The organism is Pseudarthrobacter sp. NamE2 (assembly GCF_005796205.1).
GTDB lineage: Bacteria > Actinomycetota > Actinomycetes > Actinomycetales > Micrococcaceae > Arthrobacter.
On sequence record NZ_VAHN01000011.1, the window covers coordinates 108,972 to 157,334 of the forward strand.

Consider the following 48,363-nt stretch of genomic DNA (forward strand, 5'->3'; position numbering starts at 1 on the left):
CTGGCGCGCGCTCCGGACCCCTGCCCGGCGCTTGGCCCGCGGCACCCGGCATCGTGTAGGCCGGTGGCGGGGTCCGGTGCCATGCCTGGACAGGGTGGCCGGGCTGGACCAGCATGGAGGCAGTAGTACCACCAGGGCCGGTCTGACCGGCCATCACCGGGGCTGGGGCTGTCCACGGAAAGGCGGGGCTGCGCATGGCCCACGAACGGGATGCCGCTCTTGACCCGGTTACTGAGCACTACTTTGAGCCGATTGGTCCCCGGCAGGGCGGACGGGTCCAGTCCGAGGGTGACGACGGCGCCTCCCGGCGCGTCGGCTCCGGGTTTCGGGCCGAAGTGCTGACGGCCGCGGCCGATTGGGCGGTGACCCTGCGGACCCTGCGCTTCTGGGCAGCAGCCGTGGGAGCCGTCTGCACCACATGGATGGTGGCGGCCGGCCTTGTGCTCCTGCCGGGAACAGCCGACGGATCAGCGGAGTGGCTGCCTGTTCCGGAGCTCATGTACCTGCTGGTGGGGTTTTTGTTTCCTGCCACAGCCGCGATGGCGGCGGTTCAGTGGGGCATAACTTCATACGCCCGGGTGGCAAGCAGGATTCCCGGCGCCCGCATGTTTCCTGCCGTGCTCACCACCGCTCTGCAGGGTCTGGTGCTCGCGGTGCTTATTCTCCTGACCCTGCTGGTCCAGGCCTTCGCCGCGGGCCTGCCGGCAACGGTGGCGGCAGTGTCAGCCGGCATAGCGGCGGCGGAGGGTGTCCTGTTCGGAAGCATGGGGGCAGGGGTAGCGGCGCTTGGGCGGGGAGCTGTGCGCCGGCGCATCTTCGGCTGGCTGCTGGCGTTGTTCCTGATTCTTGGTACCGTGGTTGCCGGGTCCCTCCTGGTCCCTGCCGTGCGGTCGGAAGAACCGGTCAGCGTTGCCCTGAATGTGCAACGGTCAGAGGACGGAACGCCCACCGCCTACGAATGCTCGGGAATACCGGCAGGGACAATGGAGGTATACCGCACAGAGCGGATTATGTGGCTGCCTGCCGTAAGCCCCGGCGTGGTGTTCGTGATGCTGGCCGGGCAGCCCGGAACAGGTCCTGAGCTGCTGGGGTGGCTCTCGTCGGCCTTCCAGGAAGCGGCAGACGGGACGCAGGTCCCCTGCGTGAACGGGGAACCGCGCAGCCCGGATGCGGTGCGGATGCCCGTGGCCGCGGTGGGGCTCCTGCTGCAGGCAGTCCTGGCAGGCGCGCTCCTGGCCGGTGCGCACGCTGCCGCCGCCCGGCGTCGTGATCGGTCAGGGACCTAGCCACCCGGCCGGGACGGATGCGGCGTATCAGGTGAGGGCATTGCGCCGGCCCTCGAAGGCGCGGCCAAGCGTGACCTCATCGGCGTATTCAAGGTCGCCGCCGACGGGCAGGCCGGATGCAAGCCTGGTGACGGTTATGCCTATCGTCTTGAGCATGCGCGCAAGGTAGGTCGCCGTCGCTTCGCCTTCCAGGTTGGGATCGGTGGCAATGATGACTTCCTGGATGGCGCCGTCATTGAGCCGGGTCAGGAGTTCGCGGATCCGCAGCTGCTCGGGCCCGATGCCTGCGATGGGATTAATGGCACCGCCCAGCACGTGGTAACGCCCCCGGAAAGATCGTGTCCGCTCCACGGCCAGGACATCCTTGGACTCCTCGACGACGCAGATGACCGCGGTATCCCGTCGGGGGTCGCGGCAGATGTTGCAGAGCTCCTGCTCGGTGACATTCCCGCAGACAGTGCAGAACTTGACGCGGTCCTTGACGGTGGTGATGGCTTCCACCAGCCGCTTCATGTCCTCCGGGTCCGCCTCGAGAATGTGGAACGCCAGCCGCTGGGCGGACTTCGGCCCGACGCCCGGAAGGCGTCCGAGCTCGTCGATCAGCTCCTGGACAGCACCTTCGTACACAGTTCCCTCTTTAGCTTGGTTTGGATAGCGGGTTAGGCGCCAGGTCCCGGAGTGGCCGGACCGGTACCCCGTGGGGCAGGCCGGTCAGTACCGCGGCGGCAGGGGGCTGCCGTCGGCGGCGCGCTCCTCGATCAGCTTTCCGCCCAGAATACGCTCCACTGCCGCGCGCCCGAACACACCTGACTCCTCAATGGTTTCGTCGTCCGCACTCGGGATGTCCTGCACGTAGCTGTCGGCGGCCGTTGCTGTCCGCGCGGGCGCCTTGGCGCGTCCGGCCTCGGCTTCCGGACTGTTGGTCAGCCTCTGGTAGAGGCTCTGCCGGGCGCTGTTGCTTGCCGCTACAGGGGCGGCGGCCGGTGCGGATGCACCTGCCATGGACGGTGCTGGCGCCGGAGGAACGGGAGGAGCAGGCCGTGTGGGCGGGGCCGCGGCCGGACCGGCCACAGGGGCAGCGGAGGCCATGGCGTATTCGGGTGCCCGGACCTGGGCAGGCTCCGGTTGCGGCGCACATGCCGGACCGGGTCCAGGCGACGCGGCCCCGTTCGGGGCCGGCCCCCAATCCGGTTCGATTGCAGCTCCCAGCGATGTAACCGGAATCGATGGTGGTACCTGGGCGGTGGCCGGCTCGTAATGCGCCGTGGTGGAGGGCCCGGCGGCCTCCCCGGCGATGGCGGCGACAGTGGCGTGCCGGCCGACATTGCTTTCAGTGCCCACCAGCCATACGCCGGGTGACTGTTCCACCGCACGGGACCAGGGATCGTGCACCGTTTCATTCGCGCCCGCCCGCCCGGGTGCTGCCGGTGCCGGCGGTGCAGGCTCAGGCGCTGCAACTTCCTGCATGCGGCCGCCCTGCTGGCTCCGCCCACCCAAGGCGTCAGTATTCCGGCCCGCCGCCGGGAGCCGGGTCCCACTTTCCGCGGAAGAAGGCTCCCAGTCCGCAGGGGGTTCCTCATCGAGCGGGGGAGCGTCCTCATCACGCGGCGGACCCCAGTCGTCATCCGAGTAGGAGTAGTCACCGCCCGGATCCGGATAGGAGTTCGAGCTTTGCATGCGGACCGGGGAAGGGGGAACTGCCCCGGAACGCGCCTGCGGTGCGGCAGCTTCTTCGCGGGCTGCCGGAGCCGGAGCCGCCTGTACCCTGGCCGCCGACTGCACCGGTGCCTTCACCTGAACGGAGGCCGGAGCCTGCGCCGGTGCGTTGGTGGCGGCCGGCGCAGGCGCAGGGGCAAGGCCCCACGCGACGTCAGCTGAAGTGGCCGCCGCCGCTGGCGGGCTGGCCGGTGCTTTTGGGTTTGGTTCAGAGCTCGACTGGCTGGCGCCACCGGCAACTGCGTTGATCTGGCAGTCGATGCCCACAGTCTTATGGACGGCCTGCCGGAGGTTTTCTGAATGGTCGGCCCTGCCGAAGGCGCCGGCGAGCCCCGGCGTTGTGAATGACAGGGTGAGGACGGTTCCGTCGAAAGATGCCACCTGGGCGTTGGGTTCCACCAGCGCCCACGTGCTGCGCTTGATCCTGGCAAGCGTCTGCAGGACGTCCGGCCAGGCACGCCGCAGGACCTCGACGTCGCCCATGCCCGGGGGCGCAGCCGCGGGCTGTTCGGGGGCAGCCGCAATCTGTCCACCGGCTGCAGTACCCGCCTGGTGGGCAGGGCCGGACGCCTCAGCTCCGGAAACAGCGTGCGGTTCGAGACGTGCGGAAGCTTGCTGGGCGGCAGATGCAGGGGCCGTGCGTTCGCGGGCAGCGGGTTCCCGGGCATTGCCTGCGCTGCCGGCACCAGGGCCAGCGGGTGCCGGCCGTTCTGCAGGTGGCCGCGCGGGGGAGGAGTCTTCCACCGGCCAGTCGCTGGTGCTGACGCGGGGAGGAGTGATGGAAGCCCTGCCGGGGCCACCCGAAGCTGTGCCCGCGGCAGCAGCCGGCGCCTCCCGGCGCGGTGCATCGGTTGCCGGCCCGTTCTCTGCTGGCTGGGCTGGTTCCGCCGACGGAGCGTGCGGCTGTGGGGGGCCGGAGGTACCTGCAGCCTTCCCGGCAGCCGGTGCCTCGGCCGTCTGGGCAGCGGGAGCACCGACGTCGTTCCCTGCGTAGTTGAAGCGCCGTTCCACACGGTCGATCCGGGCGGCAAGGCCGCGCTCATTCTGCTCGGAACTAGGCAGGAGGATGCGGGCGCAGAGCAGTTCAAGGTGCAGCCGCGGGGAGGTGGCGCCGGTCATCTCGGTGAGTGCTGTGTTTGTGACATCTGCCGCCCGCGACAGTTCCGCCGACCCCAGGTTGTGCGCCTGGGCCTGCAACCGGGCGATCTGGTCCGCAGGCATGCCGCGCAGGATGGCCTGTGCACTTTCCGGCATGGCCTTGACAATGATCAGATCGCGGAACCGTTCCAGGAGGTCCTCCACGAAGCGGCGGGGATCGTGGCCGGTTTGGATGACCCGGTCAACGGCGCGGAAGACCGTGGCCGCGTCAGAGGCGGCCAGCGCATCAACAACGTCATCCAGGAGGGATGCATGGGTGTAACCGAGCAGGGCTACCGCGAGCTCGTAGTCAAGACCGTTGGGGCCGGCGCCGGCCATGAGCTGGTCCAGGACGGAGAGGGAGTCCCGGACAGATCCGCCGCCGGCGCGGATGACGAGTGACAGGACACCGGGGGCTACCGGTACGTTTTCCTGCTGGCACAGGAGCTCAAGGTAGGCCATAAGGGGTTCTGGCGGGACGAGCCGGAACGGATAGTGGTGCGTGCGGGAGCGGATGGTGCCGATGACCTTGTCTGGCTCCGTGGTGGCAAAAATGAACTTGATGTGTTCCGGCGGCTCTTCGACAATCTTCAGCAGGGCGTTGAATCCTGCCGAGGTGACCATATGGGCCTCGTCGATGATGAAAATTTTGTAGCGGTCGCGGACTGGGGCGAAGGTGGCCCGTTCCCGCAGATCCCGGGCGTCGTCCACCCCGCCGTGGCTGGCGGCATCAATTTCGATCACATCCAGTGACCCTGACCCTCCCCGGGCCAGCTCGATGCAGCTGGGGCACCGGCCGCAGGGGATATCCGTTGGGCCCTCGGCGCAGTTGAGGCAACGGGCGAGAATGCGGGCGGAGGTGGTTTTACCACAACCTCTGGGGCCGGAGAACAGGTAGGCGTGATTGACCCGGTTTTTCCGCAAAGCCGTCATGAGCGGCTCGGTGACATGCTCCTGACCGATGACGTCGGCGAACGAGTCGGGACGGTATCTGCGGTAGAGGGCGGTGGTAACTGTCACGGAGAAAACCCTACCAATCCGGGCCGACATCCTGCCGCCCTGTGGGGGAATAGTAAAGACCCCCCATGCACCCGCCAGAGCCCGTCTACCCTTGCTACCTTCCGGTCCTGGGGGAGTTCAACAGGATGACGCCACATGAGGGGCCGTCAGATACTTTACCCGATCATCAGGCGCGACTCGAATCGGCTTGTTGCCGCCAGCCCTGCACCGGCCAGCTCATGAAGGCAGGCTCCTCATACGGGTGGGCTGCGCGCAAAGCGGCAATCACTGCCGGCAGGAGATGCTCCTCCACGACACATTCGATCCGGTCTTCGGCCACCTCTTCCGCGCGGCCGGGCTCTCCCGCAAATGGATCAGCTCCCTCCCCGGGGATGAAGCATCCGGTGCCCGGCGTGACAAAGGAGCAGTGGGAGTAGTTTCCGATCCTGCCTGCTCCGGCGTCACCGATAGCAGCCAGAACGTCCGCAGTGTGGCTTGTGGGGGAATAGACAACCAGGGCATGCAGCACTGTCATGGATTCAACTGTGCCGCAAGCTTCCGACTATTCGGCGGATTTCCATTGCTTATCCCCGCACCACCGATGATCATGGGTATGTACACCGATTGGGGCAATCTCCAGATTGTGAGCTGCGTGGCCTGGCTGAACGGGGCCGGACCCGGCAGCTCAACGGGTACCAAGGGAATGGGCGCGTTGGGGGCGTCCATTTCTCGTTAAGCCCGAAAATCCGCCGCGCAGGGCTGGAACCGAGGCCGTCTGGGACGGCTTGCGCAGCCCAATTGGGCGATGCGCAAAACATCAGGTAGTCTAGTACCTGCTTTTGATTCAGAAGCAGATGGAGAATTCGCCTAGCGGCCTATGGCGCACGCCTGGAACGCGTGTTGGGTTAACGCCCTCGGGGGTTCAAATCCCCCATTCTCCGCCGGTCGAGAACCCGGTCCCGCCTTGGCGGGGCCGGGTTCTTGCGTTTCCGGCCGCGGTGCCGGTGCAACGTCGGCCTCCAGAGCGGGAGCGGCTATTCCAGGTCCGCCCCGGGCAGGCCGAGCCGCCGCAGCCGTGACCTTGCTGCCAGCTCGCTGGGTCCCTTGGGTCCCAAAGCCAGGCGGACGACGCCGAGAACGGCTGTGGTGGCGAACCTCACGGGTAGGGGAAACGGGCCCAGCCGCGGGACCTTGAGCCCCAGCATCTCCCGGAACCTTGGCTCCAGGCTGTACACGGCCCCGGCGAAAAGAACCCGATAGCCGGGGCGCAGCAGGGGATGCAGCGGTGCGTCGCGGATGAACGCGACGGTCTCGGCCACGCGCTCGTCAACACGCAGCTCGCCGCTGGCGTACCAGGCGTCCAGTTGGTGCCGCATCTCCGACTCGGTCAGCGGCGGGCCGGCCACGCCCATCAGCCTGCCAGCCTGTGCCCACTCCCGCACATAGGCGTCAGGTCCGCCGGGGATGGCATGGCCCCAGATCTTATGAGCCGCCAAAAAGGAATCCGTGAAAGTGAGGTGGACCCAGCTGGCCAGTTCCGGATCATTCGCGCTGTAGCTGCGAACCGCACCGCGCCCGTCGCTGTAGTCACCCTGCACCGCTTCGTGGAGCCGGCGCACCCTGCGCGAGGCTTCGTCCGCGGCATCCCTGGAACCGTAGGTCACCGTGAAGATCCAGCGGATGGTGTGGGCCAGGCGGCCGAGAGGATCATCGCGGAAATTTGAATGCTCGTGGACTCCGGCAAGGGCGCCCGGGTGCAGGGACTGCATCAGCAGGGTCCGGATCCCGGCAACGATGGGGGACATGGAACCATGCACCGCCCAGACTGCCGACCCCGGGAGGTGGTATCCGGGGTCATCGCCTTCCGCCAGCTGGAGTGCCCAGTCGGGCGGCGCGTCTGATTTACCCGTGAAGGTCTTTTTGAGCTCGTCCTGCCATGTCCGGAGGAAACTGTCCATATCCCATTGTCGCCCTGCCAATGGGCGGAGTCCCCTTAGGGAGACCAGAGAAGGGCTAGGTATTAGGAAGTGGACTCCCATAAAAACCCGCAATTTGCACTGCGGACCTTCACATGCGTCGAAGCCGTGTGGTCACATGGGAGGAACCGTCTAGAAATGGTGCGGGTAGACGCCTGTTGGAGTCATTCTGTTGGACATGCATCGGGGCCGGGATCTGGGCAAAAACTCCCGGAGGAGTCCCCTTCCGGCCACGCGCCTTCTTGCCGCCACCGGTGCTTTGGCCGTGTCGTTTTCCGTCGCCAACCTGCCCGGAACCCTTGAGCCGCGGCAGGTGTCGTCTGCTACCGGGCCGACGGCGGGAAGCTCTCCTGCCTCCGGGAACGGGCACACCGCTCCACAACCCCCGCGTCCGGCAACCGAAGCCGCCGGCGTGGTACTTCGCGCACCGGACGGATTCAACCTCGGGTCCGAGCCGCACGGGGTGCCCAGCGAGCCGCACGCAGTGCTGCAGTTCCCGCGTCCAATGGTCACTGGTTCCGCCCCGGACACGCCGGCACTGCCGGCTGTTGGGCTGTCCGGAATTGTCAGGCCTGCCGCCGGGTTCCTGATGGCGCCTCTTCAATTGCTTATTCCCAGCTCACCGTTCGGGTTCCGGATCAGCCCGTTGACCGGTACGGCCGGCGACTTCCATTTAGGGCAGGATTACGCGGCCCCCTGCGGTACAAGTGTCTACGCCGCCGATTCAGGGGTTGTGCGGGCCGCAGGATGGCATCCATGGGGCGGCGGAAACCGCGTCGAAATTGATCACGGCAACGGACTGGTAACCACCTATAACCACCTCGAATCCGTGGCCGTGCGCAGGGGCGACGACGTCCAGGTGGGCCAGATCGTCGGACGTGTGGGCAGCACGGGCTGGTCAACAGGCTGCCATCTGCACTTTGAAACCATCCTGAACGGCGCGCATGTAAGTCCACTCAAGTGGAGACTGGTTGGTCTCAAAGCCCTCGCCGGTGGTGGAACCCCTGATTTGTACTCCTACACCCCCGGCTCCGGCAGTCCAGGGGATGAATGGCTAAATTGGACACCGCCCGGAATCAAGAGCACCGCACCTTTGCTGCCCGAAGCGGAAGCAGAGACGACGACGGCGCGTTCGTCGGCAGAGTCGGGAACGGCATCAACGCCGTCCCCTCCATCACCGGCAGGCTCATCGACACCCTTCCCCCAGGCTTCCGAATCGCCAGGCGCGCCATCACCTTCGCTGACCGACACAACGCCGTCGCCTTCGCCCTCACCAACTGGCACGACGCCGTCGCCGTCACCAACTGGCACGACGCCGTCGCCGTCACCAACTGACACGACGCCGTCGCCTTCGCCGACTCCGGATGAGCCAGGCCCGTCACCAACCGACCCCGCCGCAACCCCCACGGAGCCAGCGCCCCCGCCAACGGAAGCCACGCCCACTCCGACTGACTCCACGCCGCCACCGACGGAAACGACACCCCCGGCAACGGAACCAGTGCCGCCTTCAACTGACCCGGCACCAGCCCCCGTAGAGCCGGCGCCTTCTCCGGTCGAACCTGCCCCGTCCCCGGTTGAGCCCGCGCCCTCGCCGGTCAAACCTGCACCGTCCCCGGTTGAGTCCGCGCCCTCGCCGGTCGAACCTGCACCGTCCCCGGTTGAGTCCGCGCCCTCGCCGGTTGAGCCAGCACCTTCTCCCGTAAAGCCGACGCCCTCCCCGGTTGCCCCGGCACCATCAATCACCCCGACAACCGACCCGCTTCCGGCGGAGCCGACGTCAGAGCCAAGCTTTTAGGGTCCCTGGAGCAGTACAGGACGAATACTGCCGGAACCTGCAGGTTTCCGGCTGCTGGAACTTTGCCTCGCCGCTCAAGCGCGGACAGTCGCCGAACGGGGCGACGGTGTCCCTGCTTGACAGCGCCCTTTGCCGAACGTAGTCAGCACAAGCGCAGTTCTTTTATCTTTTTCCACATTGGTTACGGCGATTTGCCCAAAGTTTGCCAAATGTCTGATTGGATAAATATTACTGAAGGGTACAAGGGAAGCGCCGTTTCCCACCGACCACAGAGGTAGCAATGGAGCACATCGAGGCCGAGCACCCCCGGCCACGCCACTTCCTACTACACATCAGCGACACCCACTTGGTGGGCGGCCCGGATCCCCTGTACGGGGCTGTTGACAGCGAGGCCCGCCTTGCCCAGCTCTTCGAGGAAGTCAGGGCGTCCGGGGCCAGGCCGGAGGCTGTCATCTTCACCGGTGACCTCGCGGACAAGGGCGATCCCAAAGCCTACGTAAAACTCCGGGCCATCGTGGGCCCGGCCTGCGAGGAGCTGGGCGCGCAGATCATTTGGGCCATGGGCAACCACGACAACCGTGCGCACTTTCGCGAGGGCCTTCTGGATGAGGCCGGCAGCGACGCCCCTGTTGACAACAGCTATTTCATCAACGGCCTCCGTGTCATCACCCTGGACACGTCCGTACCAGGATTCCACCACGGCGAGCTGAGCGGCCCGCAGCTGGAGTGGCTGGCCCGCGAGCTGGAGACCCCGGCGCCGGACGGTACCATTTTGGCCCTGCACCATCCGCCGGTCCCGTCCGTCCTGGACCTGTCCGTGCTGGTGGAGCTGCGCGATCAGGCCTCGTTGGCGGCAGTGGTGCGGAACTCGGACGTCCGGACCATCCTTGCCGGCCACCTGCACTACTCCACCAACGCCATGTTTGCCGGCATTCCCGTGTCAGTGGCCTCGGCGAGCTGCTACACCCAGGACCTGAACGTTCCGGTCGGCGGCACCCGCGGACAGGACAGCGGCCAGGCCTTCAACCTGGTCCACGTCTACGAACACACCATTGTCCACTCCGTTGTCCCGCTGGGAAGTTCGACGACGGTTGGCGAGTACGTGACCGCGGAAGAAACCGCACGGCGGCTGGAAGCAGCAGGCATCCGGATCCCCGAGACCAGGGAGCGCAGCAACGCCAGGGTGGGCGTTTCCACAGGACGCTAGGAAGCAACTATGGCTGGGGCCGGTTCCATGCGGAACCGGCCCCCAGCCACGTCAGTGGTACCCGCTGCCGGTTACTTCTCCCACGGCGCCTTGACGGGAAAGTACTTCTCCAGAAAGTCGGTGACCGCCTCTGCCCGTTCGTCCGCCGGCACTTCGGGGAAGCTTCCGTCGTTCAGGCAGAAGAAGTCCATGTTCCGCTTGGACAACAGTTTGGGGAGGTAGTTGAGCCCTGTCCGCATGGTGGTATCCACGTAGCGGACCTTGGCAGCGGTCTGGGTGACCGCGCGGCCGGTCAGCAGCGCGTAGTAGTGGTAAAACGAGTTGGTGACGGAGATGTTATCTGCCGCACGGAACCGGCTGGCTGCCGTCTTGCGGAATTCGTCGGGGAACTCCTGTTCCATTTTGGAGACGAGGCTGCGGCGCAGAGGGGCGGCACAGTGCTCCAGGTGGCGGGTGGTGATCCGGCCGAACCGGTCCCACAGCAACTTGCGGTTCACCCGGGCCGCGTTTTCGAACCCGCTCCGTTCCGCCGCGTTCTCACCCAGGCCGATGCGGGTCTCCGCCTCGATGAATTTGGTGATCCCGCCGGGCGTGAAGAACACATCCGGGCTGACCGGGCGGCCAAAGAACATATCATCGTTGGAATAGAGGAAGTGCTCCGAGAGCCCCTCAATGTGGTGCAGCTGGCATTCGACGGCCTGCGAGTTGTGGGTGGGCAGCACTGAGGGATCGGCGAAGAACTCCTCACTGCGCACAATCGTCACGGAGGGATGGTCTGCCAGCCAGGCGGGGGCGGGGGAGTCTGTGGCGATGAAGATCCGGCGGATCCACGGTGCAAACATGTAGACGGACCGGAGGGCGTACTTGAGTTCGTTGATCTGCCGGAAGCGCGCTTCGTGGTCGTCGCCTTCGCCCAGTACGTGGCCCTTCTGCTGGGCGCGCCGGGCGGCGATGTACTCGGGGGAGCTTCCGTCCACCCAGGAGAAAACAATATCAATGTCGAAGCTGATATCGCTGGCGTGGTCCGCGAACATGTTTTCGATGGTGGGCCAGGTGTGCCCGTAGCGTTCCACAGTGCCGCGGACAGCGTCCTGGCGGAGCAGGGTCCTGCGGGTCAGCGAGTTTTCGATCGGCAGGATGATTTCCTCGCCTTCGAAGGACCAGAGCTCAAGTTGGACGCCGGCAGAGGCGCCGAATTCGAAGCCGCCCCCGGGCTCCACCCGCGGCCGGTACAAGCGGAAGATGCGCGTCTGCTTGCTGGTGGAGAGCTCCCCGTCGGCCACCAGGACAGCGCTCTTCTTCTTGGCGTCCACCGTCATGGAATAAAACGGTTCATTCCGGCAAGCCGCCACCAGGGCTGCCCGGAGCTTCTTTCGGTCTTTCCAGTCCAGGGCGATGACGGGCCGGTCGTTGTTGCCACGGACCAGCAGGTACGCCAGCCCGGCGTCCGCAAGGACGGTGCGCAGGAACAGCAGGTCCTCCACCATGGCCTGGTAGTGGGTCCTGTTGTAATTGATCAGCGCGTAACGTCCCCGGTGCCGGATGACGTCAGGCCGGTGCTTAAGGCGCCGCTCCGCAGCCGCGGACGTGGCCTCCTCGTGAAATTGTTCCTCTACGGACGCCTGGCCACCGAAGTAGACCTCGTCCTGTACCGGTGCTTCTGTAATGGTTTTCTCCGTGCTGCTGGAAGTAGGCATGTCTACCTGCATGATATCCGCGCGGAGGAAACAGGACGTTGCCGCGGACTCCCTGACCGGGACTTAAGCGCCCAGCGCCTCCCGCCAGCTGCGCAGGAAGGCGCCGCCGGCGTCGTCATGGATCACTGTGGCCTCAAGACCAAGGTCAGCGGCGGTGAGGACGTCGTACGGCTTGGGCGGGACGCCGTCCGCGGGGCGCACGTCCACGTGCTTCACTGCATGGTCGTTGTGGTGCAGCCAGTCCGCCATCGCGTAGTCCGTGCGGGAATCACCCACGGTCCGCCACGCTGCCGGGGTGATGCCCTGCGCGGCCAGCAGTTCAACAGCCCGGCTGGCGCCCAGGTCCTTCCCCAGCCGAACGGACTCGATGTCCGTGGAAATGATGGTGGGGTCCACGCGGTAGTCCACCTCGTCATCGGAATTAGGTGCATGGTGGTCCAGCCGGACCACGCCCAGTCCGTGCCGGGCCATCAGGTCCATGGCGTCGGCGTCGAAGAGCTTCTGCTCGGCGAGGTAATCGGCGCTTGGGACACCGATGTGCTGCTCCACGGACACCATGGCACGTTTGGTCTCATCAAAGAACATATGTGCGGCATAGTCCTCCGCCACCATGCGCCGGACGTCATCACCGTAGGCCGCCGGCACGGCCAGTTCCCGGTCCACGTGGATGGGGCCCGGTCCGGCCGAGGTGAAGCTGAACCACACCGCACCCTTCTCGCAGACAGCATGGATGATGGTGCCGGACGGCATCCCCGCGGCAATCATGGGTTCCATGACCTGTTCCCGGATGAACGCGTCGGAGCGGCCGGTGTTGAAAACAACCGGAATGCCGGCGGCAGCCAGGGCCACCAGGTCGCCGATGATCTCCGGTTTGACGTCGCGGGTCAGCGGGCTTGCCACCGGCCCGTCCACGTCCAGCAGCAGCGCCAGGGGCGGCGTGGAGGGCAGGCGGACACCTGGTGCGGACACGGCAAAGTACTGGGAGGCTGTCATGCGCCCATTCTGTCAGCAGCAACTGAAGGTTCCTGAACCGGTAACAGAAAATCAACGCCTGTGACATGGTCACCGTTTGGCTACAACCTCGCGGCGGCGCGGCAGGGTACTTTCGCTCCCCTTGGCAGGATGCCTAGGGTGGCAGGGTGATATTCAAAGCTGTGGGCGAGGGCCGCCCTTACCCCGACCATGGTTACACCACACCCAAGGAGTGGGCGTCGCTGCCGCCGCGGCCGGTCCGGCTCGATGAACTGGTGACCACCAAACGGACGCTGGACCTGGAAGCGTTGCTGGCCGAGGACTCGACGTTCTTCGGTGACCTGTTCCCGCATGTGGTGCAGTACCAGGGAACCCTGTACCTGGAAGACGGCCTGCACCGCGCCGTGCGGACGGCCCTGCATCAGCGCACCGCGATCCACGCCCGGGTCCTGGTGCTCGATGGCTAGGAAAAAGAAGGTGCAGGACGCCAGTGTCCTGCACGGCCACCACGTGGTGAGCGGGCCGGAGCTGCGCGCCACGTTCGATACAGCAGCCAAGGAAACCGACGATACCGCCCGGGTGCGGCGCCGCGTCCTGCACGGGATCGTGCTGGTCCTCCTCATCGGACTGATCGCGGCAGGCATCATCACCGCGCTGGCGATCATCAACGGCCGGTTCACCATCCCTGCTGCGGAACCGGCCGAGGAAACCGTGACCGCCTGCCCCGCCGGCACCTTCGACTACATGCCGCACGAGCAGGTCAACCTCAATGTCTACAACTCGACCAGCCGGGCGGGCCTTGCACGCTCCGTGGCGGACGAGTTCCTTGCCCGCAAGTTTGCGGTTGCAGCGGTGTCCAACGTCGAGTCCGGCTACCGGGGTGTGGCAGCGGTGATCTCCGGCCCTGCGGGGCAGTCCGCCGCGTTCACCGTCCAGCGCAACCTGCCCGGGTCCGACTACTTCCAGGACGGCCGGACGGACGGCAGCGTGGACGTGATCCTTTCCAGGGACTACAGCGCCCTCCAGCCGCCGGACCTCGTGGACCAGACTCCCGGCGCACTCGCCTGCCCCCGGGAAAACCGGCGGGAGGCGGACGCGGAGCCGCGGCCGGTTATGCCTACGGCCGTGCCCACCCGCTGACTCAGCTGGCGGCGGGAAGCGGGACAAGCCGGACCGGGCGGCCGGCGTCGTCGAACCGTGCCCCGGCGCCCAGCTGGATGAACCGCACCGTCCTGGCAACGCGCGCCTCAAGCTCCTCGGGCTCGTCGCTGCCCCGTGCCGCGCTGGAGGAAAGAGTGCCCAGGATCAGCTGCGCCTGCTGGCCCACGTCCGCCACCGGAAGATAGCCCTGCTCCATGCCGTTACGCAGGATGCCCTCCAGGAGGACGCTGAGCTCACCCACGTGGTCCGCCAGTTTGGCAAAGGACGACGGCGACAGGACGGCGCCCATGGCAGGTCCCGGCGGGAGGTGGCGGCGGCTGAGGTCCACCACCTGGGCGCGCACGTACAGGGCCAGCCGCTCCACCGGGTTGTCGAGCTGCTCGAGGGATTCGCGCAGCTCAGCGAGGAACTTTTCAGTCTCCTCCAGGGCGTAGGAGATGAGCAGCTCTTCGATGTCCGCGAAGTAGTTGTAGACGGCGGTGCGGCCTACGCCGGCGTGCCGTGCCACGTCGGTCATGGTAAGGCCGGGCAGGCCGTGGGAAAACAGGAGTTCGCCGAAGGCCGTCAGGATGCGGCGCTGCGTTTCGGCGCGCTGTTCGGCGTTGCTGGCCGCTGAAATCCTTGGCATGCAGACACTTTACCGCTATGTGTCAGTAAACCGCCTGCTTAACGTGCGGCGGAATCAGATTGCGCAGCCGTCAGGGCCGCAGGCGCCCCCGTCGGCAGAGTCCACCAGCACCAGCGGGTTGGCGTCCTGCCAGGCCTGGTGCAAAGCCGCGGTGAACGTTGCTGCGGGCTGGGCGCCGGAGAGGCCGAACTTGCGGTCGATGACGAAGAACGGGACACCGCTGATGCCCAGCGACCGGCCCTCCTCGAAGTCGAAGCGGACGCGGTCCGCGTACTTGTCCGTGGTAAACAGTTCTTCCAACTCGGCCGCATCAATGCCCAGGCCGGCGCCAAGGGACTCCAGGTATTCGCGGCTGCCAATGTCCTTGCCATGCTCGAAGTGGCCGCTGAGCAGCCGTTCCTTGGCCGTATCCTGCTTCCCGTGCACTTTTGCCAGGTGGAGCAGGCGGTGCGCGGTGAAGCTGTTCGCCACCACCACCTTGTCGAAGTGGTAATCCAGGCCCTCGTCCCTGGCCTGCTGGGCAACGTGGCCGAACATCTGCTCCACCTGTTGCGGGGCCAGGCCCTTGCGGGTGCTGAGGTATTCGAGCTCCGTGCCGTCATAGTGCTCCGGCAGGGAAGGGTCCAGCTGGTAGCTCCGCCATGTGACCTCAACTGAATTGCGGTGGGGGAAGGCGGCCAGGGCTGCTTCGAAGCGTCGTTTGCCGATGTAACACCACGGGCACGCGACATCGGACCAGATCTCAATCTTCATGTGGTCGATAACTTTGTGGTTCCGGGAGCCATTCCGGCGGCCGCTGTTAGAAACCTCACATGCAAGTCTTGTGGGCGGGCCGATACTGGGTAATAGTCGGATTTAGGCGAAGCAGACGCCAACGCTTTGAAAACTCCGCGGACCGGCCTGGTCCTGCGGCTGTAATATGCCTGGCCAGCTGGGGAGCCCGGCCTGTCAAAACCTGGAGGCCAGGATGCGGATAGGGCTGGTTGCAGGACCATGGATTCCTGTTCCACCGGTAACGTACGGGGGAACCGAAAGGGTTGTGGACACGCTTGCCCGGGGCTTCGCGGCTGCCGGGCACGAGGTCCTGTTGGCGGCACCGTCGGACAGCGCCTGCCCGGTGCCGAGGGTGCCGGGGATGCGCCCGTCCTCGCCGGGCGCCTTGAACTTCAGTCTCTCGGAACTCAGCCATGTCGCCCGTGCCTATGACGGGCTGCAGCACGTTGACATCATCCATGACCACACGCTCGCCGGGCCGCTGTACCTCCACCGGCCACAGGGGGTCCCCACAGTCACCACCATCCACAACCTCATTGGCGAGGACGCCGTGGATATCTACCGTGCTGTCGGGCGGCAGGAAGCGATTATCGCCATCTCCCGGGACCAGGCCTCGCACGCCCCCGAAGTTCCGGTCACCCGGGTGATCCACCACGGGATGGATATGTCAGCGGTACCCGTGGGATCGGGCCGCGGAGGTTATCTCTGCTTTGTGGGCCGCTCCTGCCCCGACAAAGGCCTGCTGGAAGCGATCACCATCGCCCGCCGGGCCGGCATGCCCTTGAAGATTGCCGTAAAGATGCGCGAGGATGACGAGGTCAGCTACTTTCGTGACGTTATTGAGCCAATGCTTGGTCCCAACGAAGAATTCGTGGGGGAGATCGACAACGCCGCCAAGTACCGGCTGATGGGTGAGGCTGTGGCGTTCCTCAACCCCATCCAGTGGTCCGAGCCTTTTGGCCTGGTCATGATTGAAGCGCTGGCTACGGGCACACCCGTCATTGGCACCCCTATCGGTTCCGCCCCGGAAATCATCGAACCCGGCAGGACCGGTTTCCTGGGTGACACGGTGGAACTGGCGGGCTATGTCGAGGCCGCTGCCGCCCTGGACCGTGCCACCTGCCGGCAGGCGGCTGAGGAACGGTTCGGCGCGGAGCGGATGGTGGATGAGCATTTGCAGTTGTACCGCGACCTGCTGGAAGGGCGGACGTTGGCGGGGCTTCCGGATGCTGTTGCCGTGCACCAGAATCTATAGGGGACAGCGGGCCCGGCAATCGGGTCCGCGAACAGCATTTGCCCCGCTGGGAGGGAACCGAACCCATGACCGCTTGGAATGAAGACACTGAGGCAGCCGCATCAGAATCCGGATCCGTCACGGTGGTGGAGGGTTCGTCGTTCTGCATCTCCTCCGGTACGGGTGACATCACATCCGACGGCGGCACGAACGGCGCCTTCTTCCAGGACACCCGGATCATTTCCCACTGGGTGCTGCGCATCAACGGTTCCCTGAGGGAGCCGTTGGTCGCCCAGCGTCCGCACCCCTTCCAGGCCACTTTCGTTAGCCGGGCCAAGTGGCCTGAGGGAAGGTTCGACAGCCCGCTTGTGGTCCGGCAAGTGCGGCATATTGGTCCTGGGCTGCAGGACGACATCACGCTGGAGAACTATTCGGGCGAGCATGTTGACTGCGACATTGAACTTATCGTTGATGCAGACCAGGCCGATCTCTTCGATGTCAAGGGCGGACGCACCACACGGGGGGTGGAAGCCACCCGCACTGCAGAGGGTGACCAGCTCATCATTGAGACGGTGCGCAACGGCCAGCAGCGCGCTACGGCTGTCCGTGCACGCGGCGCTGTTGCCACTGCGGAGGGACTGCGGTTCACGGCGAGCATCCCTGCCCGCGGCAAATGGACCACCAGCCTGATTGTCGTGCCGCTGGTCAACGGAAAAGCGCCGGATGGAGCTTTTTCGGAGGTCGGAGCGCCACATCACCGGGAGGGCGTGCGCCGACACAGGGCATGGGAAGAGAACGTTCCGCGGATCACCGTGGCGGATGCCAACCTGCAAAACCTCCTGAACCGCAGCCAGAGCGACCTCGGGTCCTTGCGTATCTTCGAGGCGCACCATCCGGAACGCGCCGCCGTCGCTGCCGGCGCTCCATGGTTCATGGCCCTGTTCGGCCGGGACTCGATCCTGGCCTCCTACATGAGCCTGATGGTCGATCCCAACCTTGCCGCCGGTACGCTGCAGACCCTGGCCGGGTTGCAGGGAAAGATTGTTGACCAGGACTCCGAAGAAGAGCCCGGCAGGATCCCGCACGAGGTACGCCTTGGCGTGACTGCCGGCCTGACTTTGGGCGGGACCGCGTACTACGGCACGGCAGACGCCACTCCGCTGTTTGTGGCGTTAATCAGTGAGTTGAGCAGGTGGGGACTGTCCCAAGACATCATCAACTCCCTGCTGCCGCATGCCGACCGGGCACTCGACTGGATTGACAAATACGGCGACCGCGACGGCGACGGGTTCGTGGAGTACCTTCGGCCGAATACCCACGGGCTGATCAACCAGGGCTGGAAGGACTCCTGGGACGGAATCAATTTCGCGGACGGGACCATGGCTGAGGCGCCGATAGCCCTCTGCGAAGTCCAGGCTTACGTCTACGCTGCCTACGTTGGCCGGTCACTGTTGGCACGCTGGAGCGGGGACACCGAACTGGAGAACCACTGGGCGGAACGCGCCGACCAGCTGAAAACTGCCTTCAACGAAAAATTCTGGCTGCCGGAGAAGGGGTACTTCGCGGTTGCGCTGGACAAGGACAAACGCCCGGTGGATGCCTTGACCTCAAATATCGGCCATTGCCTGTGGGTGGGCATTGTGGACGAAGAGAAAGCGGCCTCCGTGGTGGAGCACCTGATGTCGCCGCAGATGTTCACCGGCTGGGGAATCCGGACCCTGGCCTCGGACATGGGCGCGTACAACCCCGTCAGTTACCACAACGGCTCCGTGTGGCCGCATGACACCGCCCTCGTGGCCACCGGCCTGATGCGGTATGGATACGTGGAAGAGGCCCGTCGGGTGGCGGACGGTATCTTCGAAGCGGCCGCGCACTTCGACGGCCGGTTGCCTGAGCTGTTCTGCGGCTTCGACCGCGGGGAGTTTCCGGGTCCCGTTCCCTACCCGACCGCGTGTTCCCCGCAGGCCTGGGCGGCGGCTGCACCGGTGCAGCTGGCACGGATCCTGCTGCGCTTCGATCCCGATTTCACCCGTAAAGTGGTCCATCTCGCCCCGATATTCCCCGGAGACTCGGGAGATTTCCGGGCGGAAAACGTCCTGCTGGACAGCTCCCGCGTCACCATCAGTGCCCTGGGTACCGAAGGCGCCATCGAGGGACTTCCCCCTGGGCTGAAGCTGCTGGCCGAACCGCGCCCGCCCCTGGATCGGCTGCTGCACCACCCGGCGGGCGGCAGTCCAGCCCGGGCTGGGAACTGACCAGCGCCGGTCAGGGAACGGCGCGCTCCAGCACAAAGTCATGCTCCACCGTGCTGCCCAGCTGGAACGTCTTAGTTCCCACCTTGCGGAATCCGGACTTTTCGTAGAACCGGATGGCCCGCGCATTCTGGCTGTTGACGCCCAGCCAGAACCCGGCCCCGCCGGCGGCGGCAGCCGCCTGCAGGCTCGCATGCATCAGCTCGGCGGCCGCGCCCAGGCCGTGGTACTCGGGATGCACATAGCACTTGCTGAGCTCCACCGACGGCAGCAAAGTCAGTACGGCTGCCACGTCCGGGTCCGATGCCTCCCGGTTCACCAGCAGGCTGTACCCGTTAAGCCGGCCGCCGGAGTCCAGCACCAGGATGGTGACGTCCGGATCGGCAAGGTAGCGCTGGAAGTGCCGCTCACTTAGCGTGTTGGCCAGATGGTCCGCGATGTCCTGAGGTGACGACGACGGCGGGCAGGCGAGCGGGAAGGTGACGGCCGCCAGGGCAGCCAGCGCCCCGGCGTCGTCCGCCGTTGCCTTTCGGATGGTGTGGCTCAAGGCGCCGTGCCCCCCTAAAGCTGCCGGTCGGCGTCGTACGACAGGCCGACCTGGCGGCGGATCTCGTCCATGGCAGCCATGATGGCTACGCTCTCGCAGGGCGGCAGGAGGTTGCCCGCCGTGGCCCCCTCGCGGACCAGCCGTTCCAGTTCCGCCGCCTGGTATTGCATGCCCCTGCCTTTGACGGGTCGATCGAACCGCTCCACAACGTTGCCTGAAATGTCGTACCGGGTGAACGGGACGGGGTTGTACCAAACAGAGTCGATCTCTACCCACCCCGCTGTACCGATGATGGCAGCACGGTTGTTTCCGGCCGTGTCCAGTGCACAGTCCACGAGGGCCTGCTGCCCGTCGGCGTACTCGAAGATCGCCGCGGTCTGCCGGTCCACTCCGGTGGCTGCCATGGCGGCAGACGCGAGAATCCGCTGCGGGGCGCCGAAGACGTCGAAGGCGAACGAGATGGGATAGACGCCAAGGTCCAGCAGGGCTCCGCCGCCCAATGCAGGATCGTTCAGCCGGTGTGCCGGGTCCTTGGGCAGGTCCTGGTTGTGGCTGGCCACCACCTTGCGGACGTCGCCCAGCAAGCCGTCCGCCAGGATCTTCCGCAGGTGCGCCATGTGCGGCAGGAACCGGGTCCACATTGCCTCGAGCGCAACGAGCCCCTTCTCCGTGGCAAGGTCCACGATGTCCCGGGCTTCCCGTACGTTGATTGTGAAGGCCTTTTCCACCAGCACGTGCTTGCCGGCGTTCAGGGCCAGGAGCGCGTTGGCGTGGTGGAAGACATGCGGCGTGGCTACGTACACCACGTCAACGTCCGGGTCGGCAACCAGGTCCTCGTAACTGCCGTGGGCGGTGGCGATGCCGTGCCTGCTGGTGAACGCCTTGCTCGTTTCGAGGGACCGCGAACCTGCGGCCTGGACGGTGAATCCGTTGTCGAGGAGATCCTGGACCTGCAGTCCGGCGATGAAGCCGGTGCCGAGGATTCCCCAACGGAGTTGTCCGTCGGAGGTGCCGCTGTTGTGGTTGGGCATGTTAGTCCCTGCTTGCAAAGGCGGCGTCGAAGCTGGTGGTGGAGGCGGGGAAGTCGTACTTCTTCAAAGCCGCGAGGGCTTCGGGGGCGCCGTGGAGGCGGTCCATGCCGGCGTCTTCCCATTCGATGCTGATGGGGCCTTCATAGCCGATGGCGGCCAGTGCGCGGAAGGAGGCTTCCCAGGGGACGTCACCGCGGCCGGCGGAGACGAAGTCCCAGCCGCGGCGGGGGTCGCCCCAGGGCAGGTGGGAGCCGAGGACGGTGTTGCGGCCTGTCTGGCGGACCTTGGTGTCCTTGCAGTCCACGTGGTAGATCCGGTCCTTGAAGTCCCAGATGAAGGAGACGGGGTCGATGCCCTGCCACATCATGTGCGAAGGGTCCCAGTTCAGGCCGAACGCTTCGCGGTAGCCGATCGCGTCGAGGGTGCGGACGGTGGTCCAGTAGTCATAGGCGATTTCGGAGGGGTGGACTTCGTGGGCGAAGCGGACCCCGCATTCGTCGAAGACGTCCAGGATGGGATTCCAGCGGTCGGCGAAATCCTGGTAGCCGGCCTCGATGACTTTTTCCGGGACGGGCGGGAACATGGCGACGTACTGCCAGATGGCGGAACCCGTGAAGCCGACGACGGTGTCCACACCGAGTGCCTTGGCGAGCCTGGCGGTGTTTTTCATTTCCTCGGCGGCGCGGGTCCGGACGCCTTCGGGGTCGCCGTCGCCCCAGACCCTGGACCGGACGATGCCCTGGTGCCGGAAATCGATGGGGTCATCGCACACGGCCTGGCCTGTGAGGTGGTTGGAAATGGCCCAAACCTTGAGGTTGTACTTGTCCAGGATCTCGAGCCTGGAGTCCACGTAGCCGGGCTCGTCCCAGCGCCAGGCATCGAGGTGGTCCCCGGACACTGCGACCTCGAGTCCGTCGTAGCCCCAGCCGGACGCCAGTTTTGCGACTTCCTCGAACGGCAGGTCGGCCCACTGGCCGGTGAACAGGGTGAACGGGCGGGGCATTTCAGGCTCCTTCGGCTGGCAGTTTGATCAGGGTGCTCCGGGCGGCGGCGGATTCCTCGACGGCGTCCAAAATGTATTGGACGTTCAGTCCTTCTTCGAACGACGGCGAGGGCTCGGTTCCGTCCTGGATGGCGGTGAGGAAGTCGCGGATTTGGTGCGTGAAGGTGTGTTCCCATCCGATGATGTGGCCCTGCGGCCACCATGCCTGGAGGTAGGGATGGTCGGGTTCGGTCACGAGGATCCGGCGGTAGCCCTGTTCCCGGGCCGGGGCGGTGGCGTCGAGGAAGCGGAGTTCGTTGAGGTTCTCCAGGTCGAACAGGATGGCGCCCTTGTCGCCGTAGATTTCGATGGTGAGGCTGTTCTTCCGGCCGGTGGCCACCCGGGAGGCCTCGACTGAGGCGATTGCTCCGGAGGCGAGGGACAGGGTGGCCCAGGCGGCGTCGTCGACCGTTACGTCCTCCGGGCCGTCAGGGCCCGGGCGCCGGTCCACGAAGGTCCGCAGCCTGCCGCTGACTTCCGTGACCTGGTCCCCAAGGAGGAACAGGACCTGGTCGACGGCGTGCGAGGCGATGTCGCCCAGGGCGCCGGAACCGGCGGTTTCCTTCCGCAGCCGCCAGGTCATGGGAGCCTGGGGGTCCGTGAGCCAGTCCTGCAGGTAGGCCGCGCGGACGTGCCGGACGGTGCCCACCCGGCCTTCGGCGATCAGTTTCCTCGCGAGGGCGAGGGCGGGGACGCGGCGGTAGTTGAAGCCGACCATCGACTGGATGCCTGCGGCGCGCGCCTTCGCCGCTGCGCCTGCCATCAGTCCGGCCTCGGACAGCGTATTGGCCAGCGGCTTTTCGACCAGGACGTGCTTGCCGGCTTCGAGTGCGGCGACGGCGATTTCGGCATGCATCCAGCCCGGGGCACAGATGTCCACAATGTCGATGTCGTCCCGGCTGATGACCGAACGCCAGTCCGTGGCTGATTCAGCCCAGCCGTACTTCCCTGCAGCTTCAGCCACAGCAGTGGCGTCCCGCCCCACCAGCACTTTCTGCTGGACAGCAGGGACGTCAAAAAAGCCGGCTACGTTCCGCCACGCATTCGAATGCGCCTTGCCCATAAAGGCGTAACCGATCATCGCGACGCCCAGCGGGCCGGTGTTGCCCGTGCGCGGGCTCATGCGTCCGTTCCAAGGGTGAGTGTCTCCGGTGCCCAGTTTTCGGGGAGGGCCGGCGAGGCCGGTGCGTTGCTTGCGACGTCGACGAAGGTGCCCGACTCCATGGACTCGGCGATGGAGACCATGCTGTCCAGGACGTGGTAGGCCAGTTCTCCGGTGGCGCGGTGGGGGACACCGGCGCGGAGGGAGCGGGCCATGTCCAGCACGCCCATGCCGCGGCCGTTCGCCGGTCCGGCGGCCGGGATGGTGGTCCAGTCCTCGTCCCCTGCGCGCCAAAGCCGGATGTCGCCGTCGAACATGTTCGGATCCGGCAGGGAGATGGTGGCCTCGGTGCCGGTGATCTCCACGAAGCCCATCCGGACCCGGGGGGACTCGAAGGAGAAGACGCTGTGCGAGGAGGCGCCGGACTCGAACTGGGCCATCGCCGAGACGTGGGTGGGTACCTCCACCGTGAATTCCTCACCCGCCTTGGGGCCGGAGCCAATCATCCGGATGTCTTTTGCCTTGGATCCGACGGCGGCCACCTTGCGGATGGAGCCGAAGGCCTGGACCAGGGTGGTGAGGTAGTACGGGCCCATGTCGAACAGCGGTCCGGCGCCGTACTGGAAGAGGAACGCGGGGTTGGGGTGCCAGGATTCCGGGCCGGGGGTCTGGAAGGTGGTCATCGCGGTGAGCGGAGTACCGATGTCGCCGTGCTGGATGAGGCGGAGGGCGGTCTGCAGTCCGGCTCCCAGGAAGGTGTCGGGGGCGGTGCCCAGGCGGATGCCGGCGGCGTCAGCGAGTTTGAGCAGGCCCAGGCCGGATTCCCGGTCGAGGCTGAAGGGCTTCTCGGTCCAGACATGCTTGCCGGCGTTCACGGCAGCGGTGGCGACCTCCACGTGTGCGGCGGGGATGGTGAGGTTGACGATGATCTCGACGTCCGGGTGCTGCAGTGCCTTTTCGGGCCCGCCCCACTCGGGGATGCCGTACTCCTTGGCGCGTGCCTCCGCGGCCTCCTGGAAGAGGTCGGTGACGACATGGACCTTAAGGTCCGGGAAGGCGGTGAGGTTGTCCAGGTACTGCTTGCTGATGTTGCCGGCGCCGATGACCCCCACGCCTACCGGACCCTTGCGGGTGGATGGTGCGGGGATACTCATGCCTTGATCCCTTCGCCGGAGGCGGTGAGGAAGGACAGGCTCTCGGTGATGCCCTCGAAGATGTCCCCGGAGTAATCGTCGAATTCCACAACGCCCACCTCGAGTGACGTTGCCGCGGCAATGACCTCTGTTACCGGAAGCCGGCCCTGGCCCGCCGGCTGCTGTGCCTTGGTGTCCGTGGTCAGGGGGCCGTCCTTGATATGGATCAGCTTCACCCGGTCACCCAGCCTGGTGAGGATGTCCACCGGATCCTGGCCGCCCACAGCCACCCAGTACGTGTCCACCTCCAGCACCAGCCCGGGATCCAGCAGGTCCGCGAAGTACTCCAGCGCCGTCCGGCCCTCGATCATCGACTCCAGCTCCCACTGGTGGTTGTGGTACCCCACCCGGATGCCGTACCCGGCACCCTTCCGCGCCGCGGCGTTAAGCTTCTGCGCTGTTGCCCTGATGTCCTCCGCGTTCTGCCACTGCCCGGCCGGGACGTACGGTTCGATGACTGTGGTGATGCCCAGTTCCTTCGCCGCAGCGAAGATTTCGTCCTGGTCCTGGGTGAGCAGGGGCGCGTGGCCGGACGGAGCCGTCAGCCCGTTTTCCTTCAGCGCTGCTCCGAGTTCCCTGGCCATGGCAACAAAGTTGTAGGGCTCCACCTGTCCGAATCCGATATCGGCCACCCTGCGGATGGTTCCGGGCAGGTCCTCGGCGAGGGCATCCCGGAGGGTGTAGAGCTGAAGTGAGTAGGACATATGTCTCCTGGCGTCATTGGCATGCGCCGTCCGGTGCATGTCCATCCTCTGCAAAGGTAGGAGGGCTTTTCCCGGACGGTCAAGCATAAGTCGTGCACGTGGAACTGATAGAGAGCTGATGCTGCTGCCGGACAAGGTTGGCTGACTTACTGCTTACAGAGCGGAGAGCGTGGTCCGGGACTAGATCGTCTTGGTCCATACGCTGTCCGCCTCCGCGCTGCGCTCCACGGCGTGGAGTACCTTCTGCACCTGCAGGCCGTCGGCAAAGGACGGCTCCGGCCGGCGCCGTTCCGCGATGGCTTCCACGAAGTCTTTCGCCTGGTGGGCGAATCCGTGTTCGTAACCCAACGTGTGCCCCGCAGGCCACCAGGCGGACAAATAGGGGTGCGCGGGCTCGGTGACCATGATGTTGGTGAAGCCTTGACGGGTCTCCTGTGCGGTGGCGTCGTAAAAACCGAGTGAGTTCATGTTTTCGAGGTCGAAGGAGACGGCGCCGGTAGAGCCCGCAACCTCGATACGAAGCGCGTTTTTTCGGCCGGTGGACATCCGGGTGGCTTCGAACGAACCCACCGCGCCGCCGTCGAACCGGCCATTGAAGAGCGCGAGGTCGTCCACGGTGACCCGGCCGCGCCCGGCTGAGGCAGTGCCGGCCAGCCCTGAAGCCTGCCCAAGCAGGGGGCGCTCATGGACGAAGGTGTTCAGGAGACCGCTGACGCCGGTGATCTTCTGGCCCGTGATGAATTGTGCGAGATCCACTGCATGCGCGCCGAGGTCCCCGAGCGCTCCGGAACCGGCGTGGTCTTTCTGCAGCCGCCAGGTCAGCGGCGCCTCGGGGTCAACCAGCCAATCCTGCAGGTACGCCGCACGTACCTGGCGGATCTCGCCAATCGCTCCCGACTGCACCAGGTCCCTGGCAAAAGCCGCCGCAGGAACACGGCGGTAGGTAAAGCCCACCATGGCGAAGACGTCTTTCCCGGCCCGGTCGGAGGCGGCAGCCATGGCCTCGGCTTCTTCAAGCGTGTTTGCAAGCGGCTTCTCGCAGAGCACGTGCTTGCCCGCTTCCAAAGCGGCAATGGCGATTTCCGCGTGCGAGCCGCCGGGCGTCACAATGTCGACGACGTCGATGTCGTCACGGGCGATGGCTGCCCGCCAGTCGGTCTCCGACTCCTTCCAACCCCATTTCCTCGCCGAGGCTTCCACACCGCTGGCGTTGCGTCCCACCAGCAGGGTCATCTCCGGCCTCGCCGGCAGGTCATGGAACCGCGGTGCAACCCGCCATCCCTGTGAATGGGCAGCACCCATAAATCCGTTTCCGATCAGGGCAACCCTCAGGGATGGTACGTCGTTCAGCATTGTTTCCTCTTTGTCCGGCGATTGGTGGTGAAGCAGTTGAATGGGTGTGGGGCTCCCTGCCTGCGGCACGGAGCCCCACACCCGGCGGTCCTACGACTCGAAGCCGGTGGGCAGGTACTGCTCAACGTTCTCGCTGGTGACAACCGGAGCGTTGAGGACGATGCGCTTCGGAACTTCCACTTCCACCAAATCGCTCATGGCCTTGCCCTGGACCACCAGGCGTGCCAGGCGGACGCCGTCAGCGGCCTGGGTGGAGGGGTAAATGACGGTTGCGTCCAGGACGCTCTCGTCGGACTGGATCTCGCGCATGGCGTTGGCCGATCCGGCTCCGCCCACCATGAAGAACTCCTTGCGGCCGGCATTGTCGATGGCAGCCAGCACGCCAATGCCCTGATCGTCGTCATGGTTCCAGATGGCGTCGATCTTCGGGGCTGCGGACAGCAGCTGCGAGGTGGCCGCTTCGCCGCCCTGGACGGTGAAATCGGCTGCAACGCGGTTGTCCACGTTCAGGCCGCACGACTCCAGTGCGTCGGCGAAGCCCTTGCTCCGGTCCTGGGTCAGGGGCAGTGAGTCGATGCCGGCGATCTCCGCCACGACTGCGTTCTTGTTGTCTCCGAGCTTTTCGCAGATGTAGGTCCCGGCGCTGACGCCCATTCCGTAGTTGTCGCCCAGGATGGTGGTGCGCGCCGCGAACGGAGTGGAGAACTCGCGGTCAACGTTGATCACGGGGATGCCGGCTTCCATGGCCTGCGTGGCAACCGGCGTCAGCGCGGCGCCGTCGGTGGGCAGCAGCACGATGGCGTCCACCCGGTCGTTGATGAACTGCTCCACCTGGCTGATCTGCAGGTTCGCGTCGTTGGTGCCCTCGGCGACCCGCAGGTCGATGTCCCCGTACTTCTTTGCTTCCGCAATGGCTGCGGAGTTGATGGCTCCGAGCCAGCCGTGGTCAGCGGCCGGTCCCGAGAAGCCGATGACTACGGTGTCACCCTGGGCCTGGTTACCTTCAACCGACGCGTTGGTGGGCTGCGTGTTGGTACCGCTGTCACCTTCCGTGCACCCGGTAACAAGGGCGCCGACAGCAAGAAAGGCAGCGGTGGTGACGAGCATCTTCCGGCCCGTACGAACTGCAAGCATGTGTTTCTCCTCAATGAGTTAGGTGCGTCTTCGCCTGCTGCAGCATGCTCTTTTCATGCCCGCTAGTGTGCGTGACTGCTGTCACAATAACAGAAGATTGGCATAAATCGACGACCTTGTACCGATCGCCGACATAATGTGTTAGGTTCATCGCATGTTCGAAGAAGATCAGCCACGGCCGTTGCTCGAAGTCCGGGGACTCACCAAGGGATTTGCTGGAGTGCAGGCGCTTAAGGGTGTCGATCTGCAGGTGCTTCCTGGAGAAGTCCATTGCGTCATGGGACAGAACGGAGCCGGCAAATCCACCCTCATCAAGACCCTCTCCGGCGTCCACCAGCCCGACAGCGGCGAGATCCGTTGGGAGGGCAAACCGATTACACTTCCCCGCCCCACAGCGGCTCTCGACCTGGGCATCGCCACGATGTACCAGGAGCTCGATGTCGTTGACGGGCTTTCTGTGGCCGAAAACATCTTCCTCGGCCACGAGCGCGCCACCGGCGGTGTCCTCCATGTGAAAAAGGCGAACGCCATTGCCCGGACCCTCCTCAAGCGGCTGGGGCATGGCGGCCTTTCCCCGTCCACGGAAGTAGGCACCCTGTCCGCGGCCAACAAGCAGATCGTGAGCATGGCCCGTGCACTGTCGCGGGATACCAGGCTGATCATCATGGATGAACCGAGCGCCATCCTTGACTCCGGAGAGGTTTCCAACCTGTTCCGCGTGGTCCGTGAACTCACAGCGCAGGGCATCGCCGTCGTCTACATCTCCCACCGGCTCGAGGAAATCCGCCAGATCGGCGACCGCATCTCGGTGATCAAGGATGGGCGCAGCACGGCAAACGGCCTGAATGTCACGGATACACCAAAGTCCGAACTCATCCGCCTGATGACGGGCCGGGACGTTGAGAATGTGTTCCCGGAGAGAAAACCGGTCCCGGTGGACGCCCCGGTAGTGCTCGAAGTGGACAACCTGGAGCTTTTTGGACACTTCGACAAAGTGAGCTTCACTGTGCGGGCCGGTGAAATCCTTGGTTTCGCGGGCCTTGTCGGCTCCAAGCGATCCGAAATCCTCGAGACCATCTACGGTGCGCGCAAGGCTTCCTCCGGCAAGGTTTCCGTACAGGGCAAGGTGCTCCGGCCCGGGTCGGTGACGTCCGCTGTGAACGCCGGGATTGGCCTTTCGCCCGAGGAACGGAAGAGCCAGGGGCTGATCCTGGACGAGCCGATCTTCAAGAACGTGACGCTATCGACTTTCGAGCGGTTCGCACGCGGCGGGTACTTGAATGAGTCTGCTGAGCGTGGGGCAGCACGTGAGCAAATCACCGCGCTGGAGCTGCGCCCGGCTGACCCGGACCGTCCTGCCCGCACGCTTTCCGGCGGGAACCAGCAAAAGATCCTGCTCGCCCGCTGGCTGGTCCACGGCACGCCGGTGCTGTTGCTGGACGAGCCCACCAGGGGTGTGGACGTCGGTGCCCGCGCCGAGATCTACGCCCTCATCCGCAAACTTGCGGCAGCCGGAACGGCGATCATCGTAGTGTCCAGCGAAATAGAGGAAGTTTTGGGCCTCGCTGACAATGTCCTGGTCATCGACGACGGCAAAGTCCTCACCCAAACGAAAGCAAGCGATATCGACGAGCACGGAGTGCTCGACCTCGTCATGAAGGGAAGTGCCGCGTGAGCGAGCAGAACACCAAGGTGGCCGAGCCGGTCATCGAAGCCCCGGCCGGCCACACCACATCCAAGGCAAACCCCCTCCAAAATCTCCTGAAGGGGCCTGCCGGCCGGAGCCTGGGGCTTGTGATCGCCCTTGCGCTGCTCTTTGTGGTTGGTGCCGTCACCAGTGGAGACCGGTTCCTCAACTTTGAGAACATGCTCACCATCTTTCGGTACGCCTCAATCATTGGTGTCATCAGCATCGGCGTCACATTTGTCATCACAGCGGGCGGCATCGACCTCTCCGTGGGTTCGGTCCTGGGCTTGACCACCGTTATCGCCAGCCTGACCAGCGTCCAGATGGCTGCCACTCAATCGTCCTGGATCCTCATGGTTCTTGTCGCACTCGCCGTTGGCGTGGTCGCCGGCCTGATTAACGGAGTGGTGATCGCCTACGGCAACGTGGTGGCCTTCATTGCCACGCTCGCCATGCTGGTAGGGGCACGAGGACTTGCCGAGCTCATTTCCGGGCGCAGCACCCAGATTGTGACCAACCGCGACTTCCTGCGGGTCATGCGAGCTGAAGTCCTGGGCGTCCCGCTCCTGATCTGGATCTTCGTCATCGTGGCGATCGCGGGATGGTTCCTCCTGAACCGCACCACCTTCGGCCGCCGCACGATTGCCATCGGCGGAAACCTTGAAGCAGCCCGGCTGGCCGGCATCAAAGTCAAGCGCCACCTCGTCTACCTGTACGTGCTTGCCGGACTGGCAGCAGGCATCGCCGGCGTCATGATGCTTGGCCGTACCACAGCGGGCACCTCCACGCACGGCCTCCTCTACGAACTCGACGCGATTGCCGCCGTCGTTGTTGGCGGGACGCTCCTCATCGGCGGGCGCGGAACGATCATGGGCACAGTCCTGGGCGTGCTGATCTTCAGCACCCTGACCAACGTCTTCACCCAGAACAACCTAGACACCTCCGTCCAGGCACTGGCGAAGGGCCTGATCATCGTGGTCGCAGTCCTCCTGCAGCAGCGTTTTGCGGCTCGCGGGCCGCGCAAGAGGGAAAAGCCAGGCCTGCGGAAGGCCGCGTAAGGCGTAGGGCCGGGGCCGGGGCGACGACGAAGTGGAAGGGCTGCAGTGGGTTTCCTGAACGCAGACTACGCGCCGAGCGGCAGTACGGACCTCGGGCTCGTCGAGGATACGCTGCAGCAGTTCTTCGCTGACGCCAAGCTGCGGGCCGTCTCGGTGGACCCGGCCTACCTCCAGCTCTGGGAAGCACTTGAAAGGGCAACCGCGGGCGGGAAGCGTTCCCGTCCGCGGTTGGCCATGCTGGCCTACCGCCAACTTGGCGGAACGGATTTTTCCAGTGCCGCAGCGCTCGCCGCCTCCTACGAGCTCCTGCACAGCGCGCTTCTCGTTCACGACGACGTGATTGATCGTGATTTCTTTCGGCGCGGCATTCCCAATGTGTCGGGCCATTACCGGAACCGTGCACTTCGTGCCGGCGCCTCCTCTGCAGCTGCAGAACACGCCGGGGTGGCGGCTGGAGTCCTCGCCGGAGACCTGGCACTCTCCGGCGCCTACCGGCTGCTGACGTCACTGGACGCACCGGCCGGCGTGCGGCAGCGGCTGTACGACATTCTCGATACCGCTGTATTCGCGTCCGTAGGCGGAGAGGTCCTTGATATCGAGCTCAGCAGTACCTCCGGAATGCCGTCAATCGCGGACATTACCAAGACTGCCCACCAAAAGACGGCAGTCTATTCCTTTGAGGCTCCGCTCCAGGCCGGGGCCGTGCTGGCCAGGGCGCCGGAAAAGGCGGTGACCGCACTTACTTCCTTCGGCCGCTACGCAGGTATCGCTTACCAGGTAGCTGACGACGTACTGGGCGTCTTCGGCAATGAAAGCCGAACCGGGAAAACCAACTGGGGGGACCTCAGGGAAGGCAAACGGACCGCCCTGCTTTCCTACGCCGCTGCCAGGCCGGAATGGGCGGAGATTGCTCCGATCATCGGCTCCCCGGATATGACGGCTGCAGACGCCGGGTACGTACGGTCCGTCCTGGTGGCCTGCGGTGCCAAGGATTACGCGATCACTATGGCCACGGAGAACGCCCACCTGGCTGTTATGCACCTCGAATGTGACCCGGTGCCCTTCGCGCTGCGCAGGAGCCTTGAAAACATGCTGTTTTCCGTCATCTCCGGCCTCCGCCCATGCTAGGTGCACGTCGACCGGTTCCGCCTCGCTGATCAGGCCGATTCTGCCGATATCATGGCGGAATGACGTCGCCACCGCAGGAGGACCGCGCTCGGCGGGGGTTGTCCGGCAGCACCCTCGGGAACAACCGCGATTCCACCCGGCAACACAACCTTTCCACCGTGCTGGGCCTGGTGCACTCGATGTCCGGCGTCTCCCGCGCCCAGCTTACGCGGGCCACCGGACTTAACCGGTCCACCATCGCCGCCCTCGTCGGCGAACTCGTTCAGCTCGGCCTGGTGGAGGAGACTGACCTGGACCAGGCTCAGGGGTTTGGCCGCCCCAGCATCATGATCCAGCCGGGCCCGGGAACTCTGGCTTTGTCGGTCAACCCTGACCTCGACGTCGTCAGTGTTGCCCTTGTCTCTTTGGGCGGGCACATCGTCAATCCTGTTCGTTTCCATACAGTACGCGCACCGTCCGTAGCGGAAGTCGTCAACATCGTGACGGCGGTTTACACCGGCATGCGTACCTCCCTGCCTGCACCTCACCGGATTGTGGGTGTCGGGCTTGCCATCCCCGGACTGGTCGATGCAGAAGATGGAACTGTCATTGAGGCGCCACATCTTGGCTGGCGGGACCAGCCGCTTTCGGCGCTCCTGGCCGCCGCCCTGAAGCTTCCAGTGACTGCCGCAAACGATGCTGTTGCCGGCGCACGAGGGCAGGCGACCTTCGGTGCCGGCCGTGGTGCTTCCGATCTCGTCTACCTTTACGGCGGAGCAAGCGGCATTGGCGGGGGAGTCATCAGCGAGAACCGGCTCATTCGTGGAGCCACCGGATTTGCCGGACAGCTGGGCCACACACACGTCCGCTCCGGCGGTGTCCGATGCACGTGCGGGTCCTCCGGGTGCCTTGAAGCGGAAATTACCCGTGAAGAACTCATTGCGGCGGTTGGCCTTCCCGCAGGGGAGACGGAGAACCTGGAAGAGGCCGTGCTGGAAAAACTGCAGGATGAATCAGCCTCGCAGGACCTGCGGGACATCATCGAGCGGCAGGTCCAGCTGCTCGCCATCGGCCTGAGGAGCGTCGTCAATCTGCTGAATCCCTCCCTGATTGTGCTCGGAGGGTTCCTGCGGATCCTCGTCCGCGCGGCGCCGGGCGCCCTGGACGCTGCCCTGCGCACCCCGGGGACCCGCGGTCCGCGGGAGAACGTGTCTATTGAGCTGGCGCCTCTTGGTGAGGACCCCATCCTCGTGGGTGCTGCCGAGCTTGCCTTCGAACCACTCCTCCGTGATCCGGCCGGGTTTCTGCGTCCCCAGCACGACGGCGGCAGCACGCCTGTTGCGTCCACGTAGCCTTACTGCAGCTGCCGCAAAAGAAAGAAGCGGACCCTGCCCCAGCCGAAGCTGGGACAGGGTCCGCCTTTCCGCCGCAGGTTAGCCGCCAGGTGCGGCCAACGGCGTTCCGGAAGGCATCACTTGGTAGCCAGGAGGACTACCTCAGCGGTTCCGGTCAGCGGGGCCGAGGCGGCATCGCCGGCGTCAGTGTAGCTTGCGCTAAAGACTGCCGAGAGATCGTCCACGGCGGGGTCATGGCCCTCGGGCACGGTTGTGGTCAGGGTACCGGTGCATCCCGAGGTGGTGGTCTGCGGGTGGCCGTGAGTGTGGTGGCCGAGGATGTAGCTCACCTTGACCAGCGAGCAGTCAACCGGCTGGTCGTCGGTCACGCGGACCTCGTAGCTGACGGTGTCACCAAACTGGAACGGCTGGCCTGCAACGGGGCTGATGAATTCAATAACCGGTGCCTGGTTGCCTACCTCGATGGCCACCTCCGCGGAGGAGTGACGGCCGCGGTGCTGGCCGCCCAGGTCGATGACCCGAAGGCTTGCGGTGTAGGTTCCAATTTCCTCGTAGGTGTAGGTGGGGTTGGCTTCCTCGGAGTCCACGATGCCGTCCGAGTTGAAGTCCCACTCATAGCGGATCTTGTCGCCATCAGCGTCGGCAGTGCCCTCGCTTGAGAACTGTACGGTCAGCGGTGATGCGCCGGCGGTAGGTGTTCCTGCGGCTACTGCCACCGGGCTGTGGTTGCCGTTTGCGCCGATGTAGTCAATCCGGGACAGCTGCGCGTCAGGGTTTTCACCGAAGTAGCCATCACCGTATTCGAGGACATACAGGGCGCCGTTGGGGCCGAACTCCATATCGATGGGGTTGTCGACGACGAGGGAGTCGACGACGTTCTCAATCGAGACCAGGTCACCGTTCTGCGTGGTCATGGCCTTGATGTAGTCACGGGTCCACTCGTAGAAGAAGGACTTGCCGTCGTAGTAGGACGGCCAGGCGACAGGAGCCCTGCCCTTGGTTGCCTTCTCGTCGAAATCGTAGGCGGGGCCGGCCATCGGGCCGATTCCGCCCCTTTCCAGCTCGGGGAATTCGGCCGAAACGCCGTAGGAGTACCAGACCTGGGGCTGGGAAACCGGAGGGAGCTCGCGGAGGCCGGTGTTGTTCGGGGATTCGTTGACGGGGGCAGCGCAGTTGAAGGGCGCACCGGAGGTGCCGGTTGCGAAGTCGTAGTCGACGTACGGCAGTTCTGCGGTGGCGCAGTAGGGCCAGCCGTAGTTGGAAGGTTCGGTGACTGACATCCACTTGCCGGTGCCGGCAGGACCGCGGAGGGGGTTGGCGGAACGTGCGTCAGGCGAGTAGTCCGCGATGTACAGTTCGCCGGTCTTCTGGTTGAGGTCGACACGGAAGGGGTTGCGCAGGCCCATCACGTAGATCTCGGGCCGGGTCTGGGGAGTGCCGGGCTGGAACAGGTTGCCTTCGGGGATGGTGTAGCCGCCGCCGTCCTTGGGCGTGATGCGCAGGACCTTGCCGCGCAGGTCGTTGGTGTTCGCAGACGTCCGCTGCGCATCGAGTGCGGGGTTGCTGTTGGGGCGCTCGTCGATCGGGGTGTAGCCGCCGGACTGGAACGGGTTGGTGTCGTCCCCGGTGGAGAGGTACAGGTTGCCCTCGGCGTCGAATACGATGTCACCGCCGACGTGGCAGCAGATGCCTCGGTCCACGGGCACTTCGATAATCTGCTGTTCGGTGGCGAGATCGATCGTGGACCCGTTGAACTGGAACCGCGAAAGCACGAGGGAGCCGTTGAACTTTTCGAAGTCTGCTGCCGTGCCGGTGAAGGGCGCGTCGCCTTCATTAACGCCGGGGGTGGCGGGGTCGTCAACGGGGGTGTCCTGCGGAGGAGAGTAGTACAGGTAAACCCAGTTGTTGCCCTTGGTGCCGAACTTGGGGTCGAGCGCGATGCTCTGCAGGCCCTCCTCGTCGTGTTCGTAAACGTCCAGCTTTGCGGCCAGGGTATTGAGGCCGGTCTTGTCGTCGTTGAGCCAGACCTCACCGCCGCGCGTGGTGTGCAGGACATTGTTGTTGGGCAGCACCGCCAGGTCCACAGGCTCGCCCGGGGTGTCGTTCAAGTTCACCTTTTGGAAGCTGCTGTCTGCCGGGGCTACACCCGGAGCGGGATCTCCCGGCTTTGCCTGGGCAGGTGCGGCCGCAAATGCGGTGGCCAGCAGGGCCGCCATCGCGAGGCCGGCCCCCGCTTTCGCTATCCCGTGTCGATTGACTGTCATCGTTTACTTTCTGCTCGTCTTTGAGGAGCCGGACCAGCCGGACTCGGTATCTGAAACGCTAATTGAAGTGCAGCGGTTTACCTAGTGGTTTCAGTAAACAAAGTGCTGTAGTTTTTTCGACTCCTTTCGATCTCGCCCCGTAGGCCACAGAAAAAAGGCGCATGACAGCGCGCCAAGGCTCGCGGCGCGTTTGTTGCTTCAGGCGCGTTAGTAACGCCATTGGGCAAACAAGGCCTAGCTGGAAATGCCTTGGGTCTGCAGGACCAGGTTCTTTACCGCGGCGGCCGGAACCTGCCGGCCGGAACTTAGGGACGCTTCGACGGAAGAGGGAATTTTTGCACTGGAACTGATCAGCAGGGGTGTGCCGTCAACCGAGTCGGGGAGCCTCCCGTGGGTGCCCCGCACGTGACTGGGGTCGAGGGGCACCGTGCTCATGGCGTAACGCAGTCCCAGCTTCTTCTTGACCAGGTTGAGGCCGGCTTTTGCCTTGGCCATCTTGTCCGCCGGGTCGAAAAAGAGTTCGGCAGGGTCGTAGCCCGGTTTCCGGTGGATATCCACGCCCCGTGCGTATTCCGGTGCCCGGTCGTCGTCGAGCCAGAAGTAGTACGTGAACCAGGCGGCCGGCTCCGCAACGACCACCAGTTCTCCGGACCGTTCGTGATCGAGCCCATAGCGGCCCTGCGCTTCCCGGTCGAGCACTTCGTCCACGCCTTCGGTTGCCCGCAGCAGCGCCGCAACCCGCTCCAGGTCGGATGGGTTGGAGACATAGACGTGTGCCACCTGGTGGTCGGCAACGGCAAAAGCGCGTGAAGTCCACGGATCCAGCTGCTCCCTGCCGTCCTGGATATATACCTCCAGCAGGCCCTCCCGGCGCAGGACGCGGTTGATGTCCACCGGTTTGCGCGCCTCCTCAATCCCGTATTCGGCCACCGCGATGACCTCATAGCCGCGCTCTTCGGCCTCGTCCAGGAGCGGCGCCAGGGTGCGGTCCAGTTCGGCGGCCGCGCGGTCAGCCTGCGGTCCGTCCGGCCCGAACCGCTGCAGGTCGTAGTCCAGGTGGGGCAGGTACGCCATCAGCAGGTCCGGTGACTGTGTCCGCAGGACGTGCCGGGTGGAGCTGACGATCCATTCGGTGGAGCGGATGGTCGCCGTCGGACCCCAGTACTGAAAAAGCGGAAAGTCGCCGTACTGGCTGACGAGTTCGCCGTGCAGTTCTGCAGGCCGGACGTAGGCGTCGGGGGACTTGCGGCCGTCTGCGTGGTAGATGGGCCGGGGCGTCACCGTGAGGTCCGTCGTCATTCCCATGGCGTACCACCAGCAGATGTTCCCTGCACGGTATCCGGGATGCCCCCGCCGGCCGGCTTCCCAGATGTTTTCGCCGCTTACCAGCATGTTGTGCTGGCGCCACAGGAAGACGTCGCCCAGTTCCCGGAAATACCAGCCGTTTCCCACGATGCCGTGCTGTGCCGGCGCAAGGCCCGTCAGCATTGTGGACTGGACCGTGCATGTCACCGCCGGCAGTACCGTGGCCAGTTCCGAGGACCAACCCTGCGACGCCAGCCGCGACAGGCGGGGCATCCGGCGCAGGGCCTTGGCTGTCAGGCCAACGACGTTCAGCAGCAGTACTGGTTTCACGGTTCTTCCTTGCAGGATTTGGGTAAGGGCGGGCGGCGCCGGGTCATGGGACCGGGGCGGGGTCCAGCAGGTTGGACTTCGCCCACGCGATCTCGGCCGCGATCCCGTTGGTGATACCCACGGACGAGCCGGGCAGGACGCTCCAGGTGTAGGTCTCGATGTCGAGGTGGACTTCAGGCCCGTACGGCAGCCGGGCAACGTCGGCAACCGTCTGCCGAAGCACGTCGACGGTGGTTTCCAGTGGTTCCGCCGGCACGTGATGGAGCGGGACATGGAAGTGGACGCGCCACGCGCTTTCCCCGGGCAGGTCCCTGAGGGCTTCGTCGAGGTCGTCGGCCGGAACTACCCCGGCGGGCTGCGCCTCCCGGACCTGATGCAGGTAGCGCGGTTCAACAAAGGAAACCAGGGCCGCGCGTGCCGCCGGATCCGAAGGATCCGGGACGTGCAGCGCCGCTGACGCCTGGACCTTCACGATGCGCAGCCCCGCTGCGTCAATTTGGCGAATGGCACCGGCAGGGTCAGCGAATGAAACAGCCAGGTGGCAGGTGTCCACGCACAGTCCCACGAATTCCGGATCGATGCCGCGTTCGATCCGGGATGCCAGCCAGCCGACGACGTCGGCGACGGTGTCGAGCATGCAGCCAGGCTCAGGCTCGACGGCGACGCGCACGGTCTTTCCCGTCCGCTCGCGGAGGTCCCGCAGGCGTGAGCTCAGCTCGGCGAACGCGAGGGTCGCGGCGTCGTCGTCGGCGTCTGTCCAGTCCGTACGCCAGGCGAGTGGAAGCGTCGAGATTGAACCGGCTGTGTCCTCCGGGAGCAGGGCCGCCAGTACCTCGGCGCAGTCCAGCGTGTACTCCAACCGCTTACGTTCCGCCCACGTCGGCTTGTAGACGTCCAGCTTGACAACCTCATTGTGGAAACCGCCGTAGGGGAAGGCGTTGATGGTGTGCAGTTCCAGCCCCTCGGCGTCGAGGACGCCGCTGAGGGCCATACGGTCTTCGGCGCTCCCGGCTATCTGGCGGGCCAGCCCTGCCGGCAGCCACAGCCCGATGCCCAGGGTTTCAAGGCCGGCCTCGCGCCGGATGGGGCCGGCATAGTCCCGGAGCTGCCGGATCACGCCGTCAAAGTCCTCGGCGGGGTGGACGTTGGTGCAGTACGAGAGGAGCATCAGGCGCGCACCCCCCGCAGCACGGAGTTGCCCTCAAAGCCTGCGGCAGCATCCGGCAGTTCCGCGGCATCGAACCCCGGGATGGGATCGAGGATCAGCTGGCCGCTCTGGCCGTAGAACTCGACCGGATTGCGCCACAAAACCTGGTCCACGTCGTCGGCGGTGAAGCCTGCCGTAAGCATGGCATTGGCGGTGCTGAGGGTTTTCAAGGGGTCGGAGCGGCCCCAGTCGGCAGCGGAATTCACCAGCACCTTTTCCGTTCCGTATGCCTGGAGGATGGCCACCATGCGCTGTTCGTCCATCTTGGTGTCGGGGTAGATGGAGAAACCCATCCAGGCTCCGGCGTCCTTCACCATCTCCACGTTCGTTTCGTTGAGGTGGTCCACCACCACCATGCCGGGTGCAATCCCGGATTCGCGGACCACGTCCAGCGTCCGGCGGGTACCGGCGAGCTTTTCCCGGTGCGGGGTGTGCACCATCGCCGGCAGCGTGTATTCACGCGCCAGCTCAAGCTGCCGGCTGAACGCCTCGTCCTCGGCGGGAGTCATCGAGTCGTAGCCGATCTCGCCTACGGCAACCACGCCCTCTTTGACGAGGTATCGCGGGATCTCGTCCAGGACCGGGACGCAGCGGGGGTCATTCGCTTCCTTCGGGTTCAGCGCAATCGTGGCGTGGTGGCGGATGCCGAACTGGGCCGCCCGGAACCGCTCCCAGCCCAGCAGGGAGTCGAAGTAGTCGATGAAGGAGCCGACGTTTGTCCTGGGCTGTCCCATCCAGAAAGCCGGTTCCACGAGGGCGCGTACCCCGCTGGCATAGAGCGCCTCGTAATCATCCGTGGTGCGGCTTGTCATATGGATGTGGGGATCAAAGATGCGCATGGCGGGCTTTCCTTAAGAAGAAGTTGAAGTGCGGGGCGAGGACGCCAGGAGCAGCTGGACGTCCGCCGGAACAGGCCGGCCTGCCGCGCGGCGTTCGGTTGCGAAATCGGCTGCCATCCGGGCGAGCTCGTCATCGGAGCGTTCAGCGAGGTCCGCGACGGCACTGAGACTGATCCCAAGGAAGACCAGCTTCAGCACGGCGTGGCGCCAGCTGTGCTGGTCCAGGTATGCGGCGGCGAATGGCCCGGTGGCGGCAGCGACCAGGCCGCTTTCGTTGGTCCGCAGGGCCTCCGTGGTCAGGCGGAGTCCTGCGGTGACGACGGCGGCGGGCAGCTTTGGCGAAGCGGCAGCCAAAGCTCCCAGTCCCCGCAGGACGCCGCGCCGTTCGGAGGAATCGCCGCCGTCATAGAGGGCCAGCAGGGCTTCGGCCAGTTCGTCTGCGGGCAGGATGTCGGGGAGCCGGGCAATCAGCAGTCCGCGTCCATGGTCACTGGTGGTGCCAAACAGAACGCCTGCCGGATCTGTATCCGGCCATAGGGGACCGCGGCCCAGGCGGCGGCCGGCCGTGGCGAAGATTTTGGCGAGCGCACCGCTGTCGGCCGCGACCGCCGTCGTGCTTTCCTGAAGCCAGCGGTCCAACTCCCTGGCGGGTCCTGACGCCTCCCAGCCGGCCCGGAGCGCCATGATGCTCCGCACGGCAAGCCCCGGAGCGTCGTGGGAGTGCCGGGGCAGCTCGACGGCGGCGACGCCGCGGTAGTCCAGTTCGGCCAGCGTGGCGAGCGCGAGGGGCAGGTCAACGGCGCCTTGGCCGAACGGCAGGTGCTCGTGGGCGTGCGCGGGCATGTCATCCAGCTGCACGTTGGCCAGGAGCGGGCCAGCCTCCAGGAGCGCCCCGCGCACACCGCCGGGCTCGACCACCACGCAGTGCCCGATGTCCACGGTCACACGCAGATTGTCCGGGTTACCCAGTTCTGCACGCAGGCGCAACACATCGGCGACGGTCTGGACCAGCATGCCGGGTTCAGGCTCGACGGCGACAACGACGTTTCTTTCCCTGGCATAGTCAACGATGTCCGCCACCCGGGAAATCAGGCGCTGCCAGCCTGTTTGGGGGCTGGTGTCCGCCGGTAGGATGCCGGAGAAAAACGAGACACATTCTGCCTGCAGGACCGCTGCGATGTCCACGGCGCGGCGCAGGAAGGCCAGGCGGATGTCCGCCTCTTCATCCACCAGTGCAGGCCTGTGCTTATGGCGCGGATCCAGCAGGAAGCGCGTGCCCGTTTCAATGACAATGCGGAACCCCAGCTCATCGAGCCGGGCCCGAAGCCATGAAAGCTGGTCGTCCAGGTCTTCGGCGAAGGGGTCCAGGTGCGGGTGGCCCAAGGTCAAAGCCACCGCCCCGTAGCCCTGCTCGGCGAGGAGCTCCAGCGCCACCGGAAGCGGATGGTCGGTGAAACCGTTGGTACCGTACCCCAGGCTGAAGGGCATGGCGGGGGCGGTTGTTGTCATGACTCGCTGATCCTCGTTCTTCCGGGCCGGGACCGCAGGGCCTTGCCGAACAGGTCCAGTGACGCAAGCGCCGCTGCTGCGGAAGTGTTGCCCTGCCGAAGCGTGAGCGCTGCCTGCAGCGGGATCATCGCCCGGATGCCTGCCTTGGTGGCTTCCAGGGCATTTTCCGCCTCGGGGTTGCGGGCGGCCCGCAGCTGGGAGGGAGCGCACGTGGCGGCGTAGGCGGCGGTTGCTGCCAGCACGGTGAGGAACCGGCTCCGGGAGCCTGCGGAAGTGGGTACAGCACCCGCAAGCAGGGTGCCGGCAATAAGGCCGGTGCCGGTGGCCACGCCGGAAGCCGTCCTCGTGGTTGTTCCCGCCACTTCGCCGCGGGAAAGCAAGGTGACAGCGACAGTATGGCCGCCCATGATGCCTGCGGCACCGAGCGCGGGGCGAAGGTGGGCGGACCCTGCCCCCATCAGGACGTCGAGTGCGCGGCAGCTGCCCATGGTGAGGGCACCTGGCACCGCATGGTGCTTGGCCACCAGGTCGTAGGTCCAGATGGCGGCGGCCAGCGGAAGTCCCACCGCGAGTGCCCGCCTGCCGCCCCCGGCGGCGCTCAGGCCGAGCCCGGCCAGGGTGAGGACCGCGGCGGCGGTGAGGGCTTTGCCGGGCGTGATGCGTCCGGACGGGATGGGCCGCTCCGGGCGCTCGACTGCATCGGTTGCGCGGTCGGCGTAGTCGTTGAGCGCCATGCCGCCTGCGTAAAGGCAGGCACTTGCCAGGGGAAGGACGGCCCTGCGGCCCCACAGGGCGTGTCCTGCTGCCGAACCACCTGCCAGGGTGTCGCCGAGGACAGTCAGGACAGCCGGTGCCCGGACCAGTTCAAGGTAGTCGTTGATGCGGCTCACTGCTGCTCCGGGCTCCCGGTGCCGGCGGCGGCCTTGGCGCTGGCCGTCCTTGCCCACTCCACGAGGTTGCGGGCCTGGTCGGCAAAAGCGTGGTCGTCGCTGCCCCACGGATCCTTGAAGAAGAAACCGAGAGCTGCGATGTGGCCTTTTTCCCCTGCCGCGTCGGCCAGGGCCATGAGCCGCGAGAGGTCAAGCACCATGGGCGCAGCCAGCATGGAGTCGTACGCGGTCCAGGTGGTCTGCAGCGTGAGCCGGGAACCCAGGAACCCTTCCACGTTGATGTGGTCCCAGGCCACCTTGGTCTCGCCCAGGTCCTGGACATTGTCGATGTGCAGCGGGGTGGCTGCGCCTCCGGTCAGTTCCTGGAGGCCGCGGTTCTTGGACTGCAGCTTTCCGGACACGGCCAGCGGATCGGCAAGGGTGGCGCCGTCGCCGCCGCCGAGGAGGTTTGTCCCCGCCCACGACAGGACACGCAGCCCGCGTGCGGCGAATGCGGGAGCCAGGACGGACCTGAGCCACGTTTGTCCCGTTTTGCCATCCTGTCCGGCAGTCGGGATTCCGTTCCGGCCGGCCAGTTCACGGAGTGCAGGCAGGTTGAGCGCGGTGGAGGGAGTGAAACAGACGTAGGGAGAACCGGCGAGGATGGCGGCGTAGGCGCTGACGGAGCTGGGCGGCAGTACGGGCCGTGCCGGATCCTCCAGTGCGGCCAGCAGGAGGTCTGCGTCCATGAACTCAGGTAGCGCTTCAACAGGCGCTTCGGTGGAAGCGACGTCAAGAACGATCACACGGTCGAGGCCGTTGGCATGCTTGAAGTCAATGATGTCCTGGGCGAGGCGGCGCGCTACCTCCGCTTGCGGCTCCAACTGCTGTCCGGGGTTGTAGCCGGGCCGCACGCGCTGGTCGGCCTCCAGGAGCTGGGGCCGGACCGCTTCAACAAGGTGGGGCGGCAGCATGCCCGATTCGACGAGTGCCTCGGCACGCTTGGCCATGCAGACATCGCTGATGTCATGGCCGCCCACGATGAAATCCGCGAAGCCGGGAAGCTCCACGTCGCCGAAACGCTCCTGCTCCGTCACACATCCGGTGGCCTTCGCCAGCCCGGCCGTAATGGCGGCGAGGCCGACTGTTGCCGTGGTGGCTACAGACCCACGCGCGCCCACCAGCCACATACCCGTCCTGCTGTAGGCGCGGGCCCCGGGTAGTGCCGGCGGGACTACGCCCGTGCTGTCCTCAGCTGATGTTCCCATGTGATGTCTTCCTCCTTGAAGCGGTGATGCGCCCGTCGTGGCCCACCGGTCACGCCCGTGACGAACGTGGTGCCGATCACAAAGAAACCTAACACGACTAATGACAGCAAACAACGAATGTTCTTGTCATATCGATATATGCGTGACTTCTTGTGTCGCAGTTAGGGCGAATAGCGCGGCGGTTTCGCTGGCCAACGCGCCCGGGATGTCGAGCTGTCCTGCTTCGCATCCGGTGTTTTTTAGGAAGGGCTGCGGGAGGTGGCGAAGGCCGCAGAGTGCGGGCGTTTCGTCGAAAGGTGTGCTGTAATTAGTCGATGAGTGACATAAGTACCTTTAATGGTTTGGGTTCGTCCGGGGCGAGCGAACTGTTCCAGATTCTTCGGGATGGACGCCCGCGCACCCGGACCGAACTGGCGGAACAGATGGGGCTCGCCCGCTCCACCATCACGCTCCGTATCGAGGCGCTCATGGAACTGGGGCTTGTCGGCTTTGTGGACGACGCCGTTTCGACGGGGGGCCGTCCTTCCTCCCGGATCGCGCTTAAGGCGGGCAGCAAGATTGTGCTGGGAGTGGACATTGGCGCGTCCCACCTGCGTCTTGCTGTTACGGATCTCACCGGACACCGCTTGAAGGAGGCAGGGCGCTCCATCGAGGTTATTAAGGGCCCCGACGTCGTCCTGCAGGCTGTTGTTGAACTCGCTGCCGAACTCCTCAGGGACTCCGGAAGGGACATGGCAGACCTCCTTGCCATTGGAATTGGACTCCCCGGGCCTGTGGAGCACCGGACAGGCAGGCCGATCAATCCTCCGATAATGCCTGGCTGGAACGGCTTTGACGTCCCGGGCTATCTTCAGGGCCATTTCCAGGTTCCAGTCCTCGTGGACAACGATGTGAACATCATGGCGCTGGGGGAGCGCAATGTTGCCTGGCCGAACGTCGACGACCTCATCTTCGTGAAAGTTGCCACCGGCATCGGCTCGGGCATTGTTTCCAGCGGCATGTTGCAGCGCGGCGCGGACGGAGTTGCCGGGGATATCGGACACATCCGCGTGCAGAACGGTTCCGAGGTTCCCTGTCATTGCGGAAACAAGGACTGCCTCGAAGCAGTGGCGTCAGGGCCCGCGGTGGCGACGAAGCTCCGTGCGCTGGGCCTGGAGGCGAGTACCAGCGAGGACGTTGTGCGGCTGGTCGGTGCCGGAGCGACAGAAGCGGTGCACGCTGTCCGCCAGGCGGGGCGGGACGTGGGCGAGGTTCTTTCCGCCTGCGTCAGCCTGATCAACCCGTCTGTCATCGTCATCGGCGGTTCCATGGCGTTAGCGGGTGAACACTTCATAGCGGGCATCCGCGAGGTGGTTTACTCCCGGACCATTCCTTTGGCCACGCAGCACCTCCAGATCGTGCAGTCCACCTCCGGATTGGATGCCGGCGTGCTTGGCGCCAGCATGCTTGCGATCCATCACGCCATGTCCCCGCAACGCATCGACGCCATGGTTATGGGCCTGACCGGAGCCGCTGCTGGCTAGGCGGGGCCGAACTTCTCCTGGTATTCCTTTGACTTTTGCTTGACAGGCAACAAAGCCCCGGAATAGTGTTCAAGCCAGAAGCCCGGTCGACGGAGACGATACTTCGAGTACCTGCCGCCGCCGCCCGGCCAGGCCGGAAGCCAACACTTTCGGCTTGGGTTTCGGAGCGCAAATAAAGCGCGCGAATCCAAGGAATCAGTCAGCACAAGCTCGCACCACAGCTGCAGCCCTGAGTTCCTGCTCCCTTCGTGTCTGTTACTGATCAGCGGCAAACGGCAGTGCATGAACTCATGGCGACGTCGTTGTGGGTGAGGCAACTAAATGTGGGCGGTTCGCCGCCCAGCCTAATGTCAGTAGCTGCGCGAGCCTCTTATTCAACCGCTGCGTTGCAGCTTCGCATGCTTCTCCCCAAGCCGGTGGGGGAACGTCATCACTGCCAGGAAAGGCAACTTATGTGCTTCGGATTTAATGCCCCAGGCGCCCTTCGTCGCTCTTTGGAAGAGAAGGGGGTCGACCGCCGCAACTTCCTGAGGGGAGCAGCGGCAGCCGGCCTGGGCGTCGGCTTCGCCGGTATTGGCGGCACCACTGCTGTCGCGGCTCCTGCCGCCCAGGCTGCCGGCAGGCCTGTTGCCCCGGGTCTGATCAGCATCCAGCTCTATACGCTACGTTCCATCATGCGCGGTGAGGGCATCGACGCCACGCTGGCAAGCCTCGCCAACTACGGATTCACCAAGGTTGAACTCGCCGGCCTGTACGGCCGCACTGCCGAAGCGATGCGGTCAACCCTCGATTCACTGGGCATCACCCCTTCCTCCAGCCACGACGGAATCAGCGCGACTCCCGCCGCATTGGAGAAAAAGATCGCCAATGCGGTGACTCTCGGCCAGACGCACATCAACGTGCCGTACCTGGTTTCCAGTTCTGCCGACGACTGGCGCCGCTGGGCGGACCAGATGAATGCGGAAGCAGCCGTTGCCCGGCAGTCCGGCCTGAAGTATGGCTACCACAACCACGCACACGAGTTCACTACCAACCTCGGCGGCGGACTCACTCCTTGGGACATCTTCACCAGCCGCCTCGACCCCAAGCTGGTGCACCTTGAAGTCGACCTCTACTGGGCCGTGACCGGCGGCGTGGGCGTGGGAGCAGCAGACCCCATCCAGTTTGCAATTGACACCATCCTTCAGGCTCCACAGAAGGTTCTGCAGTACCACGTGAAGGACCGTGCCGCCGCAGGCGATTTTGCCGACCTGGGCACCGGAACCATCGACTTTGCCCGCATTTTCCGGGCTCACACTCCGAAGGAGTTCATCGTCGAAAACGACCAGCCGGACGTTACACCGCTGCAGACGGCCCGGGTGGGTTACGACTACCTGCGCGCGCTCCGCTTCTAGCACTGGTCGCCTAAGTTATTCCAACCGAAAGCCGGGCCTGGCTGTCATCGCATACAGCGGCCCGGCTTTCGCGATTCTTATAGCGGAAGGAGGAATGGGTGGGTGTTGAGGATCCGGTCCCGGAGTTGGTGGTACTGCTGGACGCAGAGGGACAACACTGCGGTTCAGCGCCGAAGCGGGAGGTCCATCACGAGGACACTCCCTTGCACCTGGCTTTTTCCTGCTATGTGTTTGATGAAGCGGGGCGGGTTCTGGTTACAAGGCGGGCCCTCACCAAGACTGCCTGGCCCGGGGTTTGGACTAATTCCTTTTGCGGGCACCCGGCGCCGGGGGAAAGCATCATTGGTGCTGTCCGGCGCAGGGCCCGGTGGGAACTCGGGATGGAAATATCCGATGTGGAACAATGTCTCCCGCACTTTCGGTACAAGGCTGTGGACGCGAATGGCATTGTCGAAAATGAAGTGTGCCCTGTTTTCACCGCGACGATTGCCGGTGGCCTGAGGCCACGGCAGTCTGAGGTCTGCGAGTACCGGTGGGTGCCTGCACCGGATTTGGTGGCGGCATCGGAGGCGGCACCATGGGCGTTCAGTCCTTGGCTCGTGCTGCAGCTGCAGGAACTGCGGCCTGGCCTGCTTGTGCTGTCAGACTGAAATGGTGCGGACGGGCGAGCCTGCCAGCCAGGCGGTCACGTCCTCAAAGGCGCCGCCGTAGAACTGCCGGTAGCTTTCCTGGGTGACGTATCCGAGGTGCGGGGAGAGGACCGTGTTGGGCGCCGCCAGCAGCGGATGTCCGGCCGGCAGGGGTTCCTGGTCGAACACGTCCAGGGCTGCGCCGCGGATCCAGCCCTGGCTGAGTGCGCGGATCAGCGCGTCCTGGTTCACGAGCGGTCCCCGGGCCGTGTTGACCAGGATGCCTTCGGGGCCGAGCAGCCGCAACTCGTCCTCGCCGACAGTGTTCTCTGAGCGTGGAGAGAGCCGCAGATGGAGCGTGGCCACGTCCGATAACCGGAACAGTTCCTCCTTTGACACCAGCCGGGCTCCAGCTTCCGCCGCTGCCTCGGCCGTCAGGTTCTGGCTCCATGCCACCACCTCCATGCCGAACGCCTGCCCGTAGCCTGCCACCCGGCGGCCAATTTTCCCCAGCCCCACGATGCCCAACGTCTTGCCCGACATCTCGAAGCCGACGGTGGACTGCCAGGTCCCGGCCCGCAGCGAGTTCTCTTCAGCGGGAAGGTGCCGCGCCGCGGCGAGGAGCAGGGCCCAGGTCAGTTCCGGAGCGGCGGTGGGGGAGCCGGGCGTGCCGCAAACCGTCACTCCATGCTCCGCTGCCGCGGCAAGGTCAATCGAGGCGTTGGCCATCCCGGTGGTCACCAGCAGTTGAAGGGCCGGCAGCTTCTCAAAGACCTCACGCGGGAACGGGGTGCGTTCCCTCATGGCCACAACAATGGCCACGTCGGCCAGCGCTGAGACCAGGGCGTCCTGTGAAGCAAAGGGTTCCCGGAACGTGGTGATGGTGACGCCCTCGGCCTCGAGTGCCGCCCAGTCCGCGAAGCCGTGCGCCACGGCCTGGTAGTCGTCAAGGATGGCAAGGCGGTGCTGCATGGCGGTGTCCTTCGTCCCGGAGTTCCTGCGTGATGTTCATCGTATGGCAGGTGCCCATAAGGAGTGCGGGAACCGCGCAACAGTAAGCGTGATAGCAATGGAACTGATGAAACTCCGTATACCGCTCTTCGCCGCGTGAGCGGCCGGTCCCTCGCCCGCCTTCCCCGCAGCTGGATCCTGCTTGCCTGCATAGGCCTGCTGGCGCTGAACCTGCGCGGTCCGTTCGTGGCGGTTGCGCCGGTGGTTGGCCTGATCCAGGCGGAGCTGGCCTTTTCACCTGTCATGCTGGGGCTGCTGACCAGCATCCCCGTCCTTTGTTTCTCCCTGGCGGCACCATTGGCTTCCCTGGCGGCACGGAAATTCGGCGCAGAGTTCGCGGTCACCCTCACAATCCTTGGCGTGCTGGCGGGAGTCCTGGTCCGTTCGTCAGGCGGGCCGGCACTGGTGGTGGCCGGAACCGTGCTCATCGGCGTCGCCATCACCGTGGGCAACATTGCTGCGCCCCTGATCATCCGCCGTGACTTTTCCCCCATGCGGCAGGGGACTGCGATGGGGATCTACACTGCGGCCCTGAACATCGGCTCGTTCCTGACGTCTGTGCTCACAGCGCCACTGGCAGCCGTTGCGGGATGGCGGTTCGCGCTGGGTTCCGTTGCCGTGGCGGCCGTAGCCGCCGTCCTGGTCTGGACCCTGGCCGTGGGGCCCCGCAGCGCGTTCCTGGCATCTACGGAGGACGGCCGGAATAACAGCCGGCAACGCTTGGCCGGAGCCGGCTGGATCACCGCGGGACTGACTGCCGGCTTTGGCGGACAGGCGTTCTCCTACTACGGCGTGACGGCATGGTTGCCCAGCTACCTGCACGACGAACTGGGCATGACCGCCGCCGAGGCCGGCGCCGCTTCCTCGATCTTCCAGATCCTCGCGATCGTCGGCGCCCTGGGGGTGCCTTTCGCCGCCAAATTCATGAGTACGACGGCGGTGGCCGTCACCGTAGGAGCGTTGTGGACGGCCGTGCCGGCGGGGCTGCTGCTCGCGCCGCAGCTTTGGTGGCTGTGGTCCGTGGCAGGCGGCATCGCGCAGGGCGGCGGCATCACTGCCATCTTCATCGCCATCATCCGGCTGGCGCGCGACCAGGCGTCGGCGGGCCGGATGTCCGCCACCGTCCAGGGACTCGGTTACGCCCTTGCTGCCGTGGCGCCGCCCCTGGTGGGCTTTGTCCATGACGCATCGGGCTCCTGGACCCCTGCCCTGTTGGTCATCCTCGCCTCGGTGCTGACTTTCTTCATCGCCACCACCCTCTCCGTGCGGAAGGTGCCGAAGGGCCGCTGAGGCGTGTCCCGCCGTCGGGCGTCCCCACCCCCTTCCGACGCTCTCTCACTTAACGTCGCAAAAGAACGATCGCTCTCTCACTTTCCCTTGGGAAGTGAGAGAGCGATCCGGAAATTCCTGCATTAAGTGAGAGAGCGTCGGAATAGACGGCGGGTTGTGGAATGCTCCGCCGCCGGGCCGGCGCCCCGGATTTCGGGGGTGCCTGTTGCGAGTGAGCGTGCCGGCCCGGCGACGGACACCTGGTTAGGCTGCGGCGAGTTCCTCCACTGTTGCCCTTTCCCGTGCTTCGGTGAGGTAGCGGGCGTAGGCGGGGAGGGTGAGGAAGGACGGGAAGTCGGAGGCTAGGGTGACTTCTTCGAAGATGTCGCGGGCGTCCTCGAAGCGGTCGCCGTCGAAGCGTTCCAGCCGGGCGAATTCCTCGTTTAGGAGCTCTTCGACCCATTCGTGCGTGACGATCTCGCCGTGGTCGGTGATCGCCCGGGCGTAGATCCACTGCCAGAGCTGGGAGCGGGAGATCTCGGCGGTGGCGGCGTCTTCCATGAGGTTGTGGATGGCCACCGCGCCATTGCCGCGGAGCCAGGATTCGATGTACCGGATGCCCACTTCGATGTTGTTGCGGATGCCCTGTTCGGTGATGGTGCCGTGCAGGGAGGCGATGTCGATCAGGGCGCGGTCGTCCGGGATGACGTCCTCGCGGAGATTCCCGAGCTGGTTCGGCCTGGTGCCCAGGATGCCGTCAAACACTTCGCGGCAAACGGGCACCAGGTCCGGGTGCGCT

At 65.4% G+C, this 48,363-nt stretch carries 40 protein-coding genes, 1 tRNA gene, 1 other RNA gene and 2 pseudogenes; 17 read left to right on the plus strand and 27 right to left on the minus strand.

The genetic code is table 11. The features are described 5' to 3' along the window. Positions 1–194: 194 nt before the first annotated feature. Positions 195–1,286: a hypothetical protein gene (locus FDW83_RS13920; RefSeq protein ID WP_240720985.1), complete on the plus strand. Its 1,092-nt coding sequence runs from the start codon at positions 195–197 to the stop codon at positions 1,284–1,286. 27 nt (positions 1,287–1,313) lie between these two features. Here the strand turns inward: FDW83_RS13920 and recR are convergent, their stop codons facing one another. The 4 genes from recR to FDW83_RS13940 form a co-directional block, all read right to left on the minus strand. After that, positions 1,314–1,913 carry a recombination mediator RecR gene (recR, locus tag FDW83_RS13925; RefSeq protein WP_138138676.1) on the minus strand — a complete coding sequence of 200 codons (600 nt, stop codon included), beginning with the start codon at positions 1,911–1,913 and terminating at the stop codon, positions 1,314–1,316. An 84-nt stretch (positions 1,914–1,997) separates the two neighbouring features. Further along, the gene (locus tag FDW83_RS13930; protein ID WP_138138677.1) at positions 1,998–5,189 is read right to left on the minus strand and encodes a DNA polymerase III subunit gamma and tau; all 3,192 of its coding nucleotides are present in this window, start codon (positions 5,187–5,189) and stop codon (positions 1,998–2,000) included. Positions 5,190–5,210: 21 nt separating this feature from the next. After that, positions 5,211–5,307, minus strand: an RNA gene (gene ffs, locus FDW83_RS13935) — signal recognition particle sRNA small type. 18 nt (positions 5,308–5,325) lie between these two features. Continuing rightward, complete coding sequence (locus tag FDW83_RS13940; RefSeq protein ID WP_138138678.1) at positions 5,326–5,673, minus strand: hypothetical protein; 348 nt, start codon at positions 5,671–5,673, stop codon at positions 5,326–5,328. 321 nt (positions 5,674–5,994) lie between these two features. Between FDW83_RS13940 and FDW83_RS13945 the strand changes: the two genes are divergently transcribed. Next, positions 5,995–6,079, plus strand: a tRNA-Ser gene (locus tag FDW83_RS13945). Between the two features lie 93 nt (positions 6,080–6,172). On the opposite strand, the gene FDW83_RS13950 is transcribed toward FDW83_RS13945, so the two are convergent. Then, positions 6,173–7,096 (minus strand): oxygenase MpaB family protein, encoded by a 924-nt coding sequence (locus tag FDW83_RS13950; protein ID WP_138138679.1) that lies wholly within the window; start codon positions 7,094–7,096, stop codon positions 6,173–6,175. A 607-nt stretch (positions 7,097–7,703) separates the two neighbouring features. On the opposite strand from FDW83_RS13950, the pseudogene FDW83_RS19545 reads away from it, so the two are divergent. The 3 genes and pseudogenes from FDW83_RS19545 to FDW83_RS13960 all read left to right on the plus strand — a co-directional run. Beyond that, positions 7,704–8,057: pseudogene (locus FDW83_RS19545) on the plus strand (M23 family metallopeptidase); the annotation flags it as partial. Positions 8,058–8,164: 107 nt separating this feature from the next. Next, entirely contained in the window at positions 8,165–8,449 is a 285-nt protein-coding gene (locus FDW83_RS19550; RefSeq protein ID WP_240720990.1) for a hypothetical protein, read from the plus strand. Between the two features lie 740 nt (positions 8,450–9,189). Continuing rightward, a complete protein-coding gene (locus FDW83_RS13960; protein ID WP_138138680.1) occupies positions 9,190–10,116 on the plus strand; it encodes a phosphodiesterase in 927 nt (308 codons plus the stop codon). A gap of 71 nt (positions 10,117–10,187) precedes the next feature. On the opposite strand, the gene FDW83_RS13965 is transcribed toward FDW83_RS13960, so the two are convergent. Continuing rightward, positions 10,188–11,813, minus strand: coding sequence for a stealth family protein (locus FDW83_RS13965; RefSeq protein ID WP_370281295.1), 1,626 nt, complete (start codon positions 11,811–11,813; stop codon positions 10,188–10,190). A 63-nt stretch (positions 11,814–11,876) separates the two neighbouring features. Further along, positions 11,877–12,806 carry a hypothetical protein gene (locus tag FDW83_RS13970; RefSeq protein WP_138138682.1) on the minus strand — a complete coding sequence of 310 codons (930 nt, stop codon included), beginning with the start codon at positions 12,804–12,806 and terminating at the stop codon, positions 11,877–11,879. Between the two features lie 146 nt (positions 12,807–12,952). Here FDW83_RS13970 and FDW83_RS13975 point away from each other — a divergent pair, with 146 nt between their 5' ends. Both FDW83_RS13975 and FDW83_RS13980 read left to right on the plus strand, forming a co-directional pair. Next, the gene (locus FDW83_RS13975) at positions 12,953–13,252 is read left to right on the plus strand and encodes a type II toxin-antitoxin system VapB family antitoxin (RefSeq protein WP_138132825.1); all 300 of its coding nucleotides are present in this window, start codon (positions 12,953–12,955) and stop codon (positions 13,250–13,252) included. Then, positions 13,245–13,925: a LytR C-terminal domain-containing protein gene (locus tag FDW83_RS13980; RefSeq protein ID WP_138138683.1), complete on the plus strand. Its 681-nt coding sequence runs from the start codon at positions 13,245–13,247 to the stop codon at positions 13,923–13,925. Before FDW83_RS13975 ends, FDW83_RS13980 begins: the two co-directional genes overlap by 8 nt. Before the next feature lies 1 nt (position 13,926). Here the strand turns inward: FDW83_RS13980 and FDW83_RS13985 are convergent, their stop codons facing one another. Both FDW83_RS13985 and FDW83_RS13990 read right to left on the minus strand, forming a co-directional pair. Then, entirely contained in the window at positions 13,927–14,574 is a 648-nt protein-coding gene (locus tag FDW83_RS13985) for a TetR/AcrR family transcriptional regulator (RefSeq protein ID WP_138138684.1), read from the minus strand. A 54-nt stretch (positions 14,575–14,628) separates the two neighbouring features. Continuing rightward, the gene (locus FDW83_RS13990) at positions 14,629–15,327 is read right to left on the minus strand and encodes a DsbA family oxidoreductase (protein ID WP_138138685.1); all 699 of its coding nucleotides are present in this window, start codon (positions 15,325–15,327) and stop codon (positions 14,629–14,631) included. Positions 15,328–15,541: 214 nt separating this feature from the next. Between FDW83_RS13990 and FDW83_RS13995 the strand changes: the two genes are divergently transcribed. Both FDW83_RS13995 and FDW83_RS14000 read left to right on the plus strand, forming a co-directional pair. Then, complete coding sequence (locus FDW83_RS13995; protein WP_138138686.1) at positions 15,542–16,603, plus strand: glycosyltransferase family 4 protein; 1,062 nt, start codon at positions 15,542–15,544, stop codon at positions 16,601–16,603. Between the two features lie 65 nt (positions 16,604–16,668). Continuing rightward, positions 16,669–18,837, plus strand: coding sequence for a glycogen debranching N-terminal domain-containing protein (locus FDW83_RS14000; protein WP_138138687.1), 2,169 nt, complete (start codon positions 16,669–16,671; stop codon positions 18,835–18,837). 10 nt (positions 18,838–18,847) lie between these two features. On the opposite strand, the gene FDW83_RS14005 is transcribed toward FDW83_RS14000, so the two are convergent. From FDW83_RS14005 to FDW83_RS19195, 9 genes are all read right to left on the minus strand, one after another. Then, positions 18,848–19,381: a GNAT family N-acetyltransferase gene (locus FDW83_RS14005; protein WP_138138688.1), complete on the minus strand. Its 534-nt coding sequence runs from the start codon at positions 19,379–19,381 to the stop codon at positions 18,848–18,850. Between the two features lie 14 nt (positions 19,382–19,395). After that, positions 19,396–20,412, minus strand: a complete 1,017-nt coding sequence (locus FDW83_RS14010; protein ID WP_138138689.1) for a Gfo/Idh/MocA family protein — start codon at positions 20,410–20,412, stop codon at positions 19,396–19,398. Position 20,413: 1 nt separating this feature from the next. After that, the gene (locus FDW83_RS14015) at positions 20,414–21,415 is read right to left on the minus strand and encodes a sugar phosphate isomerase/epimerase (RefSeq protein ID WP_138138690.1); all 1,002 of its coding nucleotides are present in this window, start codon (positions 21,413–21,415) and stop codon (positions 20,414–20,416) included. A gap of 1 nt (position 21,416) precedes the next feature. Further along, positions 21,417–22,577 carry a Gfo/Idh/MocA family protein gene (locus FDW83_RS14020; protein WP_138138691.1) on the minus strand — a complete coding sequence of 387 codons (1,161 nt, stop codon included), beginning with the start codon at positions 22,575–22,577 and terminating at the stop codon, positions 21,417–21,419. After that, a complete protein-coding gene (locus FDW83_RS14025; RefSeq protein ID WP_138138692.1) occupies positions 22,574–23,710 on the minus strand; it encodes a Gfo/Idh/MocA family protein in 1,137 nt (378 codons plus the stop codon). The genes FDW83_RS14020 and FDW83_RS14025 overlap by 4 nt, the downstream gene beginning before the upstream one ends. Further along, positions 23,707–24,453: a sugar phosphate isomerase/epimerase gene (locus FDW83_RS14030; RefSeq protein WP_138138693.1), complete on the minus strand. Its 747-nt coding sequence runs from the start codon at positions 24,451–24,453 to the stop codon at positions 23,707–23,709. Before FDW83_RS14030 ends, FDW83_RS14025 begins: the two co-directional genes overlap by 4 nt. 180 nt (positions 24,454–24,633) lie before the next feature. Next, entirely contained in the window at positions 24,634–25,806 is a 1,173-nt protein-coding gene (locus FDW83_RS14035) for a Gfo/Idh/MocA family protein (protein WP_171027563.1), read from the minus strand. A gap of 90 nt (positions 25,807–25,896) precedes the next feature. Beyond that, positions 25,897–26,940, minus strand: a complete 1,044-nt coding sequence (locus tag FDW83_RS14040) for a substrate-binding domain-containing protein (protein WP_138138694.1) — start codon at positions 26,938–26,940, stop codon at positions 25,897–25,899. A 10-nt stretch (positions 26,941–26,950) separates the two neighbouring features. Further along, positions 26,951–27,211: a hypothetical protein gene (locus FDW83_RS19195; protein ID WP_171027557.1), complete on the minus strand. Its 261-nt coding sequence runs from the start codon at positions 27,209–27,211 to the stop codon at positions 26,951–26,953. On the opposite strand from FDW83_RS19195, the gene FDW83_RS14045 reads away from it, so the two are divergent. Genes FDW83_RS14045 through FDW83_RS14060 form a run of 4 tightly spaced genes read left to right on the plus strand, consistent with a single transcriptional unit; the run spans position 27,095 to position 32,144 of the window. After that, positions 27,095–28,615, plus strand: coding sequence for a sugar ABC transporter ATP-binding protein (locus tag FDW83_RS14045; RefSeq protein WP_138138695.1), 1,521 nt, complete (start codon positions 27,095–27,097; stop codon positions 28,613–28,615). The two genes, FDW83_RS19195 and FDW83_RS14045, sit on opposite strands and share 117 nt — an antisense overlap. Continuing rightward, positions 28,612–29,685 carry an ABC transporter permease gene (locus tag FDW83_RS14050; protein WP_138138696.1) on the plus strand — a complete coding sequence of 358 codons (1,074 nt, stop codon included), beginning with the start codon at positions 28,612–28,614 and terminating at the stop codon, positions 29,683–29,685. The genes FDW83_RS14045 and FDW83_RS14050 overlap by 4 nt, the downstream gene beginning before the upstream one ends. Before the next feature lie 45 nt (positions 29,686–29,730). Then, positions 29,731–30,813, plus strand: a complete 1,083-nt coding sequence (locus FDW83_RS14055) for a polyprenyl synthetase family protein (protein WP_240720986.1) — start codon at positions 29,731–29,733, stop codon at positions 30,811–30,813. 59 nt (positions 30,814–30,872) lie between these two features. Next, positions 30,873–32,144, plus strand: coding sequence for an ROK family transcriptional regulator (locus tag FDW83_RS14060; RefSeq protein WP_138138697.1), 1,272 nt, complete (start codon positions 30,873–30,875; stop codon positions 32,142–32,144). A 119-nt stretch (positions 32,145–32,263) separates the two neighbouring features. On the opposite strand, the gene FDW83_RS14065 is transcribed toward FDW83_RS14060, so the two are convergent. The 7 genes from FDW83_RS14065 to FDW83_RS14095 form a co-directional block, all read right to left on the minus strand. After that, a complete protein-coding gene (locus tag FDW83_RS14065) occupies positions 32,264–34,411 on the minus strand; it encodes a PQQ-dependent sugar dehydrogenase (RefSeq protein ID WP_205754678.1) in 2,148 nt (715 codons plus the stop codon). A gap of 234 nt (positions 34,412–34,645) precedes the next feature. Beyond that, entirely contained in the window at positions 34,646–36,046 is a 1,401-nt protein-coding gene (locus tag FDW83_RS14070) for an alkaline phosphatase family protein (protein WP_138138698.1), read from the minus strand. Between the two features lie 43 nt (positions 36,047–36,089). Next, a complete protein-coding gene (gene eboE, locus FDW83_RS14075; RefSeq protein ID WP_138138699.1) occupies positions 36,090–37,214 on the minus strand; it encodes a metabolite traffic protein EboE in 1,125 nt (374 codons plus the stop codon). Then, positions 37,214–38,092: a TatD family hydrolase gene (locus FDW83_RS14080; RefSeq protein ID WP_138138700.1), complete on the minus strand. Its 879-nt coding sequence runs from the start codon at positions 38,090–38,092 to the stop codon at positions 37,214–37,216. Before FDW83_RS14080 ends, eboE begins: the two co-directional genes overlap by 1 nt. 12 nt (positions 38,093–38,104) lie before the next feature. Then, complete coding sequence (locus FDW83_RS14085) at positions 38,105–39,601, minus strand: EboA domain-containing protein (RefSeq protein WP_205754679.1); 1,497 nt, start codon at positions 39,599–39,601, stop codon at positions 38,105–38,107. Next, on the minus strand, positions 39,598–40,491 hold the full coding sequence (locus FDW83_RS14090; protein ID WP_171027564.1) for an SCO3242 family prenyltransferase: 894 nt from the start codon (positions 40,489–40,491) through the stop codon (positions 39,598–39,600). The genes FDW83_RS14085 and FDW83_RS14090 overlap by 4 nt, the downstream gene beginning before the upstream one ends. Continuing rightward, complete coding sequence (locus FDW83_RS14095) at positions 40,488–41,738, minus strand: inositol-3-phosphate synthase (protein WP_205754680.1); 1,251 nt, start codon at positions 41,736–41,738, stop codon at positions 40,488–40,490. The genes FDW83_RS14090 and FDW83_RS14095 overlap by 4 nt, the downstream gene beginning before the upstream one ends. Before the next feature lie 314 nt (positions 41,739–42,052). Between FDW83_RS14095 and FDW83_RS14100 the strand changes: the two genes are divergently transcribed. From FDW83_RS14100 to idi, 3 genes are all read left to right on the plus strand, one after another. Beyond that, complete coding sequence (locus tag FDW83_RS14100; RefSeq protein ID WP_138138701.1) at positions 42,053–43,261, plus strand: ROK family transcriptional regulator; 1,209 nt, start codon at positions 42,053–42,055, stop codon at positions 43,259–43,261. A gap of 494 nt (positions 43,262–43,755) precedes the next feature. After that, positions 43,756–44,655 carry a sugar phosphate isomerase/epimerase gene (locus FDW83_RS14105; RefSeq protein WP_205754681.1) on the plus strand — a complete coding sequence of 300 codons (900 nt, stop codon included), beginning with the start codon at positions 43,756–43,758 and terminating at the stop codon, positions 44,653–44,655. Positions 44,656–44,753: 98 nt separating this feature from the next. Continuing rightward, positions 44,754–45,305 (plus strand): isopentenyl-diphosphate Delta-isomerase, encoded by a 552-nt coding sequence (gene idi, locus FDW83_RS14110; RefSeq protein ID WP_138138703.1) that lies wholly within the window; start codon positions 44,754–44,756, stop codon positions 45,303–45,305. On the opposite strand, the gene FDW83_RS14115 is transcribed toward idi, so the two are convergent. Continuing rightward, on the minus strand, positions 45,297–46,256 hold the full coding sequence (locus FDW83_RS14115) for a D-2-hydroxyacid dehydrogenase family protein (protein WP_138138704.1): 960 nt from the start codon (positions 46,254–46,256) through the stop codon (positions 45,297–45,299). The genes idi and FDW83_RS14115 overlap by 9 nt on opposite strands. A gap of 135 nt (positions 46,257–46,391) precedes the next feature. Between FDW83_RS14115 and FDW83_RS14120 the strand changes: the two genes are divergently transcribed. Beyond that, positions 46,392–47,585 (plus strand): CynX/NimT family MFS transporter, encoded by a 1,194-nt coding sequence (locus tag FDW83_RS14120; RefSeq protein ID WP_138138705.1) that lies wholly within the window; start codon positions 46,392–46,394, stop codon positions 47,583–47,585. Positions 47,586–47,828: 243 nt separating this feature from the next. On the opposite strand, the pseudogene FDW83_RS14125 reads toward FDW83_RS14120, so the two are convergent. Continuing rightward, positions 47,829–48,363 (minus strand): annotated as a pseudogene (locus FDW83_RS14125) (malate synthase A); the annotation flags it as partial.

What these genes read in the sequence shown, in the direction of transcription:
- FDW83_RS14020 (WP_138138691.1), bottom strand. Translation starts at nt 22,577, where the DNA reads ATGAGCCCGCGCACGGGCAACACCGGCCCGCTGGGCGTCGCGATGATC.
- FDW83_RS14000 (WP_138138687.1), top strand. Translation starts at nt 16,669, where the DNA reads ATGACCGCTTGGAATGAAGACACTGAGGCAGCCGCATCAGAATCCGGA.
- FDW83_RS19195 (WP_171027557.1), bottom strand. Translation starts at nt 27,211, where the DNA reads ATGGACTTCTCCAGGAAGCACCTGCAGATCGACACCCTTAAGCGCCTG.
- FDW83_RS13985 (WP_138138684.1), bottom strand. Translation starts at nt 14,574, where the DNA reads ATGCCAAGGATTTCAGCGGCCAGCAACGCCGAACAGCGCGCCGAAACG.
- FDW83_RS14030 (WP_138138693.1), bottom strand. Translation starts at nt 24,453, where the DNA reads ATGTCCTACTCACTTCAGCTCTACACCCTCCGGGATGCCCTCGCCGAG.
- FDW83_RS14035 (WP_171027563.1), bottom strand. Translation starts at nt 25,806, where the DNA reads ATGCTGAACGACGTACCATCCCTGAGGGTTGCCCTGATCGGAAACGGA.
- FDW83_RS14065 (WP_205754678.1), bottom strand. Translation starts at nt 34,411, where the DNA reads ATGACAGTCAATCGACACGGGATAGCGAAAGCGGGGGCCGGCCTCGCG.
- FDW83_RS14095 (WP_205754680.1), bottom strand. Translation starts at nt 41,738, where the DNA reads ATGGGAACATCAGCTGAGGACAGCACGGGCGTAGTCCCGCCGGCACTA.
- FDW83_RS13940 (WP_138138678.1), bottom strand. Translation starts at nt 5,673, where the DNA reads ATGACAGTGCTGCATGCCCTGGTTGTCTATTCCCCCACAAGCCACACT.
- FDW83_RS13950 (WP_138138679.1), bottom strand. Translation starts at nt 7,096, where the DNA reads ATGGACAGTTTCCTCCGGACATGGCAGGACGAGCTCAAAAAGACCTTC.
- FDW83_RS14100 (WP_138138701.1), top strand. Translation starts at nt 42,053, where the DNA reads ATGAGTGACATAAGTACCTTTAATGGTTTGGGTTCGTCCGGGGCGAGC.
- FDW83_RS13920 (WP_240720985.1), top strand. Translation starts at nt 195, where the DNA reads ATGGCCCACGAACGGGATGCCGCTCTTGACCCGGTTACTGAGCACTAC.
- FDW83_RS13995 (WP_138138686.1), top strand. Translation starts at nt 15,542, where the DNA reads ATGCGGATAGGGCTGGTTGCAGGACCATGGATTCCTGTTCCACCGGTA.
- FDW83_RS13980 (WP_138138683.1), top strand. Translation starts at nt 13,245, where the DNA reads ATGGCTAGGAAAAAGAAGGTGCAGGACGCCAGTGTCCTGCACGGCCAC.
- FDW83_RS13960 (WP_138138680.1), top strand. Translation starts at nt 9,190, where the DNA reads ATGGAGCACATCGAGGCCGAGCACCCCCGGCCACGCCACTTCCTACTA.
- FDW83_RS13970 (WP_138138682.1), bottom strand. Translation starts at nt 12,806, where the DNA reads ATGACAGCCTCCCAGTACTTTGCCGTGTCCGCACCAGGTGTCCGCCTG.
- FDW83_RS13930 (WP_138138677.1), bottom strand. Translation starts at nt 5,189, where the DNA reads ATGTCGGCCCGGATTGGTAGGGTTTTCTCCGTGACAGTTACCACCGCC.
- FDW83_RS14025 (WP_138138692.1), bottom strand. Translation starts at nt 23,710, where the DNA reads ATGAGTATCCCCGCACCATCCACCCGCAAGGGTCCGGTAGGCGTGGGG.
- FDW83_RS14015 (WP_138138690.1), bottom strand. Translation starts at nt 21,415, where the DNA reads ATGCCCCGCCCGTTCACCCTGTTCACCGGCCAGTGGGCCGACCTGCCG.
- FDW83_RS14085 (WP_205754679.1), bottom strand. Translation starts at nt 39,601, where the DNA reads ATGACAACAACCGCCCCCGCCATGCCCTTCAGCCTGGGGTACGGTACC.
- FDW83_RS19550 (WP_240720990.1), top strand. Translation starts at nt 8,165, where the DNA reads ATGGCTAAATTGGACACCGCCCGGAATCAAGAGCACCGCACCTTTGCT.
- FDW83_RS14010 (WP_138138689.1), bottom strand. Translation starts at nt 20,412, where the DNA reads ATGCCCAACCACAACAGCGGCACCTCCGACGGACAACTCCGTTGGGGA.
- FDW83_RS14040 (WP_138138694.1), bottom strand. Translation starts at nt 26,940, where the DNA reads ATGCTTGCAGTTCGTACGGGCCGGAAGATGCTCGTCACCACCGCTGCC.
- FDW83_RS14080 (WP_138138700.1), bottom strand. Translation starts at nt 38,092, where the DNA reads ATGCGCATCTTTGATCCCCACATCCATATGACAAGCCGCACCACGGAT.
- FDW83_RS14045 (WP_138138695.1), top strand. Translation starts at nt 27,095, where the DNA reads ATGTTCGAAGAAGATCAGCCACGGCCGTTGCTCGAAGTCCGGGGACTC.
- FDW83_RS14115 (WP_138138704.1), bottom strand. Translation starts at nt 46,256, where the DNA reads ATGCAGCACCGCCTTGCCATCCTTGACGACTACCAGGCCGTGGCGCAC.
- FDW83_RS13990 (WP_138138685.1), bottom strand. Translation starts at nt 15,327, where the DNA reads ATGAAGATTGAGATCTGGTCCGATGTCGCGTGCCCGTGGTGTTACATC.
- FDW83_RS14060 (WP_138138697.1), top strand. Translation starts at nt 30,873, where the DNA reads ATGACGTCGCCACCGCAGGAGGACCGCGCTCGGCGGGGGTTGTCCGGC.
- FDW83_RS13965 (WP_370281295.1), bottom strand. Translation starts at nt 11,813, where the DNA reads ATGCCTACTTCCAGCAGCACGGAGAAAACCATTACAGAAGCACCGGTA.
- eboE (WP_138138699.1), bottom strand. Translation starts at nt 37,214, where the DNA reads ATGCTCCTCTCGTACTGCACCAACGTCCACCCCGCCGAGGACTTTGAC.